The organism is Terriglobia bacterium, assembly GCA_020072645.1.
GTDB lineage: Bacteria > Acidobacteriota > Terriglobia > Terriglobales > Acidobacteriaceae > Angelobacter.
This window is the reverse complement of record JAIQGK010000022.1, coordinates 1-57,671: the sequence shown is the minus strand read 5'-3', so window position 1 is coordinate 57,671 and position 57,671 is coordinate 1. Positions and strand designations below refer to the sequence as shown.

Annotated in this window: 52 protein-coding genes and 1 riboswitch; of the genes, 19 read left to right on the top strand and 33 right to left on the bottom strand. The window is 55.3% G+C overall.

From position 1 onward, the window contains the following. Positions 1-167: 167 nt before the first annotated feature. Positions 168-1,934 carry a DUF885 domain-containing protein gene (locus LAO76_25075; GenBank protein ID MBZ5494211.1) on the top strand — a complete coding sequence of 589 codons (1,767 nt, stop codon included), beginning with the start codon at positions 168-170 and terminating at the stop codon, positions 1,932-1,934. Between the two features lie 50 nt (positions 1,935-1,984). Here the strand turns inward: LAO76_25075 and LAO76_25070 are convergent, their stop codons facing one another. The 3 genes from LAO76_25070 to LAO76_25060 are packed head-to-tail and all read right to left on the bottom strand — an operon-like array spanning position 1,985 to position 4,069. Next, on the bottom strand, positions 1,985-2,209 hold the full coding sequence (locus LAO76_25070; GenBank protein MBZ5494210.1) for a hypothetical protein: 225 nt from the start codon (positions 2,207-2,209) through the stop codon (positions 1,985-1,987). A gap of 21 nt (positions 2,210-2,230) precedes the next feature. Next, the gene (locus LAO76_25065) at positions 2,231-2,512 is read right to left on the bottom strand and encodes a hypothetical protein (GenBank protein ID MBZ5494209.1); all 282 of its coding nucleotides are present in this window, start codon (positions 2,510-2,512) and stop codon (positions 2,231-2,233) included. A gap of 9 nt (positions 2,513-2,521) precedes the next feature. After that, positions 2,522-4,069: a TlpA family protein disulfide reductase gene (locus LAO76_25060; GenBank protein MBZ5494208.1), complete on the bottom strand. Its 1,548-nt coding sequence runs from the start codon at positions 4,067-4,069 to the stop codon at positions 2,522-2,524. A gap of 79 nt (positions 4,070-4,148) precedes the next feature. Here LAO76_25060 and LAO76_25055 point away from each other — a divergent pair, with 79 nt between their 5' ends. Beyond that, a complete protein-coding gene (locus LAO76_25055) occupies positions 4,149-4,331 on the top strand; it encodes a hypothetical protein (GenBank protein ID MBZ5494207.1) in 183 nt (60 codons plus the stop codon). A 74-nt stretch (positions 4,332-4,405) separates the two neighbouring features. Here the strand turns inward: LAO76_25055 and moeB are convergent, their stop codons facing one another. After that, positions 4,406-5,572 carry a molybdopterin-synthase adenylyltransferase MoeB gene (moeB, locus tag LAO76_25050; protein MBZ5494206.1) on the bottom strand — a complete coding sequence of 389 codons (1,167 nt, stop codon included), beginning with the start codon at positions 5,570-5,572 and terminating at the stop codon, positions 4,406-4,408. 154 nt (positions 5,573-5,726) lie between these two features. Next, a complete protein-coding gene (locus tag LAO76_25045; protein MBZ5494205.1) occupies positions 5,727-6,185 on the bottom strand; it encodes a M67 family metallopeptidase in 459 nt (152 codons plus the stop codon). 341 nt (positions 6,186-6,526) lie between these two features. Between LAO76_25045 and LAO76_25040 the strand changes: the two genes are divergently transcribed. The 5 genes from LAO76_25040 to LAO76_25020 all read left to right on the top strand — a co-directional run bounded on the left by LAO76_25040 (position 6,527) and on the right by LAO76_25020 (position 12,702). After that, entirely contained in the window at positions 6,527-6,856 is a 330-nt protein-coding gene (locus LAO76_25040) for a PadR family transcriptional regulator (GenBank protein ID MBZ5494204.1), read from the top strand. Positions 6,857-6,868: 12 nt separating this feature from the next. After that, positions 6,869-9,682: an ABC transporter permease gene (locus LAO76_25035; protein MBZ5494203.1), complete on the top strand. Its 2,814-nt coding sequence runs from the start codon at positions 6,869-6,871 to the stop codon at positions 9,680-9,682. A 254-nt stretch (positions 9,683-9,936) separates the two neighbouring features. After that, the gene (proC, locus tag LAO76_25030; protein MBZ5494202.1) at positions 9,937-10,803 is read left to right on the top strand and encodes a pyrroline-5-carboxylate reductase; all 867 of its coding nucleotides are present in this window, start codon (positions 9,937-9,939) and stop codon (positions 10,801-10,803) included. Between the two features lie 355 nt (positions 10,804-11,158). Beyond that, the gene (thrC, locus tag LAO76_25025) at positions 11,159-12,430 is read left to right on the top strand and encodes a threonine synthase (protein MBZ5494201.1); all 1,272 of its coding nucleotides are present in this window, start codon (positions 11,159-11,161) and stop codon (positions 12,428-12,430) included. Next, complete coding sequence (locus tag LAO76_25020; GenBank protein ID MBZ5494200.1) at positions 12,430-12,702, top strand: MoaD/ThiS family protein; 273 nt, start codon at positions 12,430-12,432, stop codon at positions 12,700-12,702. Before thrC (LAO76_25025) ends, LAO76_25020 begins: the two co-directional genes overlap by 1 nt. Before the next feature lie 90 nt (positions 12,703-12,792). Here the strand turns inward: LAO76_25020 and cobA are convergent, their stop codons facing one another. From cobA to LAO76_25005, 3 genes are all read right to left on the bottom strand, one after another. Then, complete coding sequence (gene cobA / locus LAO76_25015; protein ID MBZ5494199.1) at positions 12,793-13,596, bottom strand: uroporphyrinogen-III C-methyltransferase; 804 nt, start codon at positions 13,594-13,596, stop codon at positions 12,793-12,795. A gap of 108 nt (positions 13,597-13,704) precedes the next feature. Next, on the bottom strand, positions 13,705-14,370 hold the full coding sequence (locus tag LAO76_25010) for a bifunctional precorrin-2 dehydrogenase/sirohydrochlorin ferrochelatase (protein MBZ5494198.1): 666 nt from the start codon (positions 14,368-14,370) through the stop codon (positions 13,705-13,707). Positions 14,371-14,372: 2 nt separating this feature from the next. Next, entirely contained in the window at positions 14,373-16,088 is a 1,716-nt protein-coding gene (locus tag LAO76_25005) for a nitrite/sulfite reductase (protein MBZ5494197.1), read from the bottom strand. Between the two features lie 595 nt (positions 16,089-16,683). Between LAO76_25005 and thrB the strand changes: the two genes are divergently transcribed. The 4 genes from thrB to LAO76_24985 are packed head-to-tail and all read left to right on the top strand — an operon-like array spanning position 16,684 to position 21,779. Beyond that, positions 16,684-17,658, top strand: coding sequence for a homoserine kinase (thrB, locus tag LAO76_25000; protein ID MBZ5494196.1), 975 nt, complete (start codon positions 16,684-16,686; stop codon positions 17,656-17,658). Continuing rightward, a complete protein-coding gene (locus LAO76_24995; GenBank protein ID MBZ5494195.1) occupies positions 17,658-19,127 on the top strand; it encodes an aspartate kinase in 1,470 nt (489 codons plus the stop codon). The genes thrB and LAO76_24995 overlap by 1 nt, the downstream gene beginning before the upstream one ends. Before the next feature lie 11 nt (positions 19,128-19,138). Continuing rightward, positions 19,139-20,431, top strand: a complete 1,293-nt coding sequence (thrC, locus tag LAO76_24990; protein ID MBZ5494194.1) for a threonine synthase — start codon at positions 19,139-19,141, stop codon at positions 20,429-20,431. Beyond that, on the top strand, positions 20,418-21,779 hold the full coding sequence (locus tag LAO76_24985) for a homoserine dehydrogenase (GenBank protein ID MBZ5494193.1): 1,362 nt from the start codon (positions 20,418-20,420) through the stop codon (positions 21,777-21,779). Before thrC (LAO76_24990) ends, LAO76_24985 begins: the two co-directional genes overlap by 14 nt. A 105-nt stretch (positions 21,780-21,884) precedes the next feature. Here the strand turns inward: LAO76_24985 and ggt are convergent, their stop codons facing one another. From ggt to LAO76_24925, 12 genes are all read right to left on the bottom strand, one after another. Beyond that, the gene (gene ggt, locus LAO76_24980; GenBank protein MBZ5494192.1) at positions 21,885-23,522 is read right to left on the bottom strand and encodes a gamma-glutamyltransferase; all 1,638 of its coding nucleotides are present in this window, start codon (positions 23,520-23,522) and stop codon (positions 21,885-21,887) included. Between the two features lie 75 nt (positions 23,523-23,597). Then, positions 23,598-24,383 carry a hypothetical protein gene (locus LAO76_24975; protein ID MBZ5494191.1) on the bottom strand — a complete coding sequence of 262 codons (786 nt, stop codon included), beginning with the start codon at positions 24,381-24,383 and terminating at the stop codon, positions 23,598-23,600. Between the two features lie 1,103 nt (positions 24,384-25,486). Further along, complete coding sequence (locus LAO76_24970) at positions 25,487-26,170, bottom strand: energy transducer TonB (GenBank protein MBZ5494190.1); 684 nt, start codon at positions 26,168-26,170, stop codon at positions 25,487-25,489. Between the two features lie 134 nt (positions 26,171-26,304). Then, positions 26,305-27,075: a copper homeostasis protein CutC gene (locus LAO76_24965; GenBank protein ID MBZ5494189.1), complete on the bottom strand. Its 771-nt coding sequence runs from the start codon at positions 27,073-27,075 to the stop codon at positions 26,305-26,307. Next, positions 27,069-29,180, bottom strand: coding sequence for a M13 family metallopeptidase (locus LAO76_24960; protein MBZ5494188.1), 2,112 nt, complete (start codon positions 29,178-29,180; stop codon positions 27,069-27,071). Before LAO76_24960 ends, LAO76_24965 begins: the two co-directional genes overlap by 7 nt. Positions 29,181-29,243: 63 nt before the next feature. Continuing rightward, positions 29,244-30,632, bottom strand: a complete 1,389-nt coding sequence (locus tag LAO76_24955; protein MBZ5494187.1) for an MBL fold metallo-hydrolase — start codon at positions 30,630-30,632, stop codon at positions 29,244-29,246. A 59-nt stretch (positions 30,633-30,691) separates the two neighbouring features. Continuing rightward, complete coding sequence (locus LAO76_24950) at positions 30,692-31,918, bottom strand: sugar MFS transporter (GenBank protein MBZ5494186.1); 1,227 nt, start codon at positions 31,916-31,918, stop codon at positions 30,692-30,694. A 268-nt stretch (positions 31,919-32,186) separates the two neighbouring features. Next, a complete protein-coding gene (locus LAO76_24945; protein ID MBZ5494185.1) occupies positions 32,187-32,972 on the bottom strand; it encodes an FHA domain-containing protein in 786 nt (261 codons plus the stop codon). Further along, a complete protein-coding gene (locus tag LAO76_24940) occupies positions 32,954-33,781 on the bottom strand; it encodes a Stp1/IreP family PP2C-type Ser/Thr phosphatase (protein ID MBZ5494184.1) in 828 nt (275 codons plus the stop codon). The genes LAO76_24945 and LAO76_24940 overlap by 19 nt, the downstream gene beginning before the upstream one ends. 194 nt (positions 33,782-33,975) lie before the next feature. Then, positions 33,976-34,965, bottom strand: coding sequence for a GTP 3',8-cyclase MoaA (moaA, locus tag LAO76_24935; GenBank protein MBZ5494183.1), 990 nt, complete (start codon positions 34,963-34,965; stop codon positions 33,976-33,978). A 68-nt stretch (positions 34,966-35,033) separates the two neighbouring features. Further along, positions 35,034-35,174: riboswitch (molybdenum cofactor riboswitch) on the bottom strand. 66 nt (positions 35,175-35,240) lie between these two features. Further along, positions 35,241-35,420 (bottom strand): hypothetical protein, encoded by a 180-nt coding sequence (locus LAO76_24930; GenBank protein ID MBZ5494182.1) that lies wholly within the window; start codon positions 35,418-35,420, stop codon positions 35,241-35,243. Then, positions 35,395-35,745, bottom strand: coding sequence for a GNAT family N-acetyltransferase (locus LAO76_24925; GenBank protein MBZ5494181.1), 351 nt, complete (start codon positions 35,743-35,745; stop codon positions 35,395-35,397). The genes LAO76_24930 and LAO76_24925 overlap by 26 nt, the downstream gene beginning before the upstream one ends. A 116-nt stretch (positions 35,746-35,861) precedes the next feature. On the opposite strand from LAO76_24925, the gene LAO76_24920 reads away from it, so the two are divergent. Further along, the gene (locus tag LAO76_24920) at positions 35,862-36,923 is read left to right on the top strand and encodes a sel1 repeat family protein (protein ID MBZ5494180.1); all 1,062 of its coding nucleotides are present in this window, start codon (positions 35,862-35,864) and stop codon (positions 36,921-36,923) included. Positions 36,924-37,015: 92 nt separating this feature from the next. Here LAO76_24920 and LAO76_24915 read toward each other — a convergent pair whose 3' ends face one another. The 6 genes from LAO76_24915 to LAO76_24890 all read right to left on the bottom strand — a co-directional run bounded on the left by LAO76_24915 (position 37,016) and on the right by LAO76_24890 (position 42,004). Further along, entirely contained in the window at positions 37,016-37,129 is a 114-nt protein-coding gene (locus LAO76_24915; GenBank protein MBZ5494179.1) for a 4Fe-4S dicluster domain-containing protein, read from the bottom strand. A 196-nt stretch (positions 37,130-37,325) separates the two neighbouring features. Then, positions 37,326-38,081 carry a hypothetical protein gene (locus tag LAO76_24910; GenBank protein MBZ5494178.1) on the bottom strand — a complete coding sequence of 252 codons (756 nt, stop codon included), beginning with the start codon at positions 38,079-38,081 and terminating at the stop codon, positions 37,326-37,328. A gap of 2 nt (positions 38,082-38,083) precedes the next feature. Further along, entirely contained in the window at positions 38,084-39,799 is a 1,716-nt protein-coding gene (locus LAO76_24905; GenBank protein MBZ5494177.1) for an electron transfer flavoprotein-ubiquinone oxidoreductase, read from the bottom strand. 162 nt (positions 39,800-39,961) lie between these two features. Then, positions 39,962-40,957 carry an electron transfer flavoprotein subunit alpha/FixB family protein gene (locus LAO76_24900; protein ID MBZ5494176.1) on the bottom strand — a complete coding sequence of 332 codons (996 nt, stop codon included), beginning with the start codon at positions 40,955-40,957 and terminating at the stop codon, positions 39,962-39,964. After that, positions 40,958-41,203: a hypothetical protein gene (locus tag LAO76_24895; GenBank protein ID MBZ5494175.1), complete on the bottom strand. Its 246-nt coding sequence runs from the start codon at positions 41,201-41,203 to the stop codon at positions 40,958-40,960. Positions 41,204-41,233: 30 nt separating this feature from the next. Then, positions 41,234-42,004 carry an electron transfer flavoprotein subunit beta/FixA family protein gene (locus LAO76_24890; protein ID MBZ5494174.1) on the bottom strand — a complete coding sequence of 257 codons (771 nt, stop codon included), beginning with the start codon at positions 42,002-42,004 and terminating at the stop codon, positions 41,234-41,236. 237 nt (positions 42,005-42,241) lie between these two features. On the opposite strand from LAO76_24890, the gene LAO76_24885 reads away from it, so the two are divergent. Both LAO76_24885 and LAO76_24880 read left to right on the top strand, forming a co-directional pair. After that, on the top strand, positions 42,242-42,430 hold the full coding sequence (locus tag LAO76_24885) for a hypothetical protein (GenBank protein ID MBZ5494173.1): 189 nt from the start codon (positions 42,242-42,244) through the stop codon (positions 42,428-42,430). After that, positions 42,417-43,265: a hypothetical protein gene (locus LAO76_24880; GenBank protein MBZ5494172.1), complete on the top strand. Its 849-nt coding sequence runs from the start codon at positions 42,417-42,419 to the stop codon at positions 43,263-43,265. The genes LAO76_24885 and LAO76_24880 overlap by 14 nt, the downstream gene beginning before the upstream one ends. Before the next feature lie 752 nt (positions 43,266-44,017). Here LAO76_24880 and LAO76_24875 read toward each other — a convergent pair. The 5 genes from LAO76_24875 to LAO76_24855 form a co-directional block, all read right to left on the bottom strand. Further along, positions 44,018-45,295, bottom strand: coding sequence for an alkaline phosphatase family protein (locus tag LAO76_24875; protein ID MBZ5494171.1), 1,278 nt, complete (start codon positions 45,293-45,295; stop codon positions 44,018-44,020). Positions 45,296-45,483: 188 nt separating this feature from the next. Next, the gene (locus LAO76_24870) at positions 45,484-46,740 is read right to left on the bottom strand and encodes a hypothetical protein (protein MBZ5494170.1); all 1,257 of its coding nucleotides are present in this window, start codon (positions 46,738-46,740) and stop codon (positions 45,484-45,486) included. A gap of 3 nt (positions 46,741-46,743) precedes the next feature. Further along, entirely contained in the window at positions 46,744-47,988 is a 1,245-nt protein-coding gene (locus LAO76_24865) for a GNAT family N-acetyltransferase (GenBank protein ID MBZ5494169.1), read from the bottom strand. A gap of 89 nt (positions 47,989-48,077) precedes the next feature. Further along, on the bottom strand, positions 48,078-50,708 hold the full coding sequence (locus tag LAO76_24860) for a M1 family metallopeptidase (protein ID MBZ5494168.1): 2,631 nt from the start codon (positions 50,706-50,708) through the stop codon (positions 48,078-48,080). Positions 50,709-50,742: 34 nt separating this feature from the next. Beyond that, positions 50,743-51,180, bottom strand: coding sequence for a MarR family transcriptional regulator (locus LAO76_24855; GenBank protein ID MBZ5494167.1), 438 nt, complete (start codon positions 51,178-51,180; stop codon positions 50,743-50,745). Positions 51,181-51,283: 103 nt separating this feature from the next. On the opposite strand from LAO76_24855, the gene LAO76_24850 reads away from it, so the two are divergent. Then, a complete protein-coding gene (locus LAO76_24850) occupies positions 51,284-51,658 on the top strand; it encodes a VOC family protein (GenBank protein ID MBZ5494166.1) in 375 nt (124 codons plus the stop codon). Positions 51,659-51,701: 43 nt separating this feature from the next. Here LAO76_24850 and LAO76_24845 read toward each other — a convergent pair whose 3' ends face one another. Continuing rightward, positions 51,702-52,484, bottom strand: coding sequence for a hypothetical protein (locus tag LAO76_24845; protein MBZ5494165.1), 783 nt, complete (start codon positions 52,482-52,484; stop codon positions 51,702-51,704). A 207-nt stretch (positions 52,485-52,691) separates the two neighbouring features. Between LAO76_24845 and corA the strand changes: the two genes are divergently transcribed. After that, entirely contained in the window at positions 52,692-53,576 is an 885-nt protein-coding gene (corA, locus tag LAO76_24840; protein MBZ5494164.1) for a magnesium/cobalt transporter CorA, read from the top strand. 147 nt (positions 53,577-53,723) lie between these two features. After that, on the top strand, positions 53,724-54,515 hold the full coding sequence (locus LAO76_24835) for a Crp/Fnr family transcriptional regulator (GenBank protein ID MBZ5494163.1): 792 nt from the start codon (positions 53,724-53,726) through the stop codon (positions 54,513-54,515). Between the two features lie 61 nt (positions 54,516-54,576). On the opposite strand, the gene LAO76_24830 is transcribed toward LAO76_24835, so the two are convergent. After that, a complete protein-coding gene (locus LAO76_24830) occupies positions 54,577-55,044 on the bottom strand; it encodes a hypothetical protein (GenBank protein ID MBZ5494162.1) in 468 nt (155 codons plus the stop codon). Positions 55,045-55,113: 69 nt separating this feature from the next. Between LAO76_24830 and LAO76_24825 the strand changes: the two genes are divergently transcribed. Together LAO76_24825 and LAO76_24820 are read left to right on the top strand one after the other, a co-directional pair. Beyond that, complete coding sequence (locus tag LAO76_24825) at positions 55,114-56,118, top strand: N-acyl homoserine lactonase family protein (GenBank protein MBZ5494161.1); 1,005 nt, start codon at positions 55,114-55,116, stop codon at positions 56,116-56,118. A gap of 230 nt (positions 56,119-56,348) precedes the next feature. Further along, on the top strand, positions 56,349-57,305 hold the full coding sequence (locus tag LAO76_24820; GenBank protein ID MBZ5494160.1) for a rubrerythrin: 957 nt from the start codon (positions 56,349-56,351) through the stop codon (positions 57,303-57,305). The last annotated feature ends 366 nt before the right edge of the window (positions 57,306-57,671 follow it).

The window sequence follows — 57,671 nt, the reverse complement described above, 5'->3', positions numbered from 1 at the left end:
GACCCGCTTCGACTCGGAATCTTGCTTGGGCCAACCGGCTGAAAAGCCACTACTTAATTGTGCCATTGAAGCCGATACCACGCAAATACGCGGCTCCGGACGTTCAACGCGCGAATCGCCATCCAGTCTCCATAAAACCCTTTCGCTCTGTTACCCTGAATGCGCCTATGCGCCTTCAAAAAAGCCTGTTTCTATTCGTCGTAATAGCAGTTTCTGCCTTCGCCCAAAACCCCAAACCGGTTGCTGACCGCCTGACCGCGCAGAATGCTCTCTTTGAAGAGCAATATGAATCCGATCTGCGTAATACTCCGGAGCGCGCCACAGCCTTTGGCGACTATCGCTACAATGACAAGCTCTCCGACCACTCGCTTGCGGCCATTTCCCAACGACACAAGACTGACGAAGATTTTCTAAAACGCCTTCAGGCGATTCCCACAGCCGGCTTTTCTGACCAGGACCTGCTCTCACACGATCTTCTTGTTCGCTCGCTCCAGCAGCGCATTGCCGATTTCGAGCTCAAAGAGTACGAGATGCCAGTCAACCAGGTGGGCGGCATCCATACCGGCCTTGCGGACCTTCCGCTTTCTGTCCCGTTCGACTCGGTCAAGCATTACTCGGTCAAGCATTACGAAGACTACATCGCCCGCCTTCACCAGATTCCTCGCGTCTTCAGCCAGACCACTGAAGTCCTTCGCGCCGGAATGAAGGACAAGCTAATGCCCGTGCGCTTCCTTCTTGAGAAAGTCCCAGCGCAGTGCCAGGGCATCATCGACGCTAATCCGTTTCTGCTTCCGACAAAGAAATATCCCCCGAGCATCTCCGCGGAAGACCAGAAGCGCCTAACGCAGCAAATCACTGACGCCATCAATACTGACGTGATTCCGGCGTACAAGAGTTTTGCGGCATTCATCAGCAAGGAATACGCGCCCCAGGGACGTACTGCGCTTGCCATCACCTCTCTGCCAGATGGCCAGAAACGCTATCAAAACGATATTTACGCTCGCACCACCACGCACATGACTGCGGATGAAATACACCAGCTCGGCCTGCGCGAAATCGAACGCATCCAGGCCGAGATGCTGGTAATCGCCAAAAAGGCGGGCTTCGCTGACCTCGCTGCTTATCGGGCTTCGCTCAAGACCAATCCCAAATACATTCCCACTTCCGCGGAGCAAATCCTTGACGATTTCCGCCGTTACATTGCTCAGATGGAGCCTAAACTGCCGGGGCTTTTCAACCTGCTGCCCAAATCGCCGGTCACGGTAGAAGCCATACCTGCATTCCAGGCTGCCGCCGCAACTCATTACGTAACCGGCACCCCGGACGGCAAGCGTCCCGGCCGCGTTGTTGTGGCCACATCCAATTTTGCGAGCCGCTCGCTCATCAATGACGAAGCCATTGCCTACCATGAAGGCGTCCCAGGACATCACATGCAGCTGTCCGTCCAGCAACAGCTCACTGGGCTGCCCAAGTTCCGCCTCCATGGTCTTTTCTTTAACGCTTACTCGGAAGGCTGGGCCCTCTACGCGGAGCAACTCGGCAAAGAGATCGGCTTCTATCAGGACCCTGCTTCTGACTACGGACGTCTCTCCTCTGAACTTTTCCGCGCGGTGCGTCTGGTGGTCGATACCGGGATCCATTCGAAAGGATGGACGCGCGACCAGGTCGTGGATTTCATGCGCAAGTCCGGCGCAGTGGATGAACCGACAATCCAGTCAGAGACAGACCGCTACATCGCCTGGCCGGCGCAGGCGCTTAGCTACAAACTGGGACAACTCAAATTCCGCGAATTACGCGACCGCGCACAGAAAGCCCTGGGACCCAAATTTGACATCCGCAGCTTCCATGACGAAATGCTGAACGGCGGAGCTCTGCCGCTTGATCTGCTCGACGCGCGCACGAACAAATGGATCGCGGAACAGAAATCAAAATGAGCAAGTGCGGAGGTTGGGAGTAGATTAGAGAGGCTGGCGAGTGTGAAGAATCAGCCCGTCACCGTCAACCTTCTTACAATCTCTTCTGCCACCGAGTCTGCCCGTGCCGCGATCTGCTGCGGCGTCTGGTCCTGAATGGGATGCTGCACGTAAACGGCGTCAAAGCCAGCACGTCCCAGCGCGCTGGCCTGCACCCGCGCGGGAGCGGTGAATTCAGTGGTGGCGACGGGCACCGCCGGAATGCCAAGATTCTCCAGCCCGATTGTGTCGTGCAAACTGCACGTTGTGCACGACCCTCAATCCGCCAGCCCTTCCACCACCGCGTCCATCCCGCGCAGTTGCTCGATGATCTGCGGCGGCGCGTTCTTTGAGAACGTCGGCTTGCGCGTGCGCAAAATCTCCGCGACGCCATGCTTCGTCCGCAGGATCTCTTCCAGCCGATCCAAGAAAAAGCTGCCGCCGGGCTTGCTGATATCCAATAGCCCAATCTTTTTTTCCGCCAGGCTTTTTAATCGCGCCGGCGGCGTCCCCGCCTTCGGCACACTCTCATTACCCGGATGAACAATCGTTACTGGCATCCACTCCTCCTATTTGTTCGGAATCGGATACGTCACCATCTGGCTGCCTGCCGGTCCGGTGGACCAGCTGCCGATCACAGCGGAAAACTTTCCCGCCGTTCCCCCGGCGACAAAAATGCTAATCGCCTCAGGGGATCGAAACTTCTGATAACACTTCTCGCCGCGCACCATGATCTCTTTGTAGTTCGCGGCCAGTTGCGTTCCTTCCGCGCGCTCTTCCTTCGAATAATGCCGCACCGGTATCCCGGTGTTCTCGAACAGGAATTGCCGCGCCTGCTCTTTGGTGATCCCATCGCGATGGATGGTCTTCACATGCTCGGGGCAAAGAATCACAATAGCCTCCGGCATCAGGCACATGCGATAGCTCCACACGGTGGCCAGCGCGAATGAAATTGTTTCCAGCACGGTCTTGCCCGCCGGGGCGGTGTGTTCGCTCACGCCACGTGGCGGCTCTGCGGCAAAGAGCGACACCGCGCTCTGTTCGCGCTTAAGGCCGCGAGTCACATGGAAAGGCTCCCACGGATTCTCTTCTTCGTTTTCGGCGATGCAAAAAGAAAACTTGCCCGCATTTCCCAGAGCAGACATGTCGATTCCATCCGGCCGCCCGCCACCGATATTCAGCAGAATCAGCTGAAACGCCCGGCCCAGAGTGCTGTTGGCCCGCGCAACGTTGGAGAAAACATTTTGCTTTGACCAGAATCCCAGCTCCTGCCGCACCGGCCCATTGATCATCACCAGCGGCGCGGCAAAATGCGTCGTTGCCTGCACTCCGTGGAGGTTAAAGCGCTCGTCGCACGCCGCGCGAAGCAGGGGCAACAGCACGCGCATCATTTCCGGCACACATCCAGCCATCACCGCATTGGCTGCGATCTTCTCTACTGTCGCTTCGCCGTAAAACGGCGGCACGCGCGCAACAATTGTTTCTGGCGAAAGTCCGCTGGCTCTTACCATCGCCTCGACTTTTTCCACCGTCGGCGGAATCACCGGCAGCGCGTCGCCAAATTTCTGGCGGCAATATTCAAACGGATCTTCTTCATCGCGCAGCGTGATGCGCGAAGCCGGATCGCCTGTGCGGCGCAGCAGTTTCGCGCTGCCTTCCGCAGCTCCGCCGTCGACCTCCGGCTCCAGGTGCCGCGAACTGCATCCCGGCTTCCAGGCAGGCGCGCCATCGTCCGCTGGCGCGATCGGTGAATGCCCCAACGCCGCTGCCAGATCATTCAAGCCCTGTTTATCAAAGCCCACCAGCGTCTGTTGCACCTGCCCACTTTCGTCGAGCAGATAAAACGTCGGAACATTCTGCGGGTCGTAGGCCCGCGAAATCTTCAGCCCCGAGTCTAACTCCACAGGATAGGAGATCTTCAGCTCGCGGATAAATTCGTTCGTCGAGCGCTCGTCATCCTGCGAGAGCCCAATCACCTGAACTGAGTCCCGCTGCAGCGAGTTCAAATAGGGCAGCGCCAACTGGCAGGTGGGACAGTCGGTTTCAAAGATAACCACCACGGCCTTCCTGCCGGACTGTAGTCCCGGAATGGGCGGCGCATTCTGCACTTGCGGCATGAGACAACGATAGAAGGAGCGCCGGGATAGAGCAAGTGAACGTCTCCATAAACGGCCATCTTTGTGTATCCTATCTGTCATGGAAAAGAAGCCTCCCCACGACGAATCGAAGAACCGCTTTGCTGAGGTGATCCGGCAGTCACAAGAACGCCGTGCCGAGTTGAACAACAAGGCCAAGAAGAAGCAGATGGAAGATATTGAGCTTCCGCCCCGCGATGAAGAGATTGCGGACGCAAAGGAAGACGACGAACCTGCGATTTAACTTGCGGCGTTATCTTGTTCCTGCCTAATGGACCTCTGGCGCAGCCATTTGAGCTACGCCAGTCAAAGTTCTGCCTAGTATTTCGGCATCTTCGGATCAATGCGGTCTGACCACGCAAGAATGCCGCCGGCCAAGTTCTTTGCTTTGAATCCCGCATGTTGCAGAAAGCCAACGGCCCGAGCGCTGCGCGCTCCGGACCGGCAATGCACTACCATCTCCTTGCTGGGATCCAATTCATGCACGCGCCGCGGAAGGTCGTTCAGAGGAATCAGCACACCGTTCAGGTTGCAGATCTGGTATTCGTGCGGTTCGCGCACGTCCAGCAGGACAAAGTCTTCCTTCGCGTCAAGACGCTGTTTTAATTCTTCCACGCTGATTTCAGGTACGCCGTTGCTCACTGGTTTCTCTTGACCTCGCAGTCCGCAGAACTCTTCGTAATCAATGAGTTTAGTCACAGTGGGATTAGTTCCGCAAACCACGCAGTCAGGATTCTTGCGCAGCTTGAGCTCGCGAAACTTCATGCCCATGGCGTCTACCAGCAGCAGACGCCCGATCAGCGGCTGGCCCGCGCCCAGGATCAGCTTGATGGCTTCCGTCGCCTGAATCAGGCCAACTAATCCGGGAAGAATGCCCAACACTCCGCCTTCCGCGCAGGAAGGAACCAGCCCCGGCGGCGGCGGCTCAGGATATAAGCAGCGATAGCACGGCCCGTCTTTGGTGGCAAAAACGCTGGCTTGGCCTTCAAAGCGGAAAATCGATCCATACACATTCGGCTTGCCGGTAAACACGCAGGCATCATTCACCAGAAAGCGCGTCGGAAAATTGTCCGTTCCGTCCACGATGATGTCAAAATCGGAAAAGATCTCCAGCGCGTTCTGGCTGGTGAGGCGCGTTTCAAAGGTCTTCACATCGACGTAAGGATTGATGGACGCGATCTTTTCCTTGGCCGACTCCAACTTGGGTCGCCCAACATCACTGGTGAAATGGATCACCTGGCGTTGCAGGTTAGTGAAATCGACAACGTCAAAGTCCACCAGCCCCAGCGTGCCCACGCCGGCGGCGGAAAGGTACAGCGCCAGCGGCGATCCCAGGCCGCCTGTCCCGATACAAAGCACGCGCGCGGCCTTGAGCTTCTGCTGGCCTTCCATACCCACTTCCGGCATGATCAGGTGCCGTGAATAGCGGAGAACTTCCTCGTTGCTCAATACGGGTGGCTCATGCGGGGCAATTGTTATGGCCATGGAAACTTCCTTTCAGAAAAAAGAAAAACGAATCATGAATGATCGAGCAGGATTTCAGTAAATTAGCGGCGGGAGGCCCGCATAAGACATCGGGCCATGGCAGGCATTCGACGCTGCGGCAATGATGCGTGGGAAACCATCGACTTATTATATGTCATGTGGCATAGACCGGCGAGCGCTGGTTGGCCACAATCTCAATGCTCTCCCCTTGGAACGTCTTCTTGTCCTCCGACCCCACAAGGACAAATGAGGCCGTGGAGGTAGGCGTTCCCTTCTCGACGCTGGTTATCACGTAAGAACAATCAAACCAGTGGGCTTCCGCAAGGTCAGTAGACGAATAATTGGGTGAATGGTCCGGGTGTGAGTGATAGAACCCGATAATGCTTTCCCCGCGGCTGCGCGCCAGCTTCAGGGCGGCAATCACCTGCTCCGGATTGATGCTGTAGCGGTCTGCGGGTGAATCCACCCGCATGTTTTCACAGGTAAGGGTCAAAGTGACCTGCCGGTGCCCTTCCACCACATTGCCCAGCAGAATGCCACAGCATTCATGGGGATAGCTGCGCTTGGCTTCCCAGCGGATCAGATCGTAGTCAGCCTTGCTGATCTTTAACATGTCGGACTTCTCCTGGGAAGTGGCGGCTTCTCCAGTCATCCGGCCAGGGACGGTCTTACGAAAGCTTTCCGATCAAAAAGCAAGACGAAGGGGCACTATGTTAGATGATCCAGAATGGAATTGCAGCCCCTTTGCACCATTTTTTGTCATTTTTCTGGCCGGAATCGCCTAATTTTGCACTGTACCGTGTGCAAGTCCAGATAATCTCTTAGAATTTTCTAAACATTTCCGCCCTCGCCTGAAGTTCCTGCCGATTTTTTCCCGACGGTACTGTCTTCTCTTGTTGACATTCGACAAGTACCCTCGTCTACACTGTTGTCGATATTCGAGGGGTGAGATGAATGGGGAACCAGATTGAGCTGTTGCAAGGAACGTTGGACCTGCTGATCCTGAAAACGCTGGCGCTCGAACCGATGCATGGCTGGGGAATCGCCCAGCGCATCCAGCAGATTTCACAAGACGTTCTACAGGTCGGCCAGGGATCGCTTTATCCTGCGCTGCACCGGCTGGAGCAGCGTGGCTGGATCGGCTCGGAGTGGAGTACCTCTGACAATAATCGCCGGGCCAAGTTCTATTCCCTGACCCGCGCCGGCAAGAACCAACTGGAAAAGGAACTGGGTGAATGGGAGCGGCTCTCCGCTGCCATTGCACTGGTACTGCAGCAAAGTTAAAGGAAGGGCGCGATGAGGAAATTACGCGACATCTTTACCCGGCCCAGCCGCCACGAAAGCGATACCAACGAAGAACTCCGATTTCACCTGGAAAAAGAAATTGAGAAGAACATCGCGGCAGGCATGTCTCCCGATGAAGCTCGCCGCCAGGCGCTGATCGCATTTGGCGGCATCCAGCAGACTCGTGAATCCCTGAGGGAAGTCCATCGCGGGCGATTCTTTGAATCTCTGGCGCAGGACTCGCGTTATGCCTGGCGCATGCTGCGCAAATCCCCCGCGTTTACCATCATCGCGGTCATTACCCTGGCGCTGGGGATCGGGGCGAACACGGCAATTTTCAGCTTGATTGACGCGGTGATTTTCCGGTCCCTGCCGATCCCAGACCCCCAGAGCCTGATCGTCTTTCAATGGGAGTCGCACAAAGGCCCAGGGAATATGAGCTACCGCAATTTTGGCGAATGCGACGAGACCCATGACGGTAAAAATGCTCGCGGCTGCTCGTTGTCTTTGCCGTTCTTCAAACAGGTACAGGCACAGGCCGATGTCTTCTCCCACGTGGCGGCATACACCGGGACAGGACAGCTTGATATGAGCGGCAATGGTCCGGCGCGAATGGTGAAAGGCGAATTTGTGACGGGCGACTACTTCCAGACGCTTGGCGTGCGCGCTCATCTTGGCCGGCTCATCAACGCGGGCGACGACGACGCGAGTGCCCAGGCGACCGTGGTGCTGGATCACAGCTTCTGGCAGGTTGAGTTTGGCGGTTCGGAGTCAGCGATTGGAAAAACGATCCGTTTGAATGGAATACCGTTCCAGATTATCGGCGTCACTGAGCCACGCTTTGACGCTCTGACCTTGTCCAATAAATATGACGTGATCATCCCCATGGCACAACGCCCTGTGGTGGTTCCTAACTGGAAGCCCAGAGAAGATCAGGCGGACCACTGGTGGCTGGTCATGATTGGACGCCTGAAATCTGGCGTTCCTTTGAGCCAGGCTGAGGCCGGCGTCAGTTTGCTGTTTCGCAACTCCATAGGATCTGTGGGTAAGCCTCTTTTCAAGCCGGACAGTGATCCTCGAATCAGGCTTGCCCAGGCCAGCCAGGTGCTGGGAGGCAGCCAGAAAAGGACGTTGCAGCCACTTTACGTGTTGATGCTGTGCGTGGGAGCGGTGCTTCTGATCGCCTGCGCCAACGTCGCGGGACTACTGCTGGCTCGCTCGGTCGTCCGGCAACGCGAAATTGCTGTACGCCTTGCGCTGGGCGCCAGGCGGAGCAGGATCGTCCTGCAATTCCTTACGGAAAGCGTAATGCTTGCTTTTGCGGGAGGGGCTCTCGGCATGCTCGTCGCAGTCTGGGGTTCACGGGCGCTGATGGCCACGGTTTCCGCAGGAGCTGTGAACCCGCCGATCTTCTCGCCCCAACTTGACTGGCGCGTGCTGGGGTTCACTGCCGGGGTCTCGCTGCTCACGGGGATATTCTTTGGACTTGCACCCGCGCTACGCGGCTCAGACGTCAGTCTCACCTCTTCACTAAAGGCCGCGGCGGGCAGTGGCACTACAGTTTCCGAGGGCAAGCAACGCCGGTTCTCCGCAGGTGGAATGCTTGTCGCGGTGCAGATGGCACTGGCCATCGTGGTGCTGGTGATCGCGGGGCTGCTGGTACGTACGCTCAACAACTTGAAAAGCCTGAATCCCGGCTTTGATACTCAGAATGTCCTCCTCTTCGGCATCGATCCGCGCCTGGCGGGGTACAAGGGCCAGCAGATCGACAATCTGTTTTTCGAATTGCAGGAAAAATTCTCGGCGATTCCGGGCGTGACGTCTGCCACTTATGCCTGGTATCCATTTCTCTCTGGCGGTCTTTGGAACACGGCCTTCCACCGGCCGGGAACTCCTCCGCCTACCAGGCAGGAGATGGAATCAGGAGCAGCCGAGAAGAACCAAGTCGATTCCGACGTCTATCCCATCGGCCCCAGGTTCTTTTCCACCTGGGGCATCCCGTTTCAATCAGGACGTGATTTCACTCCGTCGGATTACGCTGTGGCCGCGAGCAATGACGGGGACAAACCCAGCTCAAATCCGACGCCGGTTATCGTGAACCAGGAGTTCGCGCGCCAGTACTTCCCAGGGAAAAATCCGCTCGGGCAGATCTTTGGGGAGCAGGAGCCCACCGGGATCGGGGACGCGAAGGCCCCAGGTTATTTGATCGTGGGCATGGTGGCGAATTCCAAATACAACAGCCTGCGCCGCGAAATCACGCCTTGTTTTTATCAACCAAATGTCGGCGGAGAGGCGTTCTTTGATCTCCGGACAGGCACTGACCCGCTCTCACTTGTCCCCACGGTTAAAAACATTGTGGATAAGCAGAGCCATGATCTGGCGGTTTTCCGCATCTCCACCGAAACAGAAACAATCGACCGGCAGGTATTCACGGAAAAAATGACTGCCCGGATCTCTAGTTTGTTTGGACTCCTGGCCTTGCTGCTGGCGTGCCTGGGCCTGTATGGCCTCTTGTCTTATGAGGTAACACGGCGAACGCGTGAGATTGGCATCCGTATGGCCATAGGAGCGCAGTCGCACAACGTGGTTGGCCTGGTGCTCACGAAAGCCATGGGACTGATTGTCGCCGGCGCCGTCGCGGGCATCATCGTGGCTGTGGGCGTAACGCGCTTTCTGACCAGCTTCCTTTACGGCGTCAAAGCCGGCGATCCCATCACGCTGTTGGCTGTAGCAGCCCTGCTGGCGCTAGTTGCTCTGGCGGCATGCTATATCCCCGCGCGTCGAGCCACCAAAGTTGATCCCCTAGTGGCGCTACGTTATGAATAAGGTTTTTGGAATCGCATGTCAGCCGCGATTCTGCGCTTGTATGCCCCGCCAACATGGGCTATAGTGCGCTTATTCATGTTCACCTCTCGACCCAACCCGGCGCAGGCTGCATACCCGCTCCCGTGTGTCCCTGGGGCAGAGGGGTAATATGATTGCTTAAAGATTAAACTGGCACTCATATTCAGTCCCGTTGCCCACACAAAGGCAGCGGGTTTTATTTTTAGGGCTTGATCTGGATAGCGAAAGGAATTGTGATGACAACTTCGTCCATTACACAGACAGAGATCGCAAATAAGACAACTGCAAGAGCGCATAAGAAGATCGCCGTGCTGGGTTGCGGCAAGATGGGAACCATCCTGTTGGAATCTTTTCTTGATCGTAAACTGATCGCGCCGGAAGAGGCCATTGCCACGGTGCAGCATGGTGAACGCAGTCAGGACCTGTCGCGTGTACTCAGCGGCGTTCCCGTGGGCACGGACAACCGCGTCGCCGTCGCCGGAGCAGAGATTGTTCTGCTGTGCGTGAAGCCCCAGGTGCTGGGGCCTTTGCTGGAAGAAATTGCTCCGGCGCTCGATCCCACCACTCTGGTGATCTCGATTGCTGCCTCCACCACCACAAGTTTCATCCAGCAAAAACTCGGCAAGAACATCCCGGTGGTCAGGGCCATGCCCAATACGCCCGCCATGGTGGGCGCGGCGATGACCGCCGTTTGCGCCGGTCCGGCTGCAACAGCCCAGCATCTGGAAACGGCGAAGCAGCTCTTTGAAAGCGTCGGTCGCGCCCTGGTGGTCGATGAAAAACATATGGACGCGATTACTGCGCTCTCCGCCAGCGGGCCGGCATTCGTGTTTGTGATTCTGGAGTCGCTGGCAGAAGCCGGTGTAAAAGTAGGATTGCCACGCGAGATGGCGACAACGCTTGCGGCTCAGACTCTTTATGGTTCGGCCCAGCTAGCGCTTGAAACCGGACATCATCCGGCGTTGCTGAAGGACGCCGTCACTACGCCCGCGGGCTGCACCATCGAAGGCCTGATGGAACTGGAAAAAGGCGGCCTTCGCGTGACCCTGATGAATGCAGTGATCAAGACAACGATCAGGGCCAGGGAGTTGATGACGAGCTAGAAACCGGTACTTTGTACTTCGTGCTTGGTATTTGGTGCTGAGACGCATTGAATCGAGTTTGCCGAATACTAATTACCAACTACTAAGTACCTGCTTTTGCCATCAACCAGCAGCCTACAGGGATTGCTTCGTTCAGGCCGATAATGTACACTTTTTGCTGATGTCACTTTCTGTCTCCAACATGGCCATGTGCTGTTGCGCGATGGCTATGCGTGTGTTCACGCCGAGGCAGAAAGGTTCATAGCAAGTTTTTATTCAGCAATCATGAACCCGCTGCCTCAGGCAGCGGGTTTTTTAGTTTAGCTGAGAATTGCGCCGCAGCTATCGGCGGATCGAAGCTAGAGGAGAAAAGAGTATGAGCACGAACCTGCGCTACGAATTGCGATGTCGCGAATGCCAGACCCTCTGGGGCAACCAGCCGATTTCTTTCTGCCAGAACTGCTTCGCCCCGCTGGAAGTGGCCTATGACTGGGACCGCATCGGCAAAGAGATCAGCAAAGACAAAATCGCAGGCCGCGCCACCAACCTGTGGCGTTACAAAGAGCTGCTGCCTCTGCCTGACAACTATGACGGCTCTACCCCCGCCGGCTTCACACCTCTGCTCAAAGCAGCCAAGCTGGGTGAGACTGTCCGCAGCAGGTCGCTATACCTGAAGAATGATGCCGTCTGCTTCCCTACGCTCAGCTTCAAAGATCGCGTGGTTGCTGTTGCGCTCACCCAAGCACGCAACTTCGGCTTCGATGTCGTCAGTTGCTCTTCCACCGGCAACCTAGCCAATGCCGTTGCAGCACAGGCCGCGCGCGCAGGATTCAAAGCTTGCATCTTTATCCCTTCCGATCTTGAGCCCGCGAAGGTTTTAGGCACGCAGGTTTATGGTGCGCAGATCGTTCGCATTGACGGCAATTACGATCACGTGAATCGCCTGTGCTCGCAGATCGCGGACAAGCACCGCTGGGGTTTCGTCAACGTGAATCTGCGGCCTTACTACGCCGAAGGCTCGAAGACTGTGGGCTATGAAATCGCCGAGCAGCTTGGCTGGCGCCTGCCTGACAATATCGTTGTACCGATGGCGGGTGGATCGCTGATTACTAAGATCTACAAAGCCTTCAAAGAGCTGATCAACCTTGGATTTGTCGAAGAGAAACAGGTCAAGTTCTTTGGCGCGCAGGCCACCGGTTGCAGTCCTATCAGCGTGGCCGTAAAAGCTGGACGCAATGAGATTGAGCCGCAGAAGCCAAAAACAATCGCACGGTCGCTTGCCATCGGCAACCCGGCGGATGGTTTTTACGCCGCCAAGACAATCCTTGGCAGTGGCGGATGGGCGGAAGATTCCAGCGATCCAGAGATCGTTGAAGCCATGGCCTTGCTGGCCGAATCCGAAGGCGTCTTCACTGAAACGGCGGGCGGCGTCACCGTTGCTGCGGCACGCAAACTTTACGCGCAAGGGCGCATCCGTCCGGATGAGACGACCGTCCTCTGCATCACCGGCAACGGCCTTAAGACCACGGACGCTCTTGCGGGCAAATTCGATACCGTTGAGCCGATTCCACCGAAGCTGGCTGCATTCGAACAATTTCTTGAGACCCAGTTCGCCGGCGCGCGTGCGGCGAGCAAAGGAGCTGCCTAATGGGCGTTAAAGTTTCCATTCCAAGTGCATTTCGGAGGCACACTGAAGGCGCCGAACATTGCGAGTGTGACGGCTCTGATCTGGCTGGATTGCTGGATTCCCTCGGCGGTCGCTTCCCTGACCTCAAGCCGCACTTGCGCGATGAACAGGGCAACGTTCGCCGCTTCCTGAATATTTACGTCAACGATGAAGACATTCGCTTCCTCGGCAAAGACTACAAGTTCAAAGAAGGAGATGAGGTGACGCTGGTGCCGTCGATTGCGGGCGGCTAGTTTTTCTGTAACCCCGAGCGAAGCGAGAGGGCCCTATAGTTGCGATGAACCTGTCTACAGGTGAGCTAATTCTTTCGCATAGGTGCGTGGTCAATCAGCGCCGCATTGACCAACCTGAAATTCATCGTACCTATATGGATCTATCATTTCGCTCGAGATTGCAGGTAGATGCTCCGCTAGAATCGATAACCTTCCCCGAGCCACTTCGCCCACAATCAAAATAGCAGGCGCGTAAATTCCCTTGGCCGACGCGAGTTCTTGAAGCGTCAGATAGCGCACTTCTTCGTTTGCACGTCCCGCATTCGAAACCACAGCACACGGCGTTGTCGGCTCGTGTCCTGATTCGAACAGACCCTGCACAGTCTTGGAGTAGTCAGGACCAGGCATGTAAAGCGCATACGTGCAACGCGCAGGGCCCACGGTCTCGCTCAACGATGCATTCCGGCAATTATGGGCCGTAACCACTACCAAAGCTGAAGCTTCACGGCGATCGGTCAGCGTGATTTTGGCGGAAGCTGCGGCAGCGCTGGCAGCCGTAACGCCAGGGATAATTTCAAACGCAACTCCCGCTCGACGGAGCGCTTCCAGTTCTTCACCCAGTCGGCCAAATACGGCTGGGTCGCCGGACTTGAGCCGCACGATTGTCTGGCTTTGCGTCTCTCGGGCATGCCACACCATCAGCGCGTTGATCTGTTCCTGGCTGCGGCCGTGGCGACCGCAGCGCTTGCCCACGTTGATCACTTGCGTTGAGGCCGGACAGAGATCAAGTATCTCCTGCGGCACCAGATCGTCGTGCAGCACTATCTGCGCTGCGCGCAGCACTGTGGCGGCGCGCAGGGTCAATAGGTCGGCCGCACCGGGGCCGGCGCCCACAATGTAAACCTTTCCAGGCACGATCAGGCGCTTTTCTTTTGGCTGATGAAACCGCCTTCGGTCCACTCTTCCACAGCGTCAACCAGGCGGTGCAGCAATTGATCGGCATTGCCAATCATATTGAGCCCCTCATGCTGATGCTCTTTCAACGCGTGCCTCAGTTTGGCTTCCAGCTCTGACTTTCTCAAGTGGTCCATGGTTCCCTCCGTGAATAGATTTATTTGATAATTTTACCGGCTTACACTGGGCCAGCAACATTAATAATTCCTTACGGCGCTCCGTGCGCGGCAAGACCTTGCGCATCATGTCACGCATCCGACCCAGCCATGCAGTCCATGATTCATACTCCGGACCGAATTCATTTTCAAGCTTTTTACGCACATGCTGGCTAAGGGCCGGGCTATTCCCGCTAGTGGAAATTGCGATCTGGAACTCTCCGCGGCTGACCACCGCCGGAGCATAAAAATCGCAGTATCTCGGATCATCCACCGCATTCGCCAGTGCGCCGAACTTACGGGCTTCCTGGTACACCACACGGTTCGTATCTTCACAGTCCGTGCAGGAGATCACCAGGAAATAACCGCGCGTCATCCCTGGGCGAAATTCAATTCCTTGGTGTTTAATGCGTCCCTGGTGCGCCCAAAGGCGTATGCGCGGTGTGATCTGCGGCGAAATCACTGTGACGTCCGTGGCCGAGCGCAGCACTGCTTCTATCTTTTGCTCGGCAATTGGGCCGCCGCCAACAATCAGCACCTTGTGTCCCTCAAGCTTGAGAAAAATTGGATAAAGAGACATGGCTATCCTTCCACTCCGTGCGGCACTCTGCCGGGTGAGGGATCACGCAATACGGGCGGCAGGTCTTGCCCCGCAAGAAAAGTCCGCAGGGCCGATTCTGAATGGCGCGCGAAAAACTGCCGTAAATTTTCCCTGCCATGGCGCTCATCGAGATAGCTGCGCAGCAGACGCTCAATGGCATCCGGCACTTCACTGGCCGGGCACCGGTAACCCACCGGACGGCCAAACCCTGCGTGCTCGCCGACAGCGCCGCCAAGACAGAAGTAGTAAGCATCTTGAATGCGGCCCGCAATCTTGAGCTTCTTGCCTTCCAGGCCGATATCCGCAATGCGATGCTGGCCACAGCTGTTTGGGCAGCCTGTTACGTTGAGTTTCAATTGCTGATCAAACTCAGGGATACGGTCTTCCAACTCTTCCACCAGCCAGCGGGTGAAGGCTTTGGTTTCCGTGATCGCCAGCTTGCAGAACTCGCTGCCGGTGCAAGCCACCGCGCCGCGCCAGAAAGGGGAAGCCGCAACATGAAGCCCCGCTGTTTCCAGTCCAAGAGTTACAGCCGCGGTGTTTTCGCGCGGCACGTTCACAATCACCAGGTTCTGAGTGTTCGTGGTGCGAAGCTCGCCATTGCCATAGCGCTCCGCCAGATCAGCCGCCGCCCGTAGCTGGTGTGGATTGATGCGTCCGCGCAGCACGGCCGCGCCCACGTAGAAAAGTCCCGGCTGTTTTTGCCGATGCACGCCAACATGGTCGCGAAACACATCGTCAGGCTGCTGCTCCAGAACTCCTGGCTCCAACTTGTACCCTAGTTTGCGCTCCAGTTCATGCAAAAATGATTCGGCGGTCCAGCCGTGCTGCAGGAAGAGATATTTCAACCGGGCGCGCTCGCGATTTTCCCGCAGTTCGTCGGCATCTCGGAAGATTTCGGCCACAGCCTTGCTTACCGGGATGACCTGCTCCCAGCGCACAAAAGCATTGAGTCGCACGGCCAAGTGAGGCTCGGTGGAAAGTCCTCCACCCACGCGAATGGAAAATCCGGCTTCTGTATTGCCTGCCACCTCGCGGACTGCGGGCGTGAAAGCCAGATCATTGATCTCAGGATAAGAGCACCAATCCTGGCAGCCACTGATGCTGATCTTGAACTTGCGCGGCAGGTTATAAAAATCGGGATTGTCGACAAGCAACTGCGTTACTTCATCGACCAGCGGTGAAGCGTCGCAAAACTCATGCGCGTCCAAACCGGCGAGTGGGCAGCCCGTGACGTTGCGCGTCACGTCACCGCACGTCGCCATTGAAGTCAGGCCGCAATCAAAAAGCGTCTGCAATACATCTGGAAGATCTTTGATCGTGATCCAGTGAAGTTGTATGTTCTGCCGCACCGTAATATCTGCAATGCCGCCCGCATACTTTTCCGTGAGACCGGCGATAGCACGTAACTGCTTTGCATTCACAAAACCATTGGACAAACGAATTCGCAGCATGAAATACGGCATAGTGCGGCCTTCGCCGCCAACTCCACCGACTGCGCCCGCGCCATCTCCCTGCGTGTAAATACCCCACCAGCGGAAATAGGTTTTTATCCAGGAGTCCGGCACAGCCGACAAGCCCTGGCTGGCAAACTGCCGTATTTCTTCAAAGCACTCCCAGGGATTCTTCTCCGCTTTCAGGCGTTCTGCCCGCTGGGCCTTGGTTTCTTTGGCGGCCATGCTGGTTCCAGTGCTCATAGTTTCCGCAGTCTTTCCTAGCAAAGAGTTTAAGAATGTCCCAAAAAGTAAAAAGCCCATCGCGTCTGGCGATGGGCCCTGTTTCCTAAGTTTAAATGCGAATTAGGTAGCAGTTTCTCCAGCCAGAGACACGGTGGTCACCTTGCAACAACAAGTACACATGTCCTGGCGAATGACTGTCATGGAAAGAAAGTATACGCGACTAAATTCAGGTGTCAAGATTAACCCGTCGCTTCAACCCTTCAGATGAGTGCCAGAATGGGACTGATTCATTTCTTTTGGAAGACTGTGCAGCTCTGGTTCCGGGAAAGAACGGGCGCATCGCCCGGCAGAAATGACTTAACTATAGCTTTGGTTATTACTTAAGATTTCTTGACTCTCGCCATAAATTCGGGCTATAGTGCCTTTTAATGCGGGATCGCCAGAGCATCTTCGCCGTAAGCATGTGCTTGACAACAACAAGCACACGCACACCTATGCGAAAATCCGGCGAGCCGTCAGCGTAACGAAGCAGCAATCATAAGTTCCTGACCCACTCGCCGAGAGCGAGTGGGTTTTGTGCTTTTGGGCCATTCAAATTATGAGTCGATCAAACTTGGATAATTCGGTGTATGGCTGGCGGGCAGTGGTTCCGGCCACCTCCGCTAATCTGGGCTGCGCCTTTGATTGCGGCGGCCTCGCCCTGAGACTCTACCTTAGAGCGCTATTCATTCCTTCCGCCGGCGCAGAGTTGAGCCTGGAGTATCAGGGAAAGACGCCTGAGCGCTTTCCCATGGCAAGTTCAAATCTCGTCCTGCACGCGCTACGACTTGCGGCACAACGGCTTGACGCACCTCCACCGGCCGGTCACGTGCTGGTGCAGAATGATATCCCAATCAGCGTCGGGCTGGGCAGCAGTGCGGCTGCCGTGATTGCGGGCCTGCTGCTTGGAATCCAACATAGCGGAAAGCAAGTTGCTCCGGAGTTGCTTTTGCGGTGGGCGGAAGAGATTGAAGGTCACATTGATAATTCGGCCGCCGCTTACTATGGCGGCCTGGTACTGGCGCTTTCCAACAACGTGGAGCGCGTGGTCGTGGCCAGGACTAACTTTCCCGAAAGCATCCGCCTGGTGATCGTCACGCCGTCAATTACTGTGCCTACGCACCAGGCACGAGAGGTCCTGCCCAGGAAGTATGACCGGGCTGACGTGCTGCATACACTGCAACGGACTTCTATCCTCGCCGCTACCTGCTTCTCAGGAAACTTTGATCTCTTTCCGGAGTTGTTCCAGGACAAATTGCATCAACCATACCGGCAGCAACTGGTGCCGGGAATGGAACGCTGCCTGGCCCTGCGTCTTCCCGGCTTGCTTGGAGTAGCAATCAGCGGCTCAGGTTCATCAGTGATTGCCTTTACCACAAGCGACGAGATGCGAGTGGCCGAAGAGCTACAGAGAATCTTTGCCCAGGAAGGTATGCAGACAGAGGCAACGTTCACCCTGGCCGATAACAATGGCGCAGGCGTGACTCGCGAACTTATACCTCTGATGGAAAGAATTGGAGCAGTGCTACAGAAGTTGGAGAAATCGTGATGTACGGAAAGCGTTTGATCGTAATGAAGTTTGGCGGTACCTCTGTAGGAAATGCCGAGAGGTTCCGCCAGTGCGCCGCAATCGTCAGTGAGGCGGCAAAGCATGACCGGATCGTGGTGGTGGTTTCCGCCATGGCGGGTGTGACTGACTTGATTTTCAAAACCATTGAGGCGGCACGGCACGGCGACGCTTCTGTTACAGAAACTCATTTGCAAAGATTTGAGGGCTTGCATCGTGAGCTCGCATCAAGTTTGTTTGAACATCAGCGCCTGATCGCCGCGAATGACTATATTGCAGAAGTCATGGCACAACTGCAAAATGCCTGCCACGCGCTCTCAGCATTGAGGTCGGATATTTCTGCGCAGACTGCTGACTCCCTTGTCGCATTGGGAGAACGCGTATCCGCCTGTGTTCTGGCGGGTTATCTTCAGCGACTGGGAACCAATGCCGAGTTTGTCCGCGCGGAACAAGTAATTGTAACCGACAGCAATTTTGGCAACGCTGCGCCGGACATTGAAGCCACGCGCATTCAGTGCAAGCAATCGCTGCTTCCTCTACTTGAACGCGGCATTGTGCCCGTGGTCGCCGGCTATAGTGGCGCCGACTCGCAAGGCAAGTCCACGACGCTGGGGCGTGGAGGCTCTGATTATTCCGCCACCATCATTGGAGCAGCGTCTGGCGCGGATGAAGTGTGGATCTGGACCGACGTGGATGGGGTGCTCACGGCTGATCCGCGCATTTGTCCTGACGCTGCTACTCTGCCGGAAATCAGCTTTGCAGAGGCGATCGAGCTGGCATATTACGGCGCAAAGGTGATTCATCCCAAAGCCGCATATCCGGCCGCGGAGGCGGGCTTCCCTGTCTGGATCAAAAACTCATTCCGCCCTGAAGTTGCCGGAACCAAGATCACGAATGACGCCCGGCCAGCCAACTCGCCTGTCAAGTCCGTGACTTCAGTAAAAGACGCCACGCTCATTTCCTTATTCACGCGACGTGATATTCATCCCGTGGAACTGTGGGGAAGGCTGTTCCTTCGTCTGGGGCAGGAACAGATTGAAGTCCTGTTTGCGACGCAGTCATCACCTGAGCATGCGCTCGGCTTGGTGCTGCGCAAAGCCGATGCAGGGCGCGTACTGCAGTTGATTCACTCAATCTTCCGTATTGAGCTGGCACAAGGCGTGCTGCTGCCGGCGGAGGTCAACAATGAGATTGCTGTCGTGGCAGTTCTGGGCGAGTCAATGAAAGGCACCTGCGGAATCCTGGGCCGGGTCTTTTCCGCGGTGGCGCGATGCGATGAGAGCGTGATCGCCGTGGCGCAGGGAGCCAGTGAACTCAGCATCTGTTTTGCCGTATCGGCGGCGCGTAGCGCGCAAGTTGTGCGTGCCGTGCACGACGAGTTTTGCCAGCCCGCAGGAGCGAATATTCCTGTATGCCTTCGCCCCAGCGTTTCTATTGCGGGGGCGCAATGAGTACAGTACCGATGAAGCCGCCGGTCGCGGCGCACTTTTTGCGCTGTGTCCACTGTGCCAAAGTACAGGAGACTGCCGATCGAATGTTCCGCTGTACGCAATGCTCGGAGCTGCTGGAGGTCGTTTATCCGGAATGGGCATCGGCGCCGCCGGAGTTCGCGCTGCGCTTGAAAGAAATCTGGCGCGAACGGCGAGGATCCTCACTGCCGGAAAATTCGAGCGGCGTTTGGCGCTTCCGCGAGTTGTTGCCGCAGGTCGATCGCCAAAACATGGTCACTATGTGCGAAGGCAACACGCCTCTAGTCCCACTCAGAAAAGTTGCACGCGAACTACATCTGCCAAACCTCCTGGTGAAACATCAAGGCATGAACCCCACAGGATCATTTAAAGATACTGGGATCTCCGCCGCAATCACCATGGCAAAGGCTGAAGGATTTTCCTGGGTATGCTGTGCTTCCACAGGAAATACGTCAGCTTCGGTCGCTGCTTACGCGGCGCGGGCGGAAATGAAGAGCATCGTCCTTTTGCCTGCCGGGCAGGTTGCCGCCGGAAAACTGGCGCAGGCCCTGGAATACGGCGCAAATGTCTTGCAACTGCGCACAGACTTTGATGGCTGCCTGAGAGTTTTGCATGAAGTCGTCCGCAAATTCTCTGCGTATCTTTTGAATTCGCTCAACCCTTACCGGCTGGAAGGGCAGAAAACGGTGGCGTTTGAATTAATGGAGCAGTTGGACTGGCAAGTCCCTCAACATGTAATTGTGCCCGGCGGAAACCTGGGCAATAGTTCGGCGTTGGGTAAGGGATTTATGGAACTGCGCGAGCTTGGCCTGATCCAGTCGCTGCCCAAGATTTCCATCATTCAGGCCGCCGGAGCCAATCCGCTCGTCCGCACCATGCGAGAAAACGGGGGTACAGAATTAATTCGCGTGACTCCCGAGACCAGGGCAACGGCCATTAGGATCGGCAATCCCGCTTCCTGGCGAAAGGCAGTAAGCGTTCTGAAAAATACAGGCGGCGCATGCGAAGAAGTCACCGAAAAAGAGATTGCCTTGGCCAAGGCAGAGCTTGGCGCGGAAGGCATCGGCTGCGAACCGGCATCGGCAGCAACTCTGGCTGGGCTAAAAAAACTGGTAGCCGCAGGATTTGTGAAGTCCGCGGATAGGGTCGTCCTGGTGCTTACCGGGCACATGTTGAAGGACATCGACTACATGAAGCAGTTACCGGGACAAAACCTGCTTGGTCCCATGGACGCAGACGGTGATGCGGTAATCCGGACCCTGGAGCAAATCTATGCACGGCATTGAAGACGCCATAGAAAAGCGGAAACCGTCCAGACACAACCCAGAGCAGGTGCGGGTCGGCATCATTGGCTACGGCACCGTGGGTCGCGCCACGGCTGAGATTCTCTCCAGCCACGCTGAAGAGATCAGTCAGAAAACGGGGGGCATTTGTATCGTCGTTACCCGAATCTGCCGTAAGAAGCCGCGCGCCACTGAACTGGGTGTTAATGGAATCACTGTAGTTTCTGACTGGCGGCAGGTGGCCACCGCTAATGACGTGGATATCGTGGTGGAAGCAATCGGCGGAACTACCGTCGCCCGTGACGTCGTTCGCACAAGCCTGGAAAACGGTAAGGCTGTAGTGACCGCGAACAAGGCTCTCATTGCGTTGCATGGCGATGAACTGTTTGCTCTGGCGCAGGAGAAAAATCTTCCTATAGGAATTGAAGCCACAGTCGCCGGGGGCGTGCCCGTGATCCGCGCAATTTCTGAAGCGCTGGCTGCGGACCGGATCCAGGCCGTTTACGGAATTGTGAATGGGACGTGCAACTACATTCTTACGCAGATGGAAGAACACGGCATTGAGTTCGCGCACGCCCTGGAGCAGGCACAGGCCGCCGGCTACGCTGAAGCTGACTCCAGCCTGGACATCGACGGGCTGGACGCTCGCGACAAGATTGCTATCCTGGCGCGCATTGCTTTCGGCCACTCCGTGGTGACCTCGGAGATTCCCGTTACCGGCATCCGCAACATCACGTCCACTGATTTCCATTATGCGCATCGGCTGAATTCGACCATCCGCTTGGTCGCATCGGCAGAGCGGGCGGCAGGGGGCGTACACATTGCGGTACAACCTTGGCTGGAGCCACGCGACTCAATGCTGGCCAAGGCCGCAGGCGCAAACAATGCAATTTTTATTGCCGGTGAAAGCGTTGGCACGCAGATGCTTTACGGACGCGGCGCGGGAGGCAGCGCCACCGGCACCGCTGTGCTTTCAGATGTCTTACAGATTGCTCGCCAGATTGCGCGGGGGCAGACAGAGAGCAGTCTGCTGAAAGGCTTTCATCGCGCTGAGCCATTGCATCCACTGCCCCGCCCCAATCCGGTGAGCTGGTTCCTGCGCCTTACTGTGAACGATCAGCCGGGAATCCTTGCGCGCACGGCAGAAGCGATTGCTCGCGAAGGAATCAATATTGACTCCGTAATCCAGGAACCCAACATGGCCAAAGACCGCCTCTCATTTGTAATTACGCTGGAGCCGACGCTGGAAACAACCGTTCAACGCGCCGTGGAGGCGATTGATCGATTTGAATTCATGCGAGCGCCGGTGCTCCTGCTGCCGATGATTTCTTCATCCGAAGAACACGTGTAGGAAATTTGGTGATTGAGTGATTTGGTAAATGAGCAAATGAAACCTGCAGGTTGACGGGTGAAGCGTCCTCGGGCTCAATCTTCATTTACCAAATTCCCAATTTACTCATTTACCAAATCCGCTCGGTTCGGGCTCAGCAGAGCCGTCCGCGCGCGGATCAGATGCCGCCCAATTCATCCCTGTTTTCGAGTTGTGCATTACCGCCTGGCCGCGCCCCATGAGCGCGGTGTATTCGGCGCGGACAATCAGGTTGTGGCCTTTCTGTCGCAAAGCCTGGATTACGTCCGGCGCAACGCGCGATTCGATCAAAATATCGCAAACGACCTCGCCGCTGGTTACAGTAAAGCGCGGCGCCTCCAGCGCTCCCTGAATATTCATTCCGTAATCAACCAGGTTGGAAACGAATTGTGCATGCGCCAATGGTTGATTGGCTCCGCCCATGATTCCGAATCCTATGTGCACATCATCGCGCTCCATAAACGCCGGAATAATTGTGTGGAATGGACGTTTGCGCGGCTGCAACGCGTTGGGGTGGGATGGATTGAGCGAAAACAACGCCCCACGGTTCTGCAGGGCGAAGCCCATGCCATTCACTACCACGCCAGAACCAAAAGCCGAATAATTGCTTTGAATCAGAGATGCGATGTTCCCGTCTTTATCCACGGCGGCCAGATACGTTGTGTCGCTGGTGGCGGGATGACCGGCGCCTGGATTGCAATTGGCTTTTTCCGGATTGATTTTTGCGGCGCGCTCTTTTGCGTAGTTCTTATCCAGTAAACCGGTCACCGGAACCGCGGCGAAGCGCTGATCGGCGTTATAGCGATAGAGGTCTGCATAAGCGAGCTTCATGGCCTCAATTTTTTTGTGCAGTTCTATTGTGCCCTTTGGGCCGCCTTTGTCAGGCTGAAAGGTTTCCATGATATTGAGCATTTCCAGAGCGGCCATGCCCTGGACGTTCGGCGGAAGTTCGTAAATTTTCCAGCCGCGATAGGTGGTTGAGATCGGCTCAACCCATTCGGCGGAAAAATCCGCCAGGTCCTGCAGCTCCATTGTGCCGCCCATGGCAGAAGACGTTTGCACGATGGCCTGCGCAATCTCGCCTTTGTAAAAAGCATCGCGACCTTTTTCCGCGATCAGCCGCAACGCTTTCGCAATGTCAGGATTGTTGAATGTTGCACCCAGCTCCGGCACTTTACCACCAGGGAGAAACACTCTTCTCGCTTCTGCCGTTTTACCAAGCTTGCCTTCTTCGGCGGCCCAGTAATCCTGGATTATTTCCGGCACCGCATAGCCGTGTTCAGCGTAATAAATGGCCGGCGTGAACAAATCTTTCCAAGGCAGCTTTCCAAAACGCTTATGCGCCTGGCTCCAGCCATCGACAGCCCCGGGAACCGTGACGCTGTGAATGCCGTCGTGCGGCATGGCTGTAATTCCATGCTTGGCCAGGAATTCGATGGTCAGCTTTTGCGGTGCCCAGCCACTGGCGTTCAGTCCATAGAGTTTCCCGGCTTTTGCGTCCCAATAAATCAGGAAGAGATCTCCGCCGATCCCGTTCATCATGGGCTCCGTCACTCCCAGAACGGCATTCGCGGCGATGGCCGCATCTATTGCCGAGCCACCATGGGCCAGGGTCTGCGCGCCGGCCTGCGAAGCCAGGTAGTGGCTCGTAGCCACAATGCCCCGATCCGTCATCACGATAGAACGGCCATAGGAACGGTCTTGAGTGGAAGCGTTATAGGTCATCAGAAAAACCAAAACGATAGGAATAATTGCGCGCAACTGGCACCTCTGGATTGCAGCGAAGCATTATAGCCGTCATCAACTTTTCTTCCAGCTAAATCTCCTTCCAATGATGGCTTTGATGATCAAGTGGTCCGTAGAGCGCGTCACACCCCATCCAGCACCGAAGTTAATTTCCCAATTGGGTGAGACATTCAAGTCAATTGCAGGAACAAACTGCTGTTGTTGTTCCGCCACAGGATCAAAGCTGCCGATCGGCCCCAGAGATCCGTAATACTCCAAGCCGCCGGCCACAACTTTGGAAAAGTCATAGGACATCTTTGCGTTGGGAGAAAATTCAAAACCCAGGCTGGCATTGTCACCGTGCAGGGATTTATCGATAGTGGGATTGAAAGAGAGATACCAGGGGCCGATCTTTTTATCAATGATTGGACGCATCTCCCAGGTCCATGTGTCGGCGGAAAAGCTATGGCGCTGATAGCCAACCTCATTCGAAAGACTCAAACCCACGGGCCAATGCCATTTCTCCGGAATGCGGAAGCGGGGACGTATATGGTCGCCCACCCAGTCCCAGCCATCACCCGAGCGGGCACTGGTAAAGATATAAAAGCCGGTCTCAAACCAGTCATTCCATCCCTGAGTTATTTCAATGGTTTCATGCACGGCGTGATTCGTGGGCCGGACGCCATCCACCACACTTTTTTCGCCCTGAGCAGTCCAGTTGGTATGGAATTCCACCATGGTGCTGTGCGGCTCGACCGTATCGGCGCCATAGACTTGGATCTCATAGTTATCCTGCGCCATCAAATGGACCGGACACATCCATGCCAATGAAATAATGAACAGAATCGCCTTTGCGATCATTGCCTCACCCGAAGAAATACACAGAAGATTGGTTATAGACGTTTGCCGCGACAAACTCAAACCCGGCGCACAGCCGTGCATCATCGGCATAGAGGCCTGAGATTCCGGGCGCAAATAAAGAGGGCCGCTTCATAGCGGCCCCCTTTATACCTTTTCTCTACCTGCCTCTTATGTTCAGGCTGCTTTGGCAGCTCTTTTTCTTTCAGCCCAGCGCTTTTTCATCATTTCTGAAATGCGCCTTTTGGCAGCCGCGCTTAAACGCCTGCGTCCGCGCCTGCCACCACCCACAGCCGCAATGCCACGACGGCCATTCATTGAACCGCGAAGAGCGGAAATAGCCTGCTCCAGGCGGTCTCTTTCTGATTCTAGCTCCGAGATGATCTGTTGCGTATCCATATAGCTCCTTCCGAGAGCATGCTACCAGCGTGGAATCTATCCTGCAAGGCGAATTAGGCTAGAACTCCCCTAAAGTGAATGATAGACCCACCCTTTCCTGGGCCTATTTGTGAGATAGCTTTCAGTCGATTATGACGGAAGCGGGCAAGCATTAAGTTTCTATGGCATATTTCCTAATTTAATTTCGCGATTCATGGTTTATAGAAAATGTATAGTTGTTACTCTTATCCCATTCTGCTGCTCGTCGCTTACGTAGGACTGGATTCTTCATCCTAAAATAAATTTTCATAGGCTTGCTCGCTACATTAAAAAACGGGTCGAAGTTGCTGTTCGTCACAGATCTGAGGCGGCTTATTCGTTTCTCAGCGAACTGGCGCGATGCGAGAAAACCATGACTCCATCTTTCAGAGAGTAAACTCCGGTTTAGAACCCAACCGAGGCTTCTCAAGCAGCAACGGCAATGCCCAATCAACAGCCCGCTGGTTAATCTGTCCCAGTTTAGGGTTATTCCGCTTAGACTTATCTCCTATGCATGCCAGCGTCAATAGCCTATTGAGCTCAGAACAAAGAGATAACCGGGCAATATTGAACAGATTGGCTTGTTTGCATCGCAATACAAAAAGACAATGTTTCGATCTAGGTAAGCATCGGTATACGATCCTTAAGCGGACTGGCAACTATCCCGAGTAAGAAGAACAGCCAACTGCCTAGCTGGGGAAGTGGAAGTGCACGTCATGTTTGGATGGAATCGCCACGCCGTTCCTTGTTGCCGGATGAAAGCGCCAGTCCCGCAAAACCGCGATCACGCGATCGTCAACGCCATGACCAAGACCTTGAAGAAGCCGTTCCTCTACTACAGCGCCCTGGGCATCAATCGTGATTTCCACGATTACGTCGCCCTGGATACCAGTCGGTAGCTCTGATCGGTAAATCTTGAGATCCTGGAAGGCCACAGGCAGAGCGGGCTTAACCTCATCACCACTTGCGAGCCCATCATAGGCCGAGCCATTTTGGGAACCGACTTCAGCCTGATTCGGAGTCTTATCTGCCTCTTCGACTACATTGATGCGTTTGCGAAGCCTGGTTTTTTGTGGCTTCTTGTGCACGGGAACCGGCAGCGAGAGAAGAGGCGGACTGCTTGAAGCGGCCAGCTGAAGATCATTCGGAACATATAATATGATCGATGATGGAGTCGCACTGCCGCCTTCGCCGCGCGCAATGAGAGCAGGCCTCACAAAAACAGGAAGCGTAGGCCAGCACAACACTATCACCACCAGTAAGTGGATTGCGGATGAAACCCAGACAGAGAAACTCCAACGGCGACGCCGAGCCCGCTCGCTCCGCGTCAGGGTATTCCATTCCTGCCGGTCCTGCTCGAAAGAAAGATCCATCGCCCCCGTCTGGTTAGACGGTAAGCCTATTTTAGTGTTATCAAGCGGACATTTAAAACCACAAAAGTACAGCCATTGTGGTGGCACAGGCGAAGAATTGGAGTATAAAAGCTCTATTTGGAAGCTTGTAAACTCTAGAGGCTATCAATAGCCGCCCTAAGTTCACGCACGCTGCTTTCTTTAACCACTTCATGCTGATATTCGCGGTTGGGGAGCGTACCCATCTCAATCTTCTGGTTACGATACTTCATGGTGCTGGTAACGGTGGTACCCAGGCCGGCATGGACCTCAGTGGCGTTGGAATACCCAAGCACTGCTTTCACATTTGCTATGGAGAGTTCGCCACAAACCATTACAGAAATTCGGCCTTCTGATTGTTGAACCAAATTCTTCAGGGTGGGCATTGCGTCCACGGCGCTCCTCTTGCTGCCGGAGGTCAAAACGCGGTCCGCTCCAACGTCCACCAGGTCTTCCAAGGCCTGCTCCAAATCGCATGACATATCGAAGGCGCGATGACATGTGACCTTAAGAGGATGGGCCATATCAATCAACTGCCGCATCCGGTCTTTATCCATCATGCCATGGGTATTCAGTAAGCCAAACACAACGCCGTTCGCGCCAAGCTGCTTTGCAATCAGAATGTCACGCTGCATGATGCCGAACTCATCAGGGCCATAGCAGAAATCACCACCGCGCGGCCGAATCATTACATGAAGACCGATAGCAATCGTCTTGCGCACGGCGGCAATCATGCCTGCGCTGGGCGTGATACCTCCTTCATAAAGGCCAGCACACAGTTCAACCCGATCAGCGCCGCCACGCTCTGAATTAACAGCAGACTCCACGGAGTCGATGCAGACTTCCAGCAATATCTTGCCGGGACGAATTTGTGGGTGGGCTACCACACGCGGCAACGATTCTCGCGGACCATGGGCTGCCCGGATTTGCAGCTGAACGCCTGCTGAAATTCCGGGATGTTCACCATGAGGCCATTCACGCGGTATTTGCCCGGAGAGTGCTCATTGGTGATGGCGCTGGCGCGCAGGTTTTCCGGACGCTGGTTTTCACAAGCCCATTGTGCGTAGCCGATAAAGAAACGCTGGTCCGGCGTAAAGCCATCACGGTTTTCCAGTTGTTTTCCCTTAGTGTCAGCCTTCCACGCCATATACGCCAGGATCAGCCCACCCAGGTCGGCAACGTCTTCACCTTCCGTGAGCTTGCTGTTGATCTTGATATCGTCCACGATCGTGTAACCGGCGTACTGGTCCACGATGCATTGCGCGCGCTTTTCAAATTGCGCACCATCTTCCTTGGTCCACCAGTCGCGCAGGTTGCCTTTGGCGTCAAATTGCCGACCCTGATCGTCAAAACCGTGCGTCAACTCATGGCCAATTGTGCCGCCAGTGTTGCCGTAGTTAGGCGCGTCATCCATCTTAGGGTCATACAGCGGCGGCTGCAGGACGCCCGCGGGAAAGTTGATGTCATTCATCTGCGGATTGTAGTAGGCATTTACCGTGGGCGGCGTCATGCCCCACTCGCCGCGATCCAGTGGTTTACCGATCTTTGCCAGCTGGCGATTCGACTCGAATATTGTGGCGCGATGCACGTTGCCCACAAAATCATCAGGCTTAACCTCAACTGAGCTGTAGTCGCGCCACTTGTCCGGGTAGCCGATTTTGTTCACCACAGAATGCAGCTTTTCCAGGGCCTGCTTCTTCGTTTCCGGGCCCATCCATGTGAGCTGCTTGATGTCATCTTCCATTGCCTGCTCAATCAGCTTCGTCATCTTCAGGGTGCTCTGTTTCGTTTCCTGGCTGAACGCTCGATTGACGAATTCTTGGCCCAGCGCTTCTCCTAATTGCTCATCCGTTAGGCGGACACAGCGCTTCCAGCGGGGGGCAATCTGCTCCACGCCTCGCAGTGTATGGGAGTAGAAGTCGAAATTCTGCTGCACGAATTTTGAAGAAAGATACGGCGCGTTGGCGCTAGCCACGTGCCAGCGAAGATATGTTTTTAAATCGTCTAGGCTGTTGCTTTGAATCTGGCGGTCCAACTCCTGATAGAACTTTGGCTCAGTCACGTTGAACGTGCTTACTTGATCAATGCCAGCCGTTTTGAGATAGGTGTTCCAGTCGAAATCTGGAGTGAGGGACTGGAGCTGCTTGCGATCCATTTTGTGGAACAAGTTGTGCGGGTCGCGCTGCTCCACGCGGGTGAGTGAAGCCTTGGCCAGAGCGGTTTCAATCTTCATGATGGTGGCAGCTTCGCGTTTTGCTGCGTCGGGAGAATCGCCCAGCAACTCCAGCATCTTCTGCACATGGACAAGATATTTTTGCCGGATTTCTTCTGACTTTGCTTCAGGCTTGGTGTAATAGTCGCGATCAGGCAGGCCCAGGCCGCCGGCGACGGCAAACGCGATGATCTGATTGGAATCGGAAAAATCCTGGTCAGATCCAAAGCCGAAGAACAAACCCTGAGTGGCATTGGCCAGATGCTCACGCCCCAGCAGCGCGGCCAGATCTTTCTTAGTCTTGAGGGCGGCGATTTCAGCGAGAGCCGGTTTCAGCGGCGTTGCGCCCAGCTTCTCCACTTCTGCCTCATTCATACAGGCGGAAAAGTAATCACCGATTTTTTGTTGCGTCGCATTGCGGCCGCTGGTCTTCTTCGCCAGATCGTCAAGGATGCCCCAGAGAAACCGCTGATTATTGACCGTGAGCTTGCCATAAACGCTCCAGGCCGCCTGATCTGCCGGGATGGGATTGTCCTTCATCCAGCCGCCGCAGGTGTATTGGTAAAAATCCACACACGGATCGGCTGACTTATCCATTGATGGAATATCGAGGCTGGGTATGTAAGGCAGTGCGGTGACCGGCTTATCGTCGATCACCGCCACTGGGTTAGCGACACCGGGCTTCTCTGGCTTTTGCCCAGGCTGGTCCTGCGCGGAACTTTGGATGAATACTGCGGATGAGAGCAGAAGTGTAGCGGATAGAAGTTTGTTTAGACGCATTCGGCAGTCCCTCAAAAGAATCGGGGTTAGTGTACAGGAAGTAGATTCATAACGTCGCCGTGATTAAACGCTTTCAGTCACGGGAACCTCTAGCGGCAGCCCGGCTTGCTTCCATGCGTCAAAGCCGCCGGAGACATTCATCACATTTTCAATTCCTGCGCGTAGCAGCAGGCTGCAGGCAACCATGCTGCGATATCCGCTCTGGCAATGGACAGCGACCGGCGCCGAGGGGTCTAGCTCCGGCGCGGAGATCTTGAAGTTATCGAGCGGGAACCATTCCGCACCTTCAATGTGGCCGGCATGCCACTCCGGTTCGCGCCGGACATCCAGCAACTGCAAACGTGAGTTCCGGCGCTGTGATAAGTCATGCACGGTGATCTGCGGCACTGCGGCCACTGGGAACCCAGCCTGCTTCCACGCGGAGATGCCGCCTTGCAGAAAGCCGCGCGGATCTTCAATACCTACGCGCGCAAGACGAAGCCGAGCTTCCTCATATTGCTCCGGCGTATCCGCAACCAGCACTGGCCGGGCGCTGAGACCAATGATGGCTCCAGCCCATGAAGCAAACTGACCTGACAATGCAATGTTGACCGAGCCGGGTACGTGCGCGGCGGCAAAATCCGCGTTGGGACGGACATCGAGTACGAACACGCCTTGTTGCAAAAGCTCGTGAAGCTCCGCTGCGGAAATCGGCGGAAGATCGCGCAATTCTGAAAGCGGAGTGGCTCCCGCGCGGTTGATCTGTGCGTCCTCAAGAAAGTATTCCGGACGCGAAGGGAGATTCTCTGTAAGCTGGCGGATGAACTCATCCCGTGACTTGATTTGAAGCGCGTAATTGGTCAGCCTTTCTGTTCCGATGGTCGATGACCGCTCGGCACGCATGTTGCGTCCACACAGCGAACCGGCTCCGTGTGCCGGATAGACCAGCACCTTGTCGCTCAACGTCATCAATTTGCCATGCAGGCTGTCATAAAGGTTTCCGGCTAGCTGCTGCGGCGTGTGTGTTTTGGAAAGATCAGGACGGCCTACATCGCCAATAAACAAGGTATCGCCCGTGAGAACTGCCCACGGATCCCGAGACTTCTCTTCATCGGTAACAATCAGACTAATGCCTTCAGGAGTGTGTCCCGGGGTTTCCAGGGCGGCAATACGCAGCTTGCCGACTTGGACTTCTGATCCGTCATGCAACGCTACATGCGGGAATGTTGCGCCGGCCTGTGCGCCAATATAAATTTTCGCGCCTGTACGCTTGGCCAGTTCGAGATGGCCGGAGACGAAGTCGGCATGGAGATGAGTTTCAAAAACGTGGCGGATTTTAAGGCGCTGCTGCTCCGCTGCCTTCAGGTAAATCTCCACGTCGCGCTGCGGATCCACGACCGCCGCTTCGCCTTGAGATCCCAGCATGTAAGAGGCATGCGCCAGGCATCCAAGATAAAATTGCTCAAAATACATCTACACTCCTTGCAGGCGATCTGCCCGCCGGTACGTGCTGCTCTCATCATAATCTGAAATCATGCCGGTTGCTGGCGCGGTGCAGAAGCTCCCTTGATCGCATAGAAAATAATGTAAGCGTAGCAAAGCACCGGCAGGATAAATGCATGGTGAATTCCGATGTGATCGGCCAGAAAACCCTGGAGTTCAGGAATCACGGCGCCACCGACTATCGCCGCGACCAGCAGCCCCGATCCTTTTCCCGTGAGCGGACCAAGTCCGGCAATGGCCAGAGTAAAAATACTGGGGAACATAATGGAATTGAACAGACCGACAAGAATGAGCGTCCACATGGCGAAGTGGCCGAAAGTGAGCATGGAAACGGTAACCATCAGCGCGGCAACGATGGCATTGAACGCCAGCAATCCCTGAGTTCTAAATCTTTGCAGCAATGCTGAGCCAACAAATCGCCCGATCATTGCGCCACCCCAGTAATATTGCAGGTAACCGGCGGCGTCTTTCAATGAAAGGCCGCCAATTTCCTTCTGGTTAAAGTAGTTGGTCATCAGACTGCCGATCGAGACTTCCGCGCCCACGTAAACGAAGATTCCAACTGCACCCAGCACGAGCCGACGATGGCTCCAGATACTGCCTGTCGCATGGCCATGCGCTTCCGCATATTCAATGACAGGCAGCTTGAACCATGCGACCGTCCCCGCAAGCAGAATGAGCGCTATGGCAAGTCCGATATATGGTCCTTTGACAGAGGCGGCTTGCTGTACCCGGTAGCTATGCAGTTGGTCGGCGCTCATGGCCCGCACCGCTTCAATGCTTGCCGGCGCCAGCGCTGCGCCAACGATCAGCCAGCTTCCAAATCTTGGGGCAATCGTGGTTCCCAGCGAATTAAAAGCCTGCGTCAAATTCAAGCGGCTGGAGGCAGTGCGCGGCGGACCAAGAATTGCCACGTATGGATTGGCGGAAGTTTGCAAGATGGTCATTCCCGCCGCCAGCACAATTAAAGCCGTAAGAAACAGCGGGAATGATGGGATTGACGCTGCTGGAACAAACATGAGAGCGCCTGTGGCCATGGTGAGAAGGCCTGTCACCATGGACCGCTTGTAGCCGATCCACTCAACGATTTTGCCCGACGGCATGGAGAACAGGAAATAAGAAGAAAAGAAAGCAAACTGCACCAGCATGACTTCTGTGTAATTGAGGTCAAAGATGTTTTTTAGGTGCGGGATCAGGATGTCATTCAGGCAGGTAAGGAAACCCCAGGCAAAAAACAGCGTTGAGACCATTGCCATGGCCCGGCGATCGGTTTCTTCAGGAGCGTGACCAAGCAGAGCGGTGACGGAATCGGATTGGCTGAGGATTGCGATGTGGCAAGACCCGTAGGAAAATGAATGCCGCTCTGTAAAGGATAACAGCGGCCCAGCCCCCTTTTGGGATGGTGAAAATCGTCATCGGCAAGGCCCTAGACTTTCCGTCCAGTCGTTTGGCGGGAACACAGAAGCACGGGATGACCGCACACTGGTGGCGCTGGAAAGAATCAGATAGCTGCTTCAGAAAGGCTCAATCCTGAAAGCTGAAGGCGGCTTTCACTTTTCCTACTTCAATCACGTCCCCGGCATTCAACTCGCGCTGGGTGACAACTTCTTCGCCGTTGATCTTGACCTTGGCCTTGCTCTCTGATGGCGATATGAAATATTTGTTATCGCGCTTGCTGATCAGAGCGGCCGTGGTGGGCGCAAAAAAGCCTTTCAGCTTGATGGATGCCATGCTTGACTTGCCGATCATGGTCATCTTGCCGGTAAGAACGTACTTCTCCTGGTCAGTCTTCCCTTCCAGAATGCTGAGCATGCCGAGGCGATCTTTGGCGGCAACAAATGGATCCGCCATCCACGCGGGACGCGAAATTCCCAACGGACCTGAGCCTGCCGAGGGAGCGTTCTTATCGGCAAGCTTTTCACGGGCCTGCTTGGTATCCAGCATCATAGTGGCCTCAAGCTTTGGCGCGGATGGACCAGCCTTGGCGGCAGCGGCAACGGCGAAATTTGGCACTGCGCTTTCATGCTTGAACTCCACCAAATGTTTGCCGATCTTGACCTGGTCGCCATTTTTCAGCGTAGCTTTACCCACGCGTTCATTGTTGACGAACGTTCCATTGAGCGATCCAAGGTCCTCCACAATGTAGTGGTCTTTTTCCCACGTGATGCGGGCATGGTGGCCGGAAACGGCAAGATTGTCTATCTGCACGCTGTTGTCTGGCAGGCGACCAATGGTAGTTGCCGCCTGCGACAGAAAGACCTCTTTTAGTACCTGACCGTTCTGCTCAAATTTCAAATAGAGTTTTGCCATTGCTGGCCTCCGAAGAATAGCTTTCCCAAAAGTTTTTGATACCAGGGCCGATCGACAATCCGCACCAGCAAGCAAGTAATGTTGTCATCGCCACCGCATTCCCTGGCCTTCCTTACCAATTCACCGCAGGCCTGTTGCAGGCTGCGTGGACCTTGGACGATCTTTAAAATGTCGTCATCGGGCACATAACGCGTGAGGCCGTCTGACGCCATTACCAGAACGTCTCCGGGGAGCGCGACAAGGTCTTCTATATCGGCCTCAACCACTTCTTCTGAGCCCAGCGCGCGCAGGATGATGTTCTGCATTTCTGACTGCTGTGCCTGTTCCAAAGTGATGTAACCGCGGCGTACCTGTTCCATGACCAGCGAATGGTCCTGCGTGAGCTGTTGAATTGTGCCCTGACGAACAAGGTAAATTCTGCTGTCGCCAACGTTGGCGATGGCCAGCGAGTTTCCCCGCACCAGAGCCGCAACCATGGTTGAACCCATGCCATTGCGTCCATTGTGTTGCTGCCCTGCTTGAAAAATTGTCTTGTTTGCCAGTTGGATTGCATTCGCCAGGCTCTGCGCTCCGGAAGAACCGTTTTGTCCATTCGGTGATTGCTTGGCTGCGCCTTGAGTCTGGTTTCGGAAATAGTCCAGAAGAATATCCACGCCCATCTTGCTGGCGACTTCGCCGGCAGCCTGTCCGCCCATGCCGTCACAGACCACAAAAATGCCATAGCGCGAATCGAAGCCAAAATTGTCTTCGTTGTTCGTGCGCACGCACCCGACGTCGGTTTTGCCGGCAACTTCCACCGCAAGCGCCATATGTGGGTCCCGTGTCTGAACCGCTGAACTTCCTATAATTGTCCCGTTCGAAACCATTATCCTGTTTTCAAAACGATCTGTGGGGGAATTCAATATTGCTGGAGGAGATTCGTGTATTCAACTTTCCGGGGGAAGTTGGAGCGAATCTTACTAATGTTATGTGTGGGTTGCAAGTTACCGAGAGGTAGGCACGCTTAGCCGCCAATGTGGACCATGCTACGCGAAGGCTTGATAAATCCAGCTTCTCCAATGTGATGGCGGGCTTCCTTCTGGTCGACCACTGACCGAACGTAATCAGTTAATTCACTGTCAGTTGCGCCGCGATACATTCTCCCTGCCATGTCATGGTCAAGCAGGGAAAAAAGGCAAGTGCGAATCTTGCCGTCTGACGTGAGCCGTACACGCGAGCAGTGTCCGCAGAAGGGATGAGACACGGGCGCAATAATCCCGATTTCACCTTTGCCATCGTCAAAGGTATAACGACGAGCGGTCTCGCTGAGCTCGTTAGGTAGCTGGCGTACAGGACGAAATTCGTTGAGTTTTTCCAGAATTTCATCCATGGGAACCACCACGTCAGGGGACCAGACGCGATCTTCTTCCAGCGGCATGAATTCGATAAAACGAACGACTACGCCTTCTTCCCTCGAGAAGCGAGCGAATTCTACGATCTGATCTTCATTGAATCCGCGCAGAAGGACGCAGTTGACCTTGACCGGTTCCAGCCCAGCGCGTTTGGCAGCGCGGATGCCGGCCAGTACACTGGTATAACCATTGGGAACGCGGGTAATGCGGGCAAATTTTTCAGCATCGACGGCGTCCATGCTGATGGTGGCGCGACGCAGCCCTGCGTCTTTGAGCGGTTGAGCGAGTTCGGCCAGCAGGTGACCGTTGGTCGTGATTGCCAGATCGGGCCTCTCACCATTGAGCGTGCGCAACTGGGCGAGATCACGGACAAAATCCACCAGGCCGTTGCGCAGCAGAGGTTCGCCACCGGTAAGCCTTACTTTTTCTATGCCGGACTCAACGAAGATCCGCACCAAACGCAAGTAGTCAACAAAAGGGAGCTCAGAATACTGCGCGCCTTCATTGCCGGTACGGCAGTAGACGCATTTGTAATTGCAGCGATCAGTGATGCTGACGCGGAGGTCAGTGATAAAGCGCCCGTGTTTGTCCTGAAGCCGCATATACGTTTGTCGCCAGTCGATTGCAGGAGCAGCGCTGATTGCGGGAAATGAAAAAGGAGGGAAATACGCCGAAGCGTGTTTCGGTTCCTTTCCAAACGGGAGGCCCGTGCGTTTCCACGACAGACCCTCGTCCTTGCATTCTCAGCAAGGAGCCGCCACGTCCCGCCGGGTATTCCTTAGGCCGGATGTGGTCGGAACCTATCTATTTATTATAGAGAGGAAGCGGAGTGCGTGCACCTTAATTGTTTTGGCCCTAATTGAGGACAGAAACACCTTTAAAGCCAGAGCACCATCAGGACGTCATCCACATACTCGTCGCCGATTTTCAGTGAGTGCGGCTCAACCCCATAGCTCTTGAATCCCACAGACTCATAAAGACGCTGCGCCGGCAGCCTGGCGGAAGCAACAAGCGTGATCTGCTCGATGCCGTCAATTTCGCCGTGCGCGGCGAACAATTTCTTTCATCAAGGCGGTCCCGACGCCTTTGCCACGCGATTCGGGCCGCACATAAACGCCCCAGATGTGGCCTTTGTGGCGCTCTTTCAGATGATGGAAACGATAGAATCCCGCGGTTCCGGTAATCGTGCCATCCTCAAAGCTGCCGACCACGAAATTGTGCGCTGGATTGCCCGCGCTCAGTCGCCTACGCGCGGTTTCCACAGAGGTGTTCTCATGCTCTTCCGCCGAATCGGCAAACGCAGATGGATCGTTGCGCAGCCCTTCGATGCGCAGCTGCCACCAGATTTCAGCATCGGCGGAGGTAATCAGGCGGATTTCCATTATGGATTCATTTTCGCAAAAACGGCAGATGGCTTGGGCACACCTAATTATGTCAGGCCGCCCGCCCTGCTTGTTTATCTTGTTCCGTTGTGCCCAATATAGTAAAACTAACCGCGATGAAAGCTATCGTCTCCCTATTCTTGATGCTCATCGTTGCTGTTCTGACCGCCTACGGACAGGGCACGATCGCTTCCGTGGCTGCGCTAACCCAGCGGGCAGAAGCTGGCGAGGCCCAGGCGCAGGTCGAACTCGGGCGCGCCTACGAAGATGGAAAGGACGTGCCGCAGGATTATGCCAAGGCGGTCGAGTGGTTCCGCAAGTCCGCGGAACAGGGCAATGCGCAGGCGCAAAACAGCCTGGGCGTGATGTACGCGCAGGGCCGGGGCGTGCAAGGAGACAGGGAAGAAGCAATACGCTGGTATCGGAAGGCCGCGAAACAGAACTCGCCTGAAGCCATTTATAACATTGCCATCTCTTATTACAACGGAGAAGGTGTTGAAGCAAACCTCAACGATGCCGCCACATGGATGATGGTGGCGTCACGCAAAGGCGACGCCCAAGCCACAGAGGCGCTGAAGCAAATCATTCAGGAATTGCATCAGCGTATGAACATCAGCAAATTCCAACTGGCGCAGTTGTATAACAAAGGCGACGAGATCCCGCAGGACCTGCCGGGGGCGGTGAGCTTATACCGGGAGCTTGCCGAGCAGGAGGATGAGATGTGGTACAACGAACGTTCGCGTTACCAGTTGTGCCAGCTCTATGCCACGGGAAAAGGCGTGCCGCAGGACTATGCCAAGGCAAAATCGTGGTGCAAGAAATCCCGGACGGATTTTTCCTATATGGTACTGGGACGTATGGCCGAGCAAGGGCTGGGACAGTCAAAAAACCTGCGCGAAGCCCTGGGGTATTACAAGGAAGCCGCTTTCCGGGCAGTTCCCGACGGCTACATGGATACGGCACGGCTGGAATTGGCGTCCGGGGCCCACGATGCGCAGAAAAACGCTTATTTCTGGTATCTCATCGCGATCAAGCGCAAGGTACCGGGCGCGGAAGAAAAGTTGCGCGAGGTTGCCACCCATCTCACGGAAAAAGAAATCACAAAGCAGCAACAACAGGCTACCGCATGGCTCAGAATGAGAGATGCGGAGCGGTTCGAGAATTTGAAAAAACATTGAGAGCCGCAGCCATCGACTTAGCTCTTAACTTTAGCTAAAGCAGTGTTATCTAAGATCAAAAGCTAATGGCTAAGAGCTAAAGGCTTCTTTTCTTACATGCCATCGTAATTCGGGCCGCCACCGCCTTCGGGTGGAACACAGGTGATGATCTCGTGCATCAGCGCCTTTCGTATACCTTCCGCGCTGGCCCGGGCTGACGTAAGCACCTTTCACGTGTTCTTTGTAATGTTCTTTGTTATTTGGGCGTCGAGAGAAACCGGCTGTGCCAATGAAATTGCCGTCTTCAAATGCGCCTGCCGCGAAGTTTCCCGCGAGATCGCCAGCGGCAAAGCACATGCTCTCAGTCTCGACTGTGGTCTTCGCGTGCTCTCCTGGTCCAAACCAGAAATTCAACTCCGGATTTCAAACCAATAGAGTTCGGTTGACACCTTTTCCGAAACGGTTCCGTACTGTGGAATTATGGTACTTTTGCAACCATTTAAATTTGCGTACAACATCGCGGTTCAATCGGTATCGAATAAGCCCTTCCGCTATTAGATCAGCATGCGTCCGAATAAATCGGGGATAGTGAACCTCCGGAGTGTCCATCTCGCTCTCGATCGAGCGAAGATAGTCTATAAAAAGCTTACCGTCCTCGTCTTTGCATAAAAGATTCATTACACCTTTGTGCTCCTCTGTATAATCGTGAACCCAAAGAGCGGGATTCATCCGCAGGTGCTTAAACACCGCTGGATCGACGATTATTCTTGGACTGGACGCTCTCTGTTCCGTTTCGTAGGCGCTAACCAGACCTGGACCATATACAACTCCCCAACTTTTCACTATTTCCCCTATAGACACCGCACCACGCACAATTATTTTTTCGAGGATTAGTAAGTATTGGACGTGTACCAGCGCGAGTAGCTCCCAAAAAAGATTGCCCCTGCTATGCTCACTTTTAGGGTTAATAACTGGAGTTATTCGGATCGCTGTATCGGAAAAGTTGAAGAATTTCATTCCATGATATCGAGACTCTTCTTTGTCTGGCTTTGTTCTCTCCTTGAGCTTTCGGACTACTCTTGAAATCTCCCCAGCGCTTTTCGTCTCAATCAAATTTCGAAAGCCCAGGATATCGATATAGCTAATAACAGCAAGGTCGTAACGAACTTTCTTGCCCACGATCACATCCCATCATAATTCGGGCCGCCGCCACCCTCCGGCGGAACCCAGGTGATGATTTCGTAAGGGTCCATGATGTCGCAGGTCTTGCAGTGCACGCAGTTCGAAGGATTCAGATGGATCACTTTGCCCTTAGGGGCTGAAGCGTCTTCTTCCATTTCATAAACATTGGCGGGGCAGAAATTCTGGCAAGGGTTGCCGAACTCCGTGACACAACGCGTGTTGCAAATATTGGTGTCATGGATGATCAGATGCGACGGCTGATCTTCTTCATGCTTAGTGCCGGAGTGGTAGAGATCGGTAAGTTTGTCGAAAGTAAGCTTGCCGTCACCCTTGGCTTTGCCGAGCAGATGAGCGCGATTGCCGCCGTCGGCCGGAAGCTGGTCAAGATGCTTCATGCGCGTGTGGCCGGCGTGCGCGGGATAAACCTCATGCAGGCCGCGTCCGCCGGTGAGCTGCTGCAAGGCCGTGTGCATCATGCCGGAGACCAGACCATTCTCAAAGCCCTGATGGAAGTTACGCACTTCCCATAGCTCGTCTTTGATCCAGCTTGAGTCAACGCTCTCTTTGTAGTGGCTGAGCTGGGCCGCGCTGAAATTGTTGCGGAGCAGCGCGTCGAATGCGGTTTCCGCGGCGAGCATGCCGCTCTTGATGGCCAGGTGAATGCCTTTGAGACGCTGCGAGTTCAGGAAGCTGGCGGAGTCGCCGACGATCATCCAGCCATTACCGGCCAGAGGCGGCATGGAGAGCCATCCGCCATAGGGGAAAGTCTTTGCGCCATAGCGGATCATCTTGCCGCCACGCAGCAGGCTCGCGATGAGAGGATGCTGTTTGAAATCCTGCAGAACGCGCTGGGGATCTAGACGCGGGTCCTGATAGTCGAGGCTGGTAACGTAGCCGAGCGAGACGATGTTGTCTTTCGATCCGTACAGCCAGCCGCCGCCGTATTCTTTGGTGGTGAGCGGCCAGCCCGTGGCGTAAATGACCTGGCCTTTTTTGATTGCGCCGGAAGGCACTTCCCACAGCTCTTTCACGCCAATGCCGTAAACCTGCGGGTTCAGACCTTTCTGCAAATCGTATTTGGCGACGAGTTGCTTGGTCAGCGATCCGCGCGGGCCTTCCGCCAGCACCGTAATCTTGGACTTCACGTCATAGCCGGGCTCGAAGTTGGATTTCTTCTGGTTGTGCTTGTCCACGCCTTTATCATCCGTGCGAATGCCGATGACGTGATCGCCCTCAGTAAGAAGTTCTGATCCAGCAAAGCCGGTGAAGACGGTGATGCCGGCCTGCTCAACTTTTTCTCCCAGCCATTTCACAAAGCGGTTGATGGAGATCACGTAGTTGCCATGGTCCTGCAAGGGCGGCGGCGTTAGGGGCAGGCGGTGCTCGCCTTTTTCCGTAAGGAAGTAAACGTCTTCATGCGTGACTTCAGCATCGAGCGGCGCTTCACTGCGCCAGCCGGGAAGAAGCTCGTTCATGGAGCGGGGATCAAGCAGCGCGCCGGAAAGCGAGTGCTGGCCGAGCTCACGGGCCTTCTCCACCACATTAATGTTTTCCTTGCTCAGCGGCGCTTCAGGATTGCGGCGGTTATGGCGATCGATCAACTGCGAAAGACGCAGCGCGCAGGCGAGGCCAGCGGGGCCGCCGCCAACAATGGTTACGTCCGATTCCATCTGCGGACGCTCGACGTTCTCTAGAGGTTTACGGAAGTAAATCATCGTTACCCTTAATTGCGATCAAAATCTTCACCGCAAAGGACGCGAAGAGCGCAAAGGAAGAAAGTCGCAGGTAGACCTTGGATGTTGACAACTCGACGCGCAATTCGCTGAGAACTGAAAACCAGATTTCCTTCGCGTCCTTGGCGCACTTTGCGGTGAATCCTATCCACCAGCTTTGGCTTTCTTCACTTCTTCAGTCAGCGCGGGCAGAATGTCAAACAGGTTTCCCACAACGCCGAAGTCGGCGATTTCAAAGATGGGCGCTTCAGCATCTTTATTAATAGCGATGATGCTGCGCGATCCTTTCATCCCGACAATGTGCTGAATGGCGCCACTGATGCCGACAGCAAGATAGAGTTTGGGAGAAACGGTCTGGCCGGAGCTGCCAATCTGGCGGTCCATGGGGAGCCAGCCGGAGTCGCAGATGGGACGCGACGCGGCAATCTCGCCGCCGAGAGCATCTGCCAGAGCTTTGGCCAGTTCGATGTTTTTCTGCTCTTTGATTCCGCGACCGACAGAAACAATGATCTCTGCCTGCGTGAGATCGACGGCCTGCTTGGCTTCTTTGAAAGGATCTTCAGGCTGGTTGCGCTGGACACCATCGGCAATATTGGCGTTTACGGTTTCAACCGGAGCGGCGGATGCGCCGGCTTCAGCTTTGTCGCCACGGAACGCGCCGGCCTGGAAGGTAACAAAATGCGGCGCGGGGCACGCAAAAGAAACGTCGGCGGCAAATTTGCCCTGGAACATCTGGCGGGTAAAGACCAGCTTGTCACCATCTTTACGGAAGCCGATGGCGTCACTGATGAGTGTGCGCTGCAATGCGGTAGCCAGTTGCGGAGCAAAGTCGCGCACCTGATAGGTGTGCGGCATCAGCACCAGCGTGGGTTTCTTCTGATTGATGAAGTCTTTGAGCGCCGCAACGACGCCATCGGGTTCATACTTGGCCAGTTTGGGCGAATCGATGACGGTTACTTTGGCCAGTTTTTTCGCAGCAATTTCGGTGGCAATGCCGGCGATGCCGCTGCCAAAGAGCGCGGCTTCAACCGTCGCTCCGATTTCAGCGGCGATGGCCTGCGCAGCCGCAATCGTCTCCATGGAAACGCGGTTCAGCTTGCCTTCACGTTGTTCAGCAATTACAAGAATTGTGTCTGCCATCTAGTTTATTTGCCGTTTCTTTTTGATAAATCCAAGGATGAGTAAACCCAGAGCAATGACTACATCGGCGGCGAAGAGGCCCTCCATGAGGCCGCCGCCGGCGCGGATGTCCCAGCTGACGTATAGCATCCAGCCGACACCTGCAATGAGCATGATGAGGCCCAATACCAAAAACGTTGAACCCGTTTCATGTTCGGTTATTGGCTTATAATCTCCGCCTTCAGGGTCATATTCCATGCGTTCCATGGGGCGCTCCTTAAAACGAAATTTGCCGGATCAGATTACGCGCACGTCGTTCCGCAGCTTGTCCACCAGCTTTTTGGCGATCTCGCCCGGCGAACCTTCAAGCATCTCAGTCTTCTTGGTTTTCTGCGGCACGTAAAGCTTTTCAATCTTCTGCAGATTGTCACCCAGCGCGGACTTTACTTCGTCCATGGTGACTTTGCGCAGCGGCTTGTTCTTGGCCTGCTTGATGCCCAGCAGCGTGGCATAACGCAGCTTGTTGATGCCGGATTGAATGGTCAGCACCGCCGGGAGCGGCATGCTTACATGCTGGAAGAAGCCGGATTCAAGCTCGCGCTTGACCTTGATGCCGCTATCCGATTTCTGGATTTCCATGATGATGGTGGCGTGCGGCCAGCCCAGAAGCTCCGCCATGATCACGCCGGTCTGGGCATAGCCGTAGTCGTCCGATTGCAGGCCGGTAAAGATGAGATCGAATTTTTCATCTTTAATGGCGGCGACGAAGGCCTTGGCCATGTTGAATGCGTCCAGGCCGACAAAGCCGTTGTCTTCAAGATGAATGGCGCGGTCCGCGCCCTTGGCAAGGCCTTCCCTGAGCACCTGTTGCGAACGCGCAGGCCCGGCGGTGATAACCACAACTTCGCCGGTGTGCTTTTCCTTTTGCCGCAACGCTTCTTCCAGGGCGAAAGCGTCCGGCTCGTTGACTTCATAAGAAACGTCGTCGCGGATCCATGTGCCGCTTTCATTCAGTTTGAGTGGCGCGTCTTTTTGCGGGACCTGCTTCATGCAGACCAGAATCTTCATATTCAGTGTGTTCCTGTTCAACAGCTTAGATGCGAGTTGAAGGCGGTTTGTCAGCAGCGCCGCCGTCGGTTTGCGAAACCAGCAAGTATAAATGAGAGCGGGCTGTTGGGACAGCGGGGCGGGCCCGGCGCATGACACTGCAATGAAAAATTCGTAGCTATAATCGATGAGCGGCGAAGCTGATGCTTGACTGGTGCATGTATTGCTCGGGGCCAGGCCTTCGCTACGGAGTGCCCTATGAGCAAGGTCTTTATTAGCCATGCAGTTGCGGACAAGACATTAGCGGACACAATTCAAACACTGATCGAAACAGGAATTGGTTTAGGACATCATGAAGTCTTTTGCACTTCGCTCGAAGGACTCGGCATCCCTGAGGGCACGCCCGATTTCAAGGGAGTTTATCAGAGCCAAAATGCTTACCTGTAACACCGTTATTGCTTTAATCTCAGAAAACTATTACTCCAGCGCCTTTTGCATGTGTGAGTTGGGTGCCGTCTGGGTTCTTGCGAAGAATTTCTTCCCCATCTTGATTCCTCCTGTTGATTTTAAGGATTTGCGGGGCGCGCTAACGGGCATGCAATGCCGCAAGCTCACTGATCCTGCAACCGCGAGCGCTTTATATACAAGACTATCCCCATTGGTCGATCATCCGGTTCCGATCGAGCGTTGGGACCTGAAGAAGGAGGTCTTCTACAAGAATTTGGCTTCTGTGCTCGACGGCCTTCCGAAGCCCAAAGTGGTCAAGATAGAAGAGATGCACAGGGTAGAGAAAGAGCGCGATGCAGCGAAAGCCCTTAATATCGAGCTTGAAGAAGAGAGCAGCAAGAAAGATCTTGAGTTGAAGCGCCTTTACGCTGCTAAAGATGCTAAAGAAGTATCTGACATTCGCAAGGAATTTTCGTCTGAATGGGAGCAGTATCAGGATTTGGTGGACGCATGTTCTCAAGCACTGGGCCGGGTGCGCGCTGTGATCAGAGAAGCGTTGTTTTATTGGACACGGGGGGAGTACTTTGTCCCGAATGCAGATTGGTTCGATGCTGTAGAGAAAGCAAGGGAGAATGAGGAACTAGTTGAAGCACATTCAGGTAATTTCGATCCAAATGAAGAGCGGCCAGCTATAAGAAACGCGATGGACGCGATTAACGGCTTAAGGGACTTTCTAAGTGAAAGTTCGCCTGAATTGCACAAAATGGTGCAATCAAAGATAGGAGATACCGCCGATATCCGACGTCGCGGCTATTGGGAGGCGCAATTACTCTAACGCAAGTGCTCAGCCGCGGCGGAAATGAAGAACGCAGAGATCGTCAATTCTTTAGGATCTCTGCGCAGATAAGAGTTTTCACTTTGAGTTACTGATCCTTACCCTCTTCATGCAGCCCTCTGGAGAATGCGCCGTAATCGAACAAGTCAGACAGGTCGATGACGCTGGCTGCATCACCCAGGAACGGGCCGCCGGTGCGGAAGATTTCCTGCATGGTACGCAGGTCAGAAGAATGGGTGGCGCCGGATTCTCAGTCATACGAATTAGGCCAATGTCCTTATTCGCTATTGATTCGCTACAAAGAATCAGCTATCTTGCGGCAGCGCCGAAGTGCGCATGGTCTTTGAAAATCTAGCAGTCAGCACTCAGCCGTCAGCCAAACCTGGGGAAGTTCTTGCGACCCTCTGCCGGTTGGGGTTTGGGTTTGGGTTTGGGTTTGGGTTTGGGTTTGGGTTTGGGTTTGGGTTTGGGTGGCCCTTGGGTGGCCCAAGCGTGGCCCAAGGATCGCCCAAGCGTGGCCCAAGCGTCGAATGGCGGAAGCCTTTTGTTTGCAACAAAAACTCGAAAAAGGAGGGGGGAGGGGCGAAAATCGCCGGGATCGCCGACATCGCACGGAATCGCCGTGATCGGAAAACCCAAAAATCTCACCACGGGTCAGCGAGACACGGAGAAGAGCCAACGTCGGTAAAGCAAAAATCCCTACCGGCTGTAGAACCGATAGGGATCTCTCGCTTCGCTTCGAGATCAAACTGCTAGTCTCTTCCGCAAGTACCGTTACCCCTGTCGCCATCATTGCCGCCGCGTTGGGGGATTGCGCCTTCTGCAAACAGGCTGGAAAGATCGTTAGCGTGTACGGCATCACCCAGGAAGAACGGGTTGGTCACGTGAAAGATTTCCTGCATGCTGCGCAGATCGGACGAGTGAGTGAGGAACACGTCACTGGCAAAGGGAGAGCCGCCCACATTGGGGTGAGCCAGGGGAGAAATGACGATCTCGGGCACTGTGTGCGTCAGGTCGTCCGGGTTGTCGCCGGGGACGCCGTCCTGCTCGGACTCGTCCCACCACAGGATGATCGCGCCGTGGTCCTGGTAGACCTTTGAAGCCATGATCACGGGAATGACCTGCTGCAGGAAAAAGTCGCCCTGCAGGATCTTTGCCGGATCGCCGGTCAGCCCTTTGAAGCCAGAGGCCAAGGTGGTGTGTTGATCATTGAACTGGTCCGGGCTGATGAAGTTGTATTGGGCTACGTTGTTGCTGGCCAGATCGACGAACAACTGCTGCAGGGGAGCAAAGTTCAGGCGCTTTGGATTGGCGGTGGTGGTATCGTTGCCGCCGCTGCTATCAGTAAAAAAGGCCATGGGATTGTGCTTGACTGCGTAATTGAACTGCGTCGAGCCGTTGAATTCATTGACGCCGTTGACAAAGTTTCCGGAGAGGCTTTTGACCGGCGAAGTCCATTGACTCTGGGGCAGAACGATGTTGTCGAAGGAGCTTCCGTCCGGGACCAGGTCAATGTCTTCCTGATACGACTTCCAGCTCACCCCGCATTGGTCAAACAGACGCGTAAGGTGCAGTTGATTGTCCTGATTGCTGATCTGTCCCGTGCCACTCGCGGGAGAAAAGGGATCATTGTCATTGAAGACGCCAAAGTTCGTGCCGGCTTCCGCCCAGAGATAGTTGGGCTCAGATGGGTGAATGTGGGGATTGGCCCCGGCCGCGATAGCCAGAACGTTGCGATAGTTCGTGGCAAAAGACGTCTGCTCACTGATATTGACCTGGCGGCCATTAATGACGGCAGTCGCATTTCCGTTCACCAGGCTGTTGATGAACGGCGCAGCCGGGTTCTGAAAGATCTGCTGGATATTGCCGCTGAACTGGTTGGCGGGCTGGGTCCAATTGTGATTTTCCATGGCGATCACGAAAACGGTCTTGATTCCGTCTTTGCCATCTTCCGCGCCGGCAGCCAAGTGGCCGACGGTGAACAACAGGGCAAATGCGCCCAGCATGCCGAAACGTTTGACGTGCGACATTGATAGCTCCAGATATTTAGGATTGGCGGCGTGCGCTGGCTGGCGATCAGTTGAGCGTGATCGGGGGGACCATCGCGCCACGGTTCAAGGGATAGCAGGGCTGTGTGGAAGTACGGTGAAGAGAATGTTACTTTTCGATGAAAGGACCTTTAGACCTTCTCATCTCTTTATCCAGTGATCACTTATAGTCATCGCAATCTGACCTTTCGCAAGACGCACCCTGCTGCGCGCCTTGCGGCCAGAACACTTGAGGCAAGAAACGGCTTGGGATCGGCCCAGTTCCACCAGCCGTAAGATTTCGATCGAGCAACGTGACCGAGAAAAGTCATGCGGCTGATGGAACGCTGGTGTTTTATTGCGCGGAAACAGGAGGCGTAGTTGTGATAACCGACCCAGGTTGTTCCGTCGCGCTGTTGCGGAGGAGCGTAACCAGTAGCGTTATGCGCGGAGAGTCCGCTTGCCAGGTCGAGATACGCGAGATACGGCAGGTTCACGCCTGCATCGGCAAAAAGGCCGTTGTACCAGGGGAGGCGCGTGTTCATTTCAATGAAGTAGTAACCGCTATCTTTGTGGCGATACTTGAACTCCAGCGATCCCAGGCCGCAATATCCCAGAGCCAGAATCAACTTGCGCCCGACGAGCTCCAAGGCTTCATTGTATTCCGTTTGCCCGTAGCACATGCTGCCGTAACCAGCAGGATATTGCCGCAGCTTGCGCACTGTGGAATACGCCGCGATCTCACCCTGAGTGTTGACCAGCGCCGTGTACTGGAAGACCTGGTCGTCATCGCCTTCAATGAGTTCCTGCATCAGCGTGGCGCCTTTCATCTGCGGATAGCGAGCAAAAAAATCCTGCGCTTCCTGCGCATTCTGCGCCACCAGTACCTTGGCCGACTCCACAGGAAAGCCCGCGGTGTAGCGATGAATTGGCTTAATCAAAGATGGATACACGAAATCCCGCGCTATCTGCGTCATGTCATCTTCAGCGCGGGTGATATGTGTTCGCGGAACTTTTATTCCGGTGCGCTCGCAGAATTGAACCATGGATCCTTTATCCACTATGGTGGAGAACAGATCGGTCGGCACCCAGTGAAACAGAAACCGGTCTTTCAGCTCTGCCTGGCGATGCGACAAGAAACGGGCGAACCAGTCAGAGGTCGCAAACAAGACCGGCTTGCGCCCAAAGGGCTCAGCCCATTGCAGCATCAGCCGGCACAGCACATCCTCATTGGCCACGCTGTCACCGGAGTAAGCTCGCGGCTGTGTGGGATCGTCGGGATAGACAAAGCATTCGCGGACATACTTCGAGTAGCGCAAGGGATCGCGCAGCTTGTCATTGAGCGCATACACCGGCACACCGTGGCGTCCTACGCTGCGCGTGATGCCGTAAGCGGAAATATCCAGCCCTTCAACAAACACCGGCGAGATGTCGGGCTGTGCAGCCATTTGTTATTTGCTTTCGGCGTCCGCCGCGGACTCTTTCTCGCTGCCCTGCGGTTTGGATTTCAGTTCCAGCGGCGCGCTTTCATCATCATGCTTGCCCAGCAGCTTGCGCACAGTGTCGCGCGCAGTGATGCGGGCCACATACAGCAACGCACCATAACATCCTTTGCGGAAGATGAATACACGATAGCTGGTGCGTCGCGCGGAAGCCCACCGGCTCTCGTCCCAAGTGGCTGGGCCGACGAAATCAAACTCGTGCAGGCCACGCTCACGCGTCTGGCTAAGAATTTCATTTACCAGCAACTGGCCGGGACCGTGGCGGCGAAAAGTTTCGTCATAACCGGCCTTGGCCAGAAAATACCGTCCGCGCAGATTGAAGCCAAAATGCCCGGCAATGGGCTTGCCATTCAGCTCAAGAAAATCCAGCGAGAGATAGCCATCGCGCGCCGCGGCTTGTGCCACACCGTCATAAAACTGGCGCGTGTGTGGAAGACAATTTATCGCCGTGCCTTCCGCTCCCTTCCAGCCGGAAGCTTCCAGGGCGTAAAACTTTTCCAGCGCTGCAGGATCAGCCGCGTTATAGTGCTTCAGCTCCAGCGTTCCCTGCTCTTCCAATTGACGCTTTGCCCGCCTCAGGTGCGAACGAAACTTGGGCCGAGTTCCAGCGAGCCATGGTGGCTGCGCCCCGGATTTCTCTGGCGTCGAAGCGCCTACTGTATTGATGATCGGCAGGTACAAAGTTTGCGAAGTGCGTTTGCGCGCGGCGCGATATCCATCCGCCTGCGCCAGCGCGACCAGGCGATCCAAGCCGCTGCCTTCCACCACATTGGCGACGTCCAAAGTATCCCATTGCGGCAGGCTTTTTGCGGCTTGCCATAGCGCCTGGAGCACAGCTGCGCCTTCTTCTCCGGGACAAACCGTGAGGCTGGCGCGCAAAGAATGTACGTTGGCAGGAAGCGTGAGCTTGACGATGGGAAGGCCACTAACAATGATCCGTCGGCGAACCAGAGGCAGGATACCTCGTAACCGCTCACCCGCCCACGCGGAGATAAGGATGACATGAGCCTCGGGATCAAAGGCCTGCAAGTAGGCTTGCGCCCATTCCGGACGGTAGAAAACCTCTTCGTCGCCGGATTCGTCACAGAGGCGGCGCCACTCGCCCGCGATCTGATCAACCAGCTCAGGACCGCCGTGCTGGATGCGCACTGAGAGCTGCTTTTCCGGAATTTGCTGCCCGCGTTCTGCCGTCATTTTTTGTGGCTCTGTGCTGCGAATTTATCAGACAATGCGGGCGTTGCGCCAAGCACGGAGGTACCCATCTGTTGATCAATCCAGTTCTCTTACGGCGCCTGGTGTAAAAACTTTTGCATATTTTCAGATTGCTGCTGCTTGAACTCGACGCAGCTTGTGATCCGTTGCAGGCTCTGCTGCAGCGCGCGTTCTGCACCGGGTGCATGATGCGTGGCAAAAAACTGCTTGATCTCGTCCCGCTTCTCGATCGAGCAAAATCCGCCCAGCGCGGAAACAGCGCCGCTGCCGCCGAAAGACGTGACCTTCTCAGCCAGCGAATCCCAGTGAGCTTTCAGGTAGTCCCAGGCGATCTCACGCCCTGGAGATTTAGCCAGCAATGCCGGGAACAGCCGTACATAATCCTGCTGGCGGATCTTGCCCTGGTCGATGAGAGCCAGTGTCCGCTGCGCTAACTCAGGCTGGCGGAAAGAGGTAAGCGCGAAAAGAAAGTGGTAATAATCTTCAGTGCTGCGCGCGCTGGCCATGGCTTGCGTGAACTGTTCATAGAGCGCGGCATCGCCATTTTCTGCGGCAATGGCAAGCGCCGGGCCAATAATGGTGCCTTCCACTGCGCCTGGGTCCTTTATATAAGCCTGCGTAATTTTCTGTGCCGCGGCGACGGCATCAGGATCGCCCGCGTCACCCAGGATTCCCAACAGGCTGGCACGAAGAGCTCTTTGCTCGTCGCTATCATTTGTGCCGGCGTTCCATCCAACTTCTTTCGCCAGCGGCCCAAACTGCTGCCGCACCCGTTCGCGAAACTCCTTTTGATCTTGCTCCGGCACCAGCGAGCGACCGATGGTGTTCATATGATCAGCGATGATCTCAACGACCGGCCGATTGCGCTCGGGCCGCAAGTCGCGAGCGACGTTCATGAAAATCCCTACCGGCTCTTTGCCGGCACGCACCATCGCCCAGAGATCTTCAACAAATGCGATACGATCCGGAACGCTCAGGTCTTTTTCCGCCGCCGCGGCCACGTCCATCAGATTTTTTTGATCCTGATAGAACACGCGGTAATAGCCTTTGGCATCGCGATTGGTAAAAAGCCATCCGGGGCAAGTGTTTGTGGCAAAACGCGCGCTTTGTTTGTCGAGAAGATAGCAGGACGATCCCGTGCTGGTTGCAGCTTTGGTGCAGATGGGAATCGACCAGACCTGGCCCTGCTTTGCGCCGGCTCCGGATGACGATAAAAGAAATCGCTGCTGCGAAAGTTCCAGCGTCTGCTTGCCGTTTGAACAGCTCCCACTCACCGTCACCAGCGGCACGCCGGGCTGCATCACAAAGGTCGGCATAATTTTGTCAACGGGTTTGCCGGAAACTTTTGCCACGGCCTGCCAGAAATCCGCCGACGTGGCATTGCCGTTGGCGTGCGCTTTCAGGTAAGCGTTCACGCCATTGCGGAAGACGTCCGGCCCGACGTAAGACTCCAACATGCCGAGTACGGCCCCGCCCTTTTGATAGGTGATGCCGTCAAACATTTCCTTGATCTCAGCCGAAGTGCGCGGATCGCCATGGATGGCCCGCGCGGCGCTTAACGAATCGAGCCCGATGATGCGTTGCGCCGTGCCTGCTTCATCGTCCTCAAGATGCCACTCCGGATGCCACGCCCGAATCGGCTTGCGCTCCATCCATGTGGCAAAGCCTTCATTGAGCCAGATGTCATCCCACCACGCGGCGGTCACCAGATCACCAAACCACTGGTGAGCGATTTCATGGGCAACGACGGTTGCGTGTCCGCGCTTGCTGAAAACCGAAGCAGTCTTTTCATCCATAAGCAGCGCGGTATCGCGATAGAAAATGGAAGCTGTATTTTCCATGCCACCCCACTCGTAATCAGGGATGGCCAGCATATCGAGCTTTTCAAACGGATACTTGATGCCATACCACTGGTTATAGAAATGGACGGACCGCGCGGCTGCTTCCAGCGCAAACTGGCCATACTGCTTTTTATCGGGCTCGGCGCAGACACGAATCAGGACTCCGTCGACGGTGCGCTCCAGGCATTGCCAGTCGCCGATTGCGAGCGCAACAAGATACGTGGACATACGGGGAGAGGTTGAAAACGTGATCTTGTGCCGCGTAGAGCCGGCCAGAGGCTCGTCTTTTACGATGCGGCCGTTGGAAATGGCCGTGTCGCCCTTGTCCGCGATGACAGAAAGATCGAACGTGGCTTTGAAGCCGGGCTCATCAAAACCGGGAAACATCATGCGCGCGTAAGTGCCTTCAAACTGCGTGACGGCATATTGCCGCTTGGCTGACTTGCTGAGATACAGCCCGCGCAAACCAGCGGTAAGCTTGCCGGAAAATTTTAGATGCAGGACGATTGCGCCTTTAGGCACAGGCTTGGCAAAAACGAGCCGCACCATTTCATTGAGCTGGTCATACGTGACCTGCGCGGGCAGGGCGGACATATCGAATCCCGGTAGCGCTTCCGCCATGGAGATTTCCAGTCCCATCGAATTCAGCACGATCTCAGTGGTGGGCTGCTGCACATGCACGTTGATGTGCTCTTCACCGGTGAACTTCTGCTGGCCGATGTTGGGATCGAGCAATAGCTTGTAATGAGTGGGAACAACCGTTTGGGGCAGCCTCTGTGCCTGAAGGTTGATGGCTGAAATTGTGAGAAAGATAAGTATGGAGAGCGTAAGCCGCGCGCGGGAAGATGAAAGAGTCAGCATGAAGGATTAAGACCTCAAGGGAATGGCTATCTTATCAAGGTTGACGGGGCATGGCTTTCTGGATTGCGGTGATGGCGTCGCCAATTTTCTTGCGTTCCTCTTCACTCAGCCGGGAGAGGTGTTTGGCCAGAAATTTTACGCGCCGCTTGCGTCCCTGCCACAGGATGGCCGCCCCTTTCTCCGTGGCCTCAAGCACCACGGCGCGGCGGTCCTGCTGGTCCACGGTACGGCGAACCAGTTCTGCCGATTCCAGGGCGTCAATAATGCGGCTCATGGTAGGGGGACGCACCTGCTCGGCTGTGGCGAGTTTATTCAGGGACATGGGGCCGCCAAAGACCAGGACGGAAAGCGCCGACAGGCGGGCCGGGGCAAGTCCAGTGGCCGTGTCCTGTACGCGGGCCTGGCGCAGCAAATGGATGGCAGTGCTGTGCAGGCGATCCGCCAATTCTTCAACTTTATTCAGCTTTGCCATTGAATTGTTATTTATTTAGCCAGGCTAACTATTTGCTTGACCAATGCCACCAGGGCAGTTTAATTAGCCTTGCTAACTATATCAGATGAGACAGGAGGCTTTCATGGGGGAACCAGTCCAGATTTCGCGGATCGCGGCCATTATGCTGGGTGTGCGCGACCTTCCAGCAGCGATTGGTTTTTATAAAGACAAGCTGGGACTCAAAGTAATCATGCAGGAGCCCGCCCTTGCTCTGCTGCAATGCGGAAGCGTGATGCTGGGTCTGAGTCCACGGCACATGAATGCGACGCCGCTGGCGGAAGCGGTTGAAGTCTCATTCGGGGTGGACAATCTGCGGGCCACACACAAAGCGCTGGCCGACAAAGGCGTGGCATTTCTGAGCGAGCCGCGGCAAGTAACGCCGACCGACTGGGCAGTCCACTTCAGAGACGTGGATGGCCATCTGCTGTCATTGTTCGGGCCAGAAGGTAAGGCTTGATAATTAGCGATGCGTTTTTGAGGCTTCGGCTTCGACGTGGCTTTTAGCGATGCAGGAATTTGCGGCGAACGTCAGGCCAGAACTCATGCAGAAGGTTCTCGCCGGCATCGCGCAAGAGAGTGAAGCTAACGCAGCCCGCAATAGGATGCATGCCCTGGCGCTCGCCAGGCACGTAAAGGTCAGAGACCGCGCGTGAAGCGGCGATGCTGAGGATCCGCGAAGAATTGAAAGTCTGGCCGCCGCTGTCCGTGCGGGTAATCAGAACGCGGCTCATGGCATACAGGGCGCGCTGGAAGAACGGCAGATCAGGATTACGGAAATATCTGGGGTCCTGCTTCAGCAAAGTCGGAAAAAGAAAGCGCTGGAAGAAAACGTACGTTTCATTGGTGGCCAGATTGATGCCATAACGCTGGCCAACGCCGCGGAAGCCGGTTTCATATTCGCGGTTCAGGTGCTTGCCTTTAACGCGGTCGGCGGCTTGATCGATAGCAGCGTTGGCAAAGGTGCGCGGCGAATACGTGCTATGGAGAAACACGTCGAATTTCTGCCTTGCGGTGAGCGGCTGCCATTCAGTGAGAGAAGGATACGGGTTCCCGTCGATGGCGCGGTTCACCTGCAGCTTGATCATGTTTTTCATCTGCTGAAGCCGGGTGGGCTGAGGCAGCAAGGGCGCTTCAGCCATGGCCATAACGCTGGATGAAGAATCAGCGGTAAGATTCGTGGTTATTACGCTGGACGATTCTGTCGCACCGGGCGGCGGCGCCTGCGCGAACGCAAGGCCACAAGTGAAGATCAAGACCAAACAGAGATGGAAGAATCGCCTCATTTATCTATTCAGGATCGCCAAAATTTGAGTCGGTTAAAAAAGTGGCCGTTAGCCCCATACGGCGGAAACTGTCTTAAACAGTTAGAACTAAGGCCCGGCCCAGAGGTTGTAGAACTAAGCAAAAATGCAGCTCTGGTGCTGTTTTGAATCGCGACGAGCAGCAGCTTTGGCCTGAGCGCCCCGTCCCCCCAGCTATACTTCCTTGAGATGAGCGCACTACAGCAACAGCTGCCCGGAGTTTCATGGTTTGATGTCTCTGACCCCAACTCCCTGGAGCTGGACAAACTGGCTGAGCGCTTTGGTTTCCATGAGTTGCAGGTGGAAGACTGCCGGCACCGGCCGCAGCGAGCCAAGATGGAGGAATATGAGACCTACATCTTCTGCGTGCTCAAGCACCTGCGTAACGACGCTGAATTTACCTTTGAGGACTTTGACCTTTTCCTGACGAAGAACGAAATCGTAAGCGTGCATGAACCGAATTCCGACATTCTGGAGAAAGCCCGCGTGCGGGCCGAGCAGAGCAAGGTCACTGACGTCGATAAGATTTTTTACATCCTGCTGGACACGATTGTGGACGAATATTCTCCCGTCCTGGACCGCATTGCCGATGAAACCTCAGAGATTGAATCGATTGTGTTGGAGTGCCCTGAGCCAAGAGTGCTGGCGCGGATTTTCAAGCTCAAGCGCAACCTGATTGAGTTTCGACGCGCGGCCGGCGGAATGCGTGAGGTGGTGAACTCGCTGGTCCGGCGAGAAGGCGGGCTGCTTTCTGACAAGTTCGATCCTTACCTGCGCGACGTTTATGACCACGTGGTCCGCACCACGGAATTTATTGAGACCTACCGCGACCTGCTCAGCGGCGCGCTGGATATTTATCTTTCCGCCGTCGCCAACCGCACCAATGAGGTCATGAAGGTTTTGACAATCTGGGGCACCATTGCATTGCCCATGGTGATTATCACCGGCTTTTTTGGCATGAACCTGCCGCTGCCCTGGCAACACAGTCCATATGGAACCTGGTACGCCGTTGGTTTGATGTCTCTGACCACGGTGGCCACTCTGCTGTACTTCAAGAAAAAGAAGTGGTTCTGAACAAGGCGAAGCAGCTGAGCAGACGGCAAGGCGGCCAGTGCGACCGGCAACCAGGTAGTCCGCTCCCGCGACGGGGAAGATGGATTTTCGGTAGACTTTAGTCAGCCTTGAAATCGAGCGCGGGAGGCCGCTATCGGGGGAATCATTATGCCAAGCGCTTCCACACAACGGGTGAAAAACCAGCATAGGGTCGCAGCATCTGAGACCGCGCAATCCGGACCACAGAATCGCCTGCTGAATCTCTTGCCCGCGGAAGACTATGCGCGCCTGCGCCGGCATCTCCAGCCAGTAGAGTTAAAATACAAACTGTCGCTGTATCAAGCGGACCAGCCAATCGAATTTGTCCAATTCATTGAGACCGGTGTGGCTTCACTGGTCAACACCATGAGAAACGGCGATGCGGCGGAGGTTGGCACCATTGGCAATGAAGGCATTGTGGGCTTGCCCGTGATATTCGGCGACAGCCAAGCGCCCATGAGTGTTTACATGCAGGTGGCCGGCCACGGACTACAGATGAAGGCAAAAATTTTCCTGCAGGAAATGAAACGCAGCGCTTCCCTGCGAACGGCCATGCTGCATTATGCCCACGCATTCTTCAACCAGGTGGCGCAATCGGCCGCCTGCAATACGTTTCATCTTTTGGAGCGGCGTTGTTGCCGCTGGCTGTTGATGACGCATGACCGAATGCAGTCGAATGATTTTCCGCTCACGCAGGAATTTCTGGCCATGATGCTTGGTGTACAAAGGCCAGGCGTAACGCTTGTCGCCGGCGAGCTGCAGCGCTCCGGGCTGATCCGTTATACACGCGGCAACGTAACAATCCTTGATCATGCCGGGCTGATGAAACGCTCCTGCGAATGTTACGCCGTGAGCAAGCGAGAGTTTGACAGGCTGCTGGGCGCGCCGGCAAAGAGACTGGCGAGTGAAAATGGCGCGTGATCGAGGGCCAGATGTCTTTCGTCCGCGCAAAGAGATTTTTCCAACTGGCAGAACCCCCGACTCACCCTTTGCCCGACGTTCCTGTCTGCGGCTCCGTCTCCATCGTTTTCCTGGTTAACGGGATTGCCGGTGGGAAATTCTGGGTTTCGAGCCCTTCTCCGGGCAAAATTTCATTGAGCGCCCACTGGATCCTGTTGACTGACTGCTGGATCAGCAACATCTGTTTGGCCTGCTCAGTGTAGGGCACATAAGCAATGGTTTGCAGTGCATTGCGGACGTGATGGTTCATGGCGGAAATCACCGCCAGCTTCTGGCGCAGTTCCCGCGATCGCCGATGCTCATAGGCAAACGCCAGCAAACCCGCCAGCACTCCCAGCACCAGGTCATCCACATAAGCATTGGTGCGAGTAACGCCACGCTGCTGCAACACGCCTTGTAATCCCGCGCCCAGTACAAACAGCGCAAAGCCCAGCAAAAAGCTGAAACTGATGCGACGCAATAATGAAGGGACTTTGGGAAGTCTCGACATTTTAGAACTATTCATGCAGTGTTGTTTTAGCTTTCTTTATTTCCGGATCATGCCTCAAAATGGAGCCCGATGATAGCAAAATCGATTGCCGCAGCGCTGTTTCTTGTCTCAAGTCTCTTCACTATTGCACAGACTTCTCCAGGAAACCTCGCAAATCGTTCCGTAGATTATGCCACAGCCTTTTGGGAGTCACCGGCCTCGTCCACGCGCGGTGCCGATAACTCCGGGAAGGCAGCACAGACTAAATCCGCGCCAACATCTTCTTCCGCGACCTCCGCAGCGCCGGTGTATGAAGTTTTTGCCATCCGCTACGCTTCCATTCCAGACTTTCCCGTCAACGCGCTCATTGCCGACGCCGATCCGCAGCGAAAATTCTCCATCGCCATGACGGTCTGGCTCATCCGCGGCAACGGCCATAACATCCTGGTCGATTCCGGTTTCTATCGTCCGCAATTCTTCAAGCAATTCAAGGTGGAGAGTTTCATCAAAGCTTCTGAAGCTATTGGCGAGCCCGGCATCATGCCCACAGGCCAGCCCGCGCTCACGCCAGAAGACATTACTGACGTGGTGATCACGCACATGCACTGGGACCACGCGGACGGCATGGACCTTTTTCCCAAGGCGCGCATCTGGCTGCAAAAAGATGAATACACCTATTACACAGGAGAAGCATGGCAGAGCCCGCGCACTCATGGCGGCATTGAGCCAGACGACGTGCTGGCCGCAGTCAAGCTCAACCTGGCGGGCCGCGTTACGCTGATTAATGGCGACGCCCAGCAGATTCTTCCCGGCATTACCTGCTATACCGGCGGCAAGCATACGTTCCAGTCGCAATACCTGGGCGTGAACACCAAAAGCGGCACGGTGATCCTGGCCAGCGACAACATGTATCTTTATGAAAACCTGGAAAAGCACGTGCCTATCGCCCAGACGCTTGATGCGGCGTCCAATCTCCGCGCCCAGGACCGCATGAAACAACTCGCCGCTTCGCCCCGGCTAATCGTACCCGGCCATGACCCCGCCGTGTTTGAAAAATTCCCCAAGGTTAGTGAGAGGGTTGTGCGGATTGAGTAAGCGAATTTTCACGACGGAGGTACGTGGCAGATTGTAGATGGGAACTCACCTAAAGGGGTGCAGATCAGGGGCGAGCGGATTGGACCCGGTCTAAAAATGTCGGTAGTGGTGCAGTTTGGGTTCTAAATTCATCGCTTCGCGATGAACGTCTGCCTAAAGGCCCCCGCTGTTCACTCAATGCAGTAGAATGCCCAGTTGAGTCGGCGCGCCGCGCCGGCCCTTAAAGACCTATGCGCAGCTTTGAAAGCCTTTCAGAACAAGAAGTACTTGCCCTGGCGATCGGTTTAGAGGAAGAGGACGAACGCGTCTATAGCGATTTTGCCGAGAATTTCCGCAAAGACTTTCCCGCAACGGCCTCAATGTTTGAAGGCATGCGCGACGAGGAATCCACGCATCGGCGCAGGCTGATTGATCTTTACCGGGCAAAGTTTGGGGAGCACATACCGCTGATCCGCCGAGGCGACGTGAGAGGATTGGTGACCCGCCGCGCAATCTGGCTGACGCAGCAACTGCGTCCAGAAGCCGCGCGACGGCAGGCTTCCACGCTGGAAGTGGAGACGCGCCTGTTTTATGAGAAGGCCGCATCGCGCACGCAGGACGCCAGCATCCGCCAGTTGCTGAATGATCTGGCGCAGGAAGAGCGCGAGCACGAGCTGCGGGCTGAAGAGCTGGGCCGGGAAAAGCTGGATGCCGGAACGCGCCGCGAAGAAGATGAAGCCAGCCGCAGGCTTTTTGTTCTCCAGATAGTCCAGCCGGGGCTGGCCGGACTGATGGATGGATCGGTATCGACGCTGGCGCCGGTTTTTGCCGCCGCGTTTGCCCGGCATGAATCGCACTTTGCCTTTCTGGTGGGACTGGCAGCTTCACTGGGCGCGGGCATCAGCATGGGATTTGCTGAAGCGCTTTCAGATGACGGCAGCCTTACCGGCCGCGGGCATCCGTGGGTGCGCGGGCTGGTTTGCGGCTTGATGACGACGCTGGGCGGGATTGGCCACACGCTTCCCTTCCTAATACCGTCATTTCGAATTGCGACTATCGTCGCGGTGGCCGTGGTAATGGCGGAGCTGGGCGCAATTGCCTGGGTGCGCCACCGTTATATGGAAACACCGTGGGTTTCCGCGACGTTGCAGGTGGTGCTAGGCGGAACACTGGTTTTTGTGGCCGGCGTGCTGATTGGGAGTTCGTAGGGAGCCGGAGCGGATAGGTTCGGCTTCCGATGTCCAAGATCACCCCATCACCTAATGTCCCGATGCCCCGATTTATCCGATCTTACCTCCCCCTGCGCCCCAATTAGGATTCCAAAGGACTTAGCCCAGATCATCCCAGATCAGCCCAAATTGGCGTAGGATCTCAAGGTCCCCCTTGTGTTCCTTCGTGGTTAAAGGGTTTACAGCCCTCTGCCAGCGTCCTTCAGCTGAACAGCCGGGCAGATCCCTGACACTTTAGACCGGGCACATACCTGACACTTTCTCTTCCACTAGGTTGAGGGGATGGGGTGCAGGGGAAGGGGACGCTTCCCCTTTCCCTGCATTAGTCTTTGTAGTCAACCCCTG

Excerpts from the sequence above, each read along its gene's own strand:
- LAO76_25075 (MBZ5494211.1), top strand. The coding sequence starts at position 168 with ATGCGCCTTCAAAAAAGCCTGTTTCTATTCGTCGTAATAGCAGTTTCT.
- LAO76_25065 (MBZ5494209.1), bottom strand. The coding sequence starts at position 2,512 with ATGCCAGTAACGATTGTTCATCCGGGTAATGAGAGTGTGCCGAAGGCG.
- LAO76_25060 (MBZ5494208.1), bottom strand. The coding sequence starts at position 4,069 with ATGCCGCAAGTGCAGAATGCGCCGCCCATTCCGGGACTACAGTCCGGC.
- LAO76_25055 (MBZ5494207.1), top strand. The coding sequence starts at position 4,149 with ATGGAAAAGAAGCCTCCCCACGACGAATCGAAGAACCGCTTTGCTGAG.
- moeB (MBZ5494206.1), bottom strand. The coding sequence starts at position 5,572 with ATGGCCATAACAATTGCCCCGCATGAGCCACCCGTATTGAGCAACGAG.
- LAO76_25045 (MBZ5494205.1), bottom strand. The coding sequence starts at position 6,185 with ATGTTAAAGATCAGCAAGGCTGACTACGATCTGATCCGCTGGGAAGCC.
- LAO76_25040 (MBZ5494204.1), top strand. The coding sequence starts at position 6,527 with ATGGGGAACCAGATTGAGCTGTTGCAAGGAACGTTGGACCTGCTGATC.
- LAO76_25035 (MBZ5494203.1), top strand. The coding sequence starts at position 6,869 with ATGAGGAAATTACGCGACATCTTTACCCGGCCCAGCCGCCACGAAAGC.
- proC (MBZ5494202.1), top strand. The coding sequence starts at position 9,937 with ATGACAACTTCGTCCATTACACAGACAGAGATCGCAAATAAGACAACT.
- thrC (MBZ5494201.1), top strand. The coding sequence starts at position 11,159 with ATGAGCACGAACCTGCGCTACGAATTGCGATGTCGCGAATGCCAGACC.
- LAO76_25020 (MBZ5494200.1), top strand. The coding sequence starts at position 12,430 with ATGGGCGTTAAAGTTTCCATTCCAAGTGCATTTCGGAGGCACACTGAA.
- LAO76_25010 (MBZ5494198.1), bottom strand. The coding sequence starts at position 14,370 with ATGTCTCTTTATCCAATTTTTCTCAAGCTTGAGGGACACAAGGTGCTG.
- LAO76_25005 (MBZ5494197.1), bottom strand. The coding sequence starts at position 16,088 with ATGAGCACTGGAACCAGCATGGCCGCCAAAGAAACCAAGGCCCAGCGG.
- LAO76_24995 (MBZ5494195.1), top strand. The coding sequence starts at position 17,658 with ATGTACGGAAAGCGTTTGATCGTAATGAAGTTTGGCGGTACCTCTGTA.
- thrC (MBZ5494194.1), top strand. The coding sequence starts at position 19,139 with ATGAAGCCGCCGGTCGCGGCGCACTTTTTGCGCTGTGTCCACTGTGCC.
- LAO76_24985 (MBZ5494193.1), top strand. The coding sequence starts at position 20,418 with ATGCACGGCATTGAAGACGCCATAGAAAAGCGGAAACCGTCCAGACAC.
- ggt (MBZ5494192.1), bottom strand. The coding sequence starts at position 23,522 with ATGACCTATAACGCTTCCACTCAAGACCGTTCCTATGGCCGTTCTATC.
- LAO76_24975 (MBZ5494191.1), bottom strand. The coding sequence starts at position 24,383 with ATGATCGCAAAGGCGATTCTGTTCATTATTTCATTGGCATGGATGTGT.
- LAO76_24970 (MBZ5494190.1), bottom strand. The coding sequence starts at position 26,170 with ATGGATCTTTCTTTCGAGCAGGACCGGCAGGAATGGAATACCCTGACG.
- LAO76_24960 (MBZ5494188.1), bottom strand. The coding sequence starts at position 29,180 with ATGCGTCTAAACAAACTTCTATCCGCTACACTTCTGCTCTCATCCGCA.
- LAO76_24955 (MBZ5494187.1), bottom strand. The coding sequence starts at position 30,632 with ATGTATTTTGAGCAATTTTATCTTGGATGCCTGGCGCATGCCTCTTAC.
- LAO76_24950 (MBZ5494186.1), bottom strand. The coding sequence starts at position 31,918 with ATGGCAATGGTCTCAACGCTGTTTTTTGCCTGGGGTTTCCTTACCTGC.
- LAO76_24945 (MBZ5494185.1), bottom strand. The coding sequence starts at position 32,972 with ATGGCAAAACTCTATTTGAAATTTGAGCAGAACGGTCAGGTACTAAAA.
- LAO76_24940 (MBZ5494184.1), bottom strand. The coding sequence starts at position 33,781 with ATGGCGCTTGCGGTGGAAGTTGCCGGCAAAACCGACGTCGGGTGCGTG.
- moaA (MBZ5494183.1), bottom strand. The coding sequence starts at position 34,965 with ATGCGGCTTCAGGACAAACACGGGCGCTTTATCACTGACCTCCGCGTC.
- LAO76_24925 (MBZ5494181.1), bottom strand. The coding sequence starts at position 35,745 with ATGGAAATCCGCCTGATTACCTCCGCCGATGCTGAAATCTGGTGGCAG.
- LAO76_24920 (MBZ5494180.1), top strand. The coding sequence starts at position 35,862 with ATGAAAGCTATCGTCTCCCTATTCTTGATGCTCATCGTTGCTGTTCTG.
- LAO76_24905 (MBZ5494177.1), bottom strand. The coding sequence starts at position 39,799 with ATGATTTACTTCCGTAAACCTCTAGAGAACGTCGAGCGTCCGCAGATG.
- LAO76_24900 (MBZ5494176.1), bottom strand. The coding sequence starts at position 40,957 with ATGGCAGACACAATTCTTGTAATTGCTGAACAACGTGAAGGCAAGCTG.
- LAO76_24895 (MBZ5494175.1), bottom strand. The coding sequence starts at position 41,203 with ATGGAACGCATGGAATATGACCCTGAAGGCGGAGATTATAAGCCAATA.
- LAO76_24890 (MBZ5494174.1), bottom strand. The coding sequence starts at position 42,004 with ATGAAGATTCTGGTCTGCATGAAGCAGGTCCCGCAAAAAGACGCGCCA.
- LAO76_24885 (MBZ5494173.1), top strand. The coding sequence starts at position 42,242 with ATGAGCAAGGTCTTTATTAGCCATGCAGTTGCGGACAAGACATTAGCG.
- LAO76_24880 (MBZ5494172.1), top strand. The coding sequence starts at position 42,417 with ATGCTTACCTGTAACACCGTTATTGCTTTAATCTCAGAAAACTATTAC.
- LAO76_24875 (MBZ5494171.1), bottom strand. The coding sequence starts at position 45,295 with ATGTCGCACGTCAAACGTTTCGGCATGCTGGGCGCATTTGCCCTGTTG.
- LAO76_24870 (MBZ5494170.1), bottom strand. The coding sequence starts at position 46,740 with ATGGCTGCACAGCCCGACATCTCGCCGGTGTTTGTTGAAGGGCTGGAT.
- LAO76_24865 (MBZ5494169.1), bottom strand. The coding sequence starts at position 47,988 with ATGACGGCAGAACGCGGGCAGCAAATTCCGGAAAAGCAGCTCTCAGTG.
- LAO76_24860 (MBZ5494168.1), bottom strand. The coding sequence starts at position 50,708 with ATGCTGACTCTTTCATCTTCCCGCGCGCGGCTTACGCTCTCCATACTT.
- LAO76_24855 (MBZ5494167.1), bottom strand. The coding sequence starts at position 51,180 with ATGGCAAAGCTGAATAAAGTTGAAGAATTGGCGGATCGCCTGCACAGC.
- LAO76_24850 (MBZ5494166.1), top strand. The coding sequence starts at position 51,284 with ATGGGGGAACCAGTCCAGATTTCGCGGATCGCGGCCATTATGCTGGGT.
- LAO76_24845 (MBZ5494165.1), bottom strand. The coding sequence starts at position 52,484 with ATGAGGCGATTCTTCCATCTCTGTTTGGTCTTGATCTTCACTTGTGGC.
- corA (MBZ5494164.1), top strand. The coding sequence starts at position 52,692 with ATGAGCGCACTACAGCAACAGCTGCCCGGAGTTTCATGGTTTGATGTC.
- LAO76_24835 (MBZ5494163.1), top strand. The coding sequence starts at position 53,724 with ATGCCAAGCGCTTCCACACAACGGGTGAAAAACCAGCATAGGGTCGCA.
- LAO76_24830 (MBZ5494162.1), bottom strand. The coding sequence starts at position 55,044 with ATGTCGAGACTTCCCAAAGTCCCTTCATTATTGCGTCGCATCAGTTTC.
- LAO76_24825 (MBZ5494161.1), top strand. The coding sequence starts at position 55,114 with ATGATAGCAAAATCGATTGCCGCAGCGCTGTTTCTTGTCTCAAGTCTC.
- LAO76_24820 (MBZ5494160.1), top strand. The coding sequence starts at position 56,349 with ATGCGCAGCTTTGAAAGCCTTTCAGAACAAGAAGTACTTGCCCTGGCG.